Genomic DNA, 57506 nt, shown 5'->3' on the forward strand with positions numbered 1-57506 from the left:
GCATCCCCCACAGGCGGCCCCCCACGGCCGGGGGAATCCCCTCTGCACACAGGGGTATGCACAGGGGGCCGAAGCCGCGCTGCGCCGTCACATGGGCGGCGCCGCCGGCGCCGGCCCCAGCGTGGTCGTCCCCGGTGCGGCCCGGTGCCCGAGCCCCGTGCGGTACGCGTCCAGCGCCGCCTCGACCCGCCCCGTGCGCCGCAGCAGATCGCCCAGCAGCCGGCACAGATCCGCCAGGTCCCCTGCGGCCCCCGTGCGCTCCAGCAGCGACAGCGCCGCGCAGTAGTGCTCCTCCGCCGACTCCGTGAGCCCGCGCTCCTCCGCGATCAGCCCCAGCAGCCGGTGCGCCCCGCCCGCGTGCACCGCGCCGCGCTCGGCGCCCAGCGCCGACGGCGACAGCAGCGGGCTCAGCAGCCGCTCCGCCTCGCCCGCCTTGCCCCGCCGCCGCAGCACGTCGGCCAGCTCCACCTCCACCTGCACGGTGAACAGCGCGGCCCGCTTCGACGCCAGCATGTCGCGCGCCGTCCGCAGCTCGCTCTCGGCGCCCTCCAGGTCGCCGTCCTGCGCGCGGACGTAGCCGCGCATCCAGTGGCAGTGCGCGAGCTCGGTGCGGATGTGCAGCTGCTGGTAGAGCTCCTGGGCCTTCGCGAGCGAGGCGTCGGCCTCCTGGATGCGGCCCTCGGCGATCAGCGTGCGGGCCACGCCCCGGTGCATGCCGGCGACGAGGGCCGGATCGTCCACCTGGGGCGCCAGCGCGAGCGCCAGCTCTGCGGCGTGCGCGGCCCGGGCGTGCGCCCCCATGTCCATGTAGGGGGCGATGGAGGCCGTGTAGAGGAGCAGCAGGGCGTCGGGGTCGTGCAGCCCCGAGGCGTTCAGCTCGTCGAGCGCCGTCTCCAGCAGGTAGCAGGCGTAGCGCAGCTCCCCGGCCAGGAGGTGGGCGGTGGCGCGGCCGCGCAGCGCGGGGACGCGGCGCGGCAGCGGCTCGTCGGCCAGCAGCGCCTCGGCGGCGGCGTAGTGGTCGCGGGCGGGGGAGAGGTCGCCGGTCTCCAGGGCGCAGTCGCCCAGCCCGAGGAGCGCGGCGGCCTGCTCGGGCACGAGCCCCGCGCGCGCCGCCTCCTCGTGCAGCGCCCCGTAGAGCGCGGCGGCGTCCTCGGCGGCGCCGGTGGCCAGCGTGCGACGGGCGTCGGTGAGGCGCATCCGCAGCCCGGTGGCCAGGTGCGCGGGACGGCCGGTGGTGAGCTCGTCGACGGTGGTGCCGAGCCGGTCGGCGAGATGGCGCAGGGCGGTCTCGGAGGGGCGGACGCGGCCGGACTCCAGGGTGGAGATGTAGGCGGCGGTATAGGCGGGTTCGGCCAGCTGGCGCTGGGTGAGGCCCTTGGCCGTGCGCAGCCGCAGCACGCGTCGGCCGATCTCGGCGGGCCCGTCGGCCCGTATGCCGTGGGTGCTGTTCTCGGCCACTGCTGCCCCTCGGTAGGTTACGCCGTGCATTTCAGGTACGTCGTGCTTCGGGTACGTCGTGCTTCGGGTGCGCCGTGCATTTCAGGCCAGGGGTCCCATGCTGCGGCGTGAGGACGTGGATACGCGAGTACATGAGTACGCGAGTACGTGAGCTACGTGAGGATGGAACCATGCCGGACGGTCTCGACGGGCAGGATCTCGTGGGGGGCGCACAGAGGCTCGGAGGGGCGCTCGACGAGGCACCGGCAGGCGCGGCGGTGCCGTCGCTCGCCGGTGCGGCGGTGCCGTCGGTGACCGGCCGGCACCGTCAGCCCGGCCTCGTCCTCACCGACCACCACTTCGACGTGCCGCTCGACCACGACGCCCCCTCCGGCGAGCGGATACGCATCTACGCGCGCGAGGTCGTCGCCTCGGCCCGCGAGTACGACGAACTGCCCTGGCTCGTCTACCTCCAGGGCGGCCCCGGCTTCCCCGCCGGCCGCCCCGTGGGCCGCGAGAACTGGCTCGACCGCGCCCTGGAGGACTACCGCGTCCTCCTCCTCGACCAGCGCGGCACCGGCCGCTCCACCCCGGCCACCCGCCAGACGCTCCCGCTCCGCGGCACCCCCGCCCAGCAGGCCGACTACCTCGCGCACTTCCGTGCCGACTCCATCGTCCGCGACTGCGAGCACATCAGGCGGCAGCTGACCGGCGGCCGGCCCTGGACGGTGCTCGGGCAGAGCTTCGGCGGCTTCTGTGCCGTCACCTACCTGTCCTACGCGCCCGAGGGCCTCGCCGAGGTGCTGATCACAGGAGGGCTCCCCGGCCTCGACGCCGACGCGGACGCCGTCTACCGCGCCGCCTACCCGCGCATGGAGCGCAAGACTCTCGCCCACTACGACCGCTACCCCGGCGACGAGGCCGCCGCCCGCCGCATCGCCGCCTACCTCGCGCAGCACGAGGAAGTGCTCGCCGACGGCACCCTCCTGACCGTCGAGGCCTTCCAGCAGCTCGGCATCCTCCTCGGCACCGGCGACGGCTCGCACCGGCTGCACTACCTCCTGGAGGACGCCTTCGTCGACACCGCCGCCGGGCCGCGGCTCTCCGACGCGTTCGGCGAAGAGGTCGCGGCGATCCTCTCCCGCGCCCACTGCCCGCTCTACGCACTGCTCCACGAGGCCATTTATGCCCAGGACGGGCAGGCGACGCACTGGTCGGCCGAGCGCATCCGGGGGGAGTACCCGCAGTTCGACCGCCATGGTGATGGCGACGGTGCCACCGACGGCGGCCGCTTCCTGTTCACCGGCGAGACCGTCCACCCCTGGATGCTGCGCACCCACCCGGCCCTGCGCCCGCTGCGCCACACCGCCGAACTCCTCGCCGAGCGCAAGGGATGGACGCCGCTGTACGACCCCGAGCGCCTCGCCCGCAACACCGTGCCGGTCGCGGCGGCGGTCTACCACGACGACCTCTACGTCGACACCGAGCACTCGCTGCGCACCGCGCGCGCGATCCGGGGGCTGCGGACGTGGGTCACCGACGAGTTCGAGCACGACGGCGTACGGGCGGGCGGACGGGCCGTGCTGGACCGGCTGCTGAGGCTCGTACGGGACGAGGCGTGAAGTCACCTCGGTGACTTCTCGGTCGTTTCTTCGGCCGCATCCATTGCCGGGCGCCTTCCGGGCCCCTACGTTAAGCCGCGCGTTAAAGCGACTTGACCCGCCGCTTAACCGGCGGTGGAGCTCGGGAGGAACCCCCCATGAGAAGACGCATATCCCTCGCGGCCGGTGGTCTGGCCCTCGCGGCGGCCCTGGCCGCCACGGCCCCCGCGGCGGCGTCCGGACCGGACAGGCCGGTCACCCCTCAACGCACCCAGGAAGTCGAGTACTTCACCGGTCCCGACGGCCACCCCCGCCACACCACCGTTCCCGCGTCACCGGCCCTGCCGCGCCCGCTCGCCCCCGCCGCCAAGGGCGACGGGGACGTCACGTCCGTCGTCAGCAACGGCCCGGTCGGCTCCAAGCTCGACGTCGTCTTCATCGGCGACGGCTACACCGCCGACCAGCAGGACGCCTTCCACGCCGCCGTGCGCACCAAGTGGGCCAGGATGTCGGCCGTCGAGCCGTACGCCTCTTACGCGAGCCTCTTCAACGTGTGGAGCGTCGACACCGTCTCCCGCGAGTCCGGCGTCACCAACGACCCGGCCAAGGGCGTCACGAAGGACACCGCCCTGCGGTCGCACTTCTTCTGCGACGACGTGGAGCGGCTGCTGTGCGTCGACACCGCCCGCGTCGAGTCGTACGCGGCGAAGGCGCCGGCCGCCGACCTCGTCGTCGTCCTGTCCAACTCCGCCAAGTACGGCGGTGCGGGCTACAACGACGTCGTCTCCCAGGTCGGTTACGACGGCATCGCCACCGCGTCCTCCGACCACCCCAAGTCCGACCAGGTCGCCGTCCACGAGACCGGGCACTCGCTGGGCAAGCTCGCCGACGAGTACCAGTACGACGAGTACGGCACGTACACCGGCGCCGAGCCGGGCGACACCAACATCAGCACGCTGGATGCCGGGCAGCAGAGCGCGCAGCGCAAGAAGTGGTACCGCTGGATCGGGCAGACTTCGCCGGACGGCGGCACGGTCGGCTCGTACGAGGGCGGCGGCTACTACCCCAAGGGCCTCTACCGCCCCACCGAGAACTCGATCATGCGCACCCTGGGCCGTGAGTTCAACCTGCCGGGCCGCGAAGCCATGATCGCGGGCTTCTACCGCCACGCGAGCGTGCTGACCAGCGACAGCGGCCGGTACGGGGCGGTCTCGCGCCGCGAGCGGGTCGTGGTGCGGCCGGCCGTGCCCACGGCGACCGTGCGCTGGTACGTGGACGGGCTGGAGGCCGTGGCCGCCCGTGGCCGGACCGAGGTCGTGCCGCGGACGCTCGGCGTGCCCGGCGACGGCCGCCCGCACACGCTGACGGCGCGCGTCGTGGACCGCACGGACGCGGTCCTCGACCCGGAGCTGCGCAAGCGGCTGGCGGGGTCGCTGACGTGGAAGGTGACGCGCTGAAAGGTGACGCGTTGAAGTGGTGACGCGCTGAATCGATACGGCTAGGCGGACGCGGCGTTCAGGAACTCCGCGTCCGCGTAGGCGAGGGCGAGGCGGTCGCAGCCGTGGGTGAGGGCGGTGCGGGCCGCCTCGCGCACGCGCTCGGCCGGCTCGTCCGCCGCCAGCGCGGCGTGCAGCGCGTCGAAGGCCAGCTCGCGGACCGCGCCGGTCAGGGACGCGAAGACCTCCAGCTCGGCCCGTACCTCCGGGGCCGCGGCGCGCTCCCCGGCCCGCTCCAGCAGCAGCTCCAGCAGCTGCTCGCGGCGCGTCTGGCCGAGCGGGAGGTAACTGCGCCTCAGGGAGGCGCTGTTCAGCAGGATGCGGGAGAAGGTGCGGGCCTGGGGGAGGGAGTCCTCGTCCAGGACGGCGTCGAAGGCGTCGGCGCAGGCGCGGTGCACGCGGTCGATGACCTCGGCGGCGGTCGCCGCGCCCGCCACGGCCTCGGCGATGCCCGCCTCGAACTCGTCCCGGCGGCCGAAGAAGATGTCCTCCTTCGACGCGTAGTGCGTGAAGACGGTGGCCGGCGCCACGTCCGCCGCGGCCGCGATCCGGGTGAGCGTCACGGCGTCGAAGCCCTCCTCCGCGAAGAGGCGGAAGGCGGCTTCGGCGATGGCGCGGCGGGTGCGCTCGCGCTTGCGGCCGCGCATTCCGGTGGCGGCGCTGCCGCCCGCCGGGGCGCTGCCGGCGGCCTTGGTGTTGCTCCCGGCCGTGGTGCCGTTCCGGGCCGCGGTGCGGTTCCCGGCCGTGGTGCCGTTTCCGGCCGTGGTGCCGCTCCTGGTCGTGGTGCTGCTGGTCATGCCCCCAGGGTAGCCGTCCGGCAAGTAGAAATAGAGGTGCTACATTTTTGGAGCACCTCTATTTTCGGGTGTCCCGCTCCGCCATCCGCATGCGCACCTGCCGGAGGACGTGATTGCCATGCGCGCTGCCGACCCCTCGTCACCACGGCCCGCCATACGCGGGGCCGGCCGGGAACCAGCCGGCCGGCCCGTACGCGCCACCACCGCGATCCTCGTCATCGCCTGCACGGCCCAGTTCATGGTCATCCTCGACGTGTCGATCGTGAACGTGGCCATCCCGGCGATCCGCACCGAACTCCACCTGGGCACCGCCGGCCAGCAGTGGATCGTCAGCGCCTACACCCTCGGCTTCGCCGGGCTGCTGCTCTTGGGCGGTCGCGCGGCGGACCTCGTCGGCACCCGGCGCGCCTTCCTCGCCGGAGTCACCGCCTTCACCCTCGCCTCCCTGGTCGGCGGCCTCGCCTCCGGCGGCCCCCTGCTGATCGCCGCCCGCGCCGTCCAGGGCGTCGGCGGCGCCGTCCTCGCGCCCGCCACCCTCACCCTGATCATGCGGACGTTCACCGAACCGGCCGCCCGCACGCGCGCGATGGGCGCCTGGAGCGCGGTCATGGCGGCGGGCGGTGCGGTGGGCGGCGTCATCGGCGGTGTGCTCACCGAGTACGCCGGGTGGCGGTGGGTGCTGTTCGTCAACGTCCCCATCGGCGCGGGGCTGCTGGCGGCGGCCCTCGTCTACGTACCGGCCGCCGCCTCCGCGCCCGCCGGGCCGCGCCGCCTCGACCTGCCCGGCGCCGTGTCCGTCACCGCCGGGCTGACCGCCCTCGTCCACGGCACCATCGCGAGCGAGACGCACGGGTGGGGCGCGCCGGAGGTGTGGGGGTCGTTCGCCGCCGGGGTGCTGCTGCTCGCGGCCTTCGTGGCCGTCGAGACCCGCGTCGCCCACCCGCTCGTTCCGCTCGCGATCCTGCGCCGCCGGACGCTCGCCACCGCCAACCTCCTCGTCCTGGGCATGGGCGCGGCCGCATTCGCGATGTGGTTCCTGCTGTCGTTGTACTTCCAGCAGGTGCTCGGCCGGAGCGCCCTCGGCGCGGGCCTGTCCTTCCTGCCCGGATCGCTCGCGATCGTCGTGGGTGCCCAGGTCTCCACCCGCCTCATCGCGCGCACCGGCCCGCGCCCGCTGATCGTCACCGGTATGACGATCAGCACGGCGGGGTTCCTGTGGCTGTCGCGCATCGGTGACGGGGGTACGGGAGGCGGCGCAGGCGCGTACGCGACCGGCGTGCTCGTCCCCTTCGTCCTGGCCACCCTGGGCGCGGGCCTGTCCCTGATGCCCGTCACGGCCGCCGCGACCAGCGGCACGGCACCGGCCGAGGCGGGCCTGGCCTCCGGGCTCGTCAACTCCTCCCGCCAGATCGGCGGCGCGCTCGGCCTGGCCCTGCTCTCCACGATCGCCGCGCAGACGACGGCGGGACGCGCCTCCGGCGACGCGGCAGGCGACCTGGCCGCCGGTTACGGCAGGGCGCTGCTGATCGCCGCGGCGTTCACGGCGTGCGTGGCGCTGGGGGCGCTGGCACTGCCAGGACGGACCACCCGCAAGACCTCGTGAAATCTCCTCACTCCGCAGTCAATTCATCGGAAGGACCGTGACCGCCATGTCCAACGAACTGAACCACGTCATCGTGCACGTCAAGGACCGCCGGGAGACGGGTGCGTTCCTGTCCTGGCTGATGGACACCGCCGCCCCGCTCGAATGGGGCCGCTTCACCCAGATCACCAGCTCCAACGGAGTCGGCATCGACTTCGTCGACGACATGGTGGAGGCCGGCGACATCAACCGCAGCCACATCGCCTTCCTCGTCACGGACGAGGAGTTCGACGCGATACTCGGCCGCGTGGCGGAGCGCGAGGTGCCGTTCTGGGCCGACCCGATGCTGCGACAGCCGGGCGAGATCAACCACGAGTACGGCGGCCGCGGCGTCTACCTCCGGGACCCGGGCGGCACGTGCGCCGTCGAATTCATGACGACGCCGTACGGGGAAAAGCCGTCGGCCCGCTCGTCGGCGTAACCAGACCCGGTTACCGGCCTTGGCAACCGGCCCCGGTAACCGGCCCCCGGCTCCGCGCAGCCGCCGCGATCAGGGACGATTCCCCTGATCGCGGCAGCAGAAGCGGCCGCCCGGGAGAGGGAAGCACGTTCCATGAGTGGGCTCGGCATCGGCAGAAGACAGGCGAACGCGAATGCGAACGTGAACGCGGGACAGATCCTCGCGGAAGCACGCAAGGCCCTCTTCGTGATGGTCGGATTCGTGGCCCTCGTCTGGGCGGTGCAGCTCGCCAACTGGAGCGGCGACTACGCGCTCTCCCGCCACCACGGCATTCTCCCGGGCGACATCGGCACGCTCCCTGACGTCTTCGCCGCCTCGCTGCTCCACTGGAACTGGGCACACATCGAGTCCAACTCCGGCCCCCTCTTCGTCTTCGGCTTCCTCGCCGCCTACCGCGGCGTGGCCCGTTTCCTCGGGCTGAGCGTCCTGGTGATGGTGACCAGCGGGCTCGCGGAGTGGGTGTTCGGGGACGGGGGCACGCGGACGGTCGGCGCCAGCGGCCTGGTCTACGGCTTCTTCGCGTACGTGGTGGTCAGGGGCCTGTTCGACCGGCACCTGATCGACACCCTGATCGGCGTCGTCATGGCGGCGTCGTACGCGTACATCCTCACCACGGCCGTCCCCGGCACCCCCGGCATCAGCTGGCTGTGCCACTTGGGCGGACTGGTCGGCGGGGTGGCGGGCGCGTGGCTCTTCCGGGACCGGAACGGGGCCCGTGGCCGGGGCCGCGACGGGGACGGCGACCGGGACCGTGACGGCAACGGCAAGCCGGCCCCGAGGCCCGGCCTCCCGGCCCGCACCGCCGACCACCCGCGAGCCGCCCTGCACAAGGAGCTCGACGACCTGGGGCTCTTGTAACCGCCGCTGAAGCGCTGGGTCGCCGCAGCCGGTTCAGGCCGCGTACCTGGCTCGCGAGCCGGTACGGTGCAATCCGGAGCCTGCCGCGCCCTGGAGGACGATCATGGCTGAGCAGCCGAGCGGTCCCTACGGGCCGCTGATCCCGATGCCGGAGCTGACGCCTGACGCCCTGCGGGCTGCGGTCGCCAAGATCGCCCCCAGCCGTGTCCCTGCTCTGACGCGGCACCTGTTCGAGGCCACCACCAACGCTCAGAAGAGCAGCAGTCCGGCCCCATTGCGGGCCTTCGTCCACTCATGGGCCGTCTTCGTCGCGATCGAACGCCACCCCGAGCGTGCCGCCCGGCTCCATGAGCTGGAGCGGATCGTGGATGCGGGGGAAGCGGACCCCGCCGACGCGCTCGCCGAGATCCAGGCCATACGTGAGGCGGCCGAGACGGAAGCCGGGCTGTGAACGACTGGACCTGGGAGTGGAACCCCGGCCGGTCCCACGTGGCCGGCGGCCTGCCTCCCGGCGTGGTGGCGGAGGTGGAACGAACTGGCAGCCGAGCTGGCCGCGCTGGGGCGTGACGCGGTGAAGGTCGGACGCCCGGAGGACAAAGAGGGCGGACTGAGGGAATTCGACATCCTCAGCGGACGCGGATTCTTCTCTTTCCTTGCCGTCCCCCGCCAGCCAAGGCTTATGCGCAAGGTCTCCTTACGCGCCCGCATCTGTGACGGCAGGAGTACGGCGCCCGGCCTCCCACCGGCCGCACACCTCACCTGTCCCCCGCTGCCAGCTTGTTCTAAGCCGCACCCGAATCACGGAACTCAGCTCACCCCCGCCGCACCCCCTGCGGGGCAAGTTCGCATGCGGCGGTGCGGGGCGACGACCCGGGCCCGCTGCAGGCGTAGGCCCGGGTCGGCTGCGGTTACCGCTTCTTGGTGGAGGGCTTCTTCTGCTCGTCGAGCTTGCGGGCCTCGTACTGGCCGACCTCGATGAAGTGGCGGAGGTCGGCAGCCGTGCCGCGGAGGGCCTTGTCGCCCGCGCGCTTGACGGCCTCGCCCGTGCCGGGCTTGCCCATGATGGTGAGGACGGCGACGCGGTCGTCTTCCAGGCGGGCCTGGTACTGGCCGACTTCGAGGAAGTGGCGGAGGTCGTCGGCGGTGCCGCGGAGGGCCTTGTCGCCGGCGGTCTTGACGGCCCTGCCTGCGTCCGGCTTGCCCATGATGGTGAGGACGGCGACGCGGTCGTCTTCCAGGCGGGCCTGGTACTGGCCGACTTCGAGGAAGTGGCGGAGGTCGTCGGCGGTGCCGCGGAGGGCCTTGTCGCCCGCGGTCTTGACGGCCCTGCCCGCGTCCGGCTTGCCCATGATCGTCAGAACCGCGACCCGGAGGTCCTCCTCCGACATGTCGGCGGCCTTGGCGGTCTCGCCCGCCTTCGCGCCCGTCACCGCCGCGACGGGCGACTTGGCGGCAGCCCCGGTGCCACCGGCGGCGAAGGCCGGCGAGGACAGAAGGACGGCCGGTGCGATCGCGGCAGCCACGACAACGGCGGAAACACGAGCCAGTTTCATGTAGTACCCCCACTTTTCACGATCAAGATCGTTAATGCCGTCACAGGCTATGCCAGCCTCCGGGCCCCGGCGGCGTGGGGTCGGCGTCAGAGAAGCGTCAAGCTTTACGACGCCCGGTGGCCCCCACGCCCCCGGCCAGCTCGCGCTCCAGGGGTGTCCGGAAGCGCGGAGTGACCCGTACGGTGCCCAGCCACGCGGACAGGCGGGCGGCCTCCGCGGCGATCGCGGACTCCGCTTCCCGTCCGGTGTCCGCCAGCAGCCGCCAGACGATCTCGCCGTCCGCCCGCTGCGCCCAGCCGCCGACGATGCGGCCGTTCCACCACACCGTCGGCCCGACGTTCCCGGCCCGGTCGAAGAGAGCGGGCACGTGGTCGGGGGAGAGGTACCAGTCGCGGCCGCGCCAGCCCATGGCGGTCGGGTCGAGGCCGGGGAGGAGCGCGGCCCACGGCCCGGGGGCTTCGTCCGCGGCAGGGACGTCGCCGGGCAGGACGTGGCCCGTGGCGCCGTCCGCGAGCTCGACGTCCTCGACGCCCACGTCCGCCAGCGCCTTACGCGTGTCGCCGAGCGTCCAGCCCGTCCACCACTTCAGATCGGCCTCCGTGGCCGGCCCGTACGCGGCGAGCCAGCGCCGCGCGAGCTCGGCCTTCGCCTCCCGTACGTCGATGTCCGGGATCTGCGGGACGAGCGCCCACGGGTAGAGGCTGCTGGTCCACGAGCCGCGCGGCCGGGCGCGCCGCAGATGCCCGTCCGAGGCGAGCATCCGCAGCACCCGGCTGCCGATGCTCTGCCGGGACTCGTACGGCTTGCCCGGCGACATCAGCAGCGTCTCGCGCAGCGCGGGCACGTCCTTGCCGAGCTCGGCGGTCGTGGCCTCGCCGCGCGCCGCCAGCGCGTCCAGCACCTCCCGCTCGGTGCGGGCGAGCCGCTGCTCGTCCCAGGGGGCGTGGCCCTCGGAGTTCTCGCGCAGGTGCTTGAGCAGCGTCGCCCGCTCCCGGAGCGCGATCGCGCGGGTGGTGGAGGAACTCACGTACGGGGCGAGCTCCGTGGTGACGGCGAAGAGCGTGCGCCGCATGGACAGCAGCTTGACGAGCGTCACGTCCTCGTACAGCGCCCGCTCCACCTCGGCGGGGAAGGGCTCGGCCAGCCGCGCGCACGCCGACAGGTAGACGGTGGCGGCGTCGGTGGCGTGCAGCCCGACGAGGGCGTCCGCGACCTCTTCGGCGGAGCCGGCCCGGTGGGCGGGGTGGAGGAGGTGACGCCGGGCGAGGCGGGCACGGCGCTGGTCGTCGGAGAGTCGGGCGCGGGGGCTGCTGCTCATGGGGCGAGCGTAGGGGGGAACCAGGTCGGATCCTGTCCTCTAGGGGACGGGGCTCGGGGAGAACCCCGAGGCGGAGTACGGGCTGGTGAGGGCCGGGTCAGGGCGATGCCCGATGCCGCGATGATCTTGCTCCGGAAGACTCTCCGGCATGGAAACGCTGAAGAGGAAGTCCGTCGGCCGAGGCGCCCGGTCGGCCGTCGCCCTTGCCGTCGCACTCGCCGCCGCGCTCACCGCAGGGACCGCCGGCGTGGCCGGCGCCGCAACGCCGCGGCCGGACAAGAAGGCGCTGGAGGAGTCGATCGCGGGCTTCCCGAACGCGGATGTGAACGGCGCGCTGGTCCGCGTCGCCGGCCCCGGCGGCCACTGGTGGGGCACCTCCGGCGCGGCCGACAAGGCCACGGGCGCGTCCGTGCGCTCCGACTCCTCCTTCCGCATCGGCAGCATCACCAAGCTCTTCACCGGCACGGTGCTCCTGCAGCTCGCCGCCGAACGGCAGGTCGACCTGGACGCACCCGTCCGCCGCTACGCCCCCGGCCTCCTCCCCGACGCCTTCCGCGACGTGAAGGTCGCGCAGCTGCTCGACCACACGAGCGGGCTCCCGACCCCGTCGCCGCTGACCTACGGGGACGGCTCCAACAGGTGGTTCGTCGAGAACCGCTTCCGGTCGTGGACGCCCACCGAGATCGTCAAGGCGGCCGTGGACGGCAAAGAGCCTGCCTTCCCGCCCGGCAAGGCCCAGCAGTACAACGGCATCAACACGCACGTGGCCGGGCTGATCATCGAACGCGTCACCGGCCGCACGTACGCCGAGGAGGTGCGCGACCGCATCACCCGCCCCCTCGGGCTCCGCCACACCTACGTCCCCGCGGCCGACGACGTCACCCTGCCGCAGCCCCACGCCCACGGCTACCGCACGGTGGACGGCTCGCTCGTCGACGTCACCGAGCAGAGCCCGTCCTCCTGGGCGGAGGGCGGCATGATCTCCACCGCGGCGGATCTGGACCGCTTCATCACGGCGCTCCTCGGCGGGCGGCTCCTCCCGCCGTCGCAGCAGAGCCGGATCCTCGACCTCCCGGACGTTCCCAACGCCCCCGGCAACCACCACTGCGCGAGCCTGACCGATCCGGCCGACCGCGGAAAGGCGTGCTTCAGCCGCATCGGCCTCATGCGGACGACGCTCCCCGACGGCACGGTCGTCTGGGGCAAGACGGGCTCCGAGCCGGGGTACACCAACGGAGTGTTCGTGAAGAGCGACCTGTCGCGGCGGGTGGTGTATTCGCTCAATTACAACAACCCGCCGGGTTCGAGCGAGCTGAAGTACGTCCTGGGGATAGCGAAGGCGGCGTTCTCGAAGCCCCGGAAATAAACGAAGAGAGCCGGATGTGCATGACATCCGGCTCTCTTACTGCGATGTGCGCTCGGCAGGATTCGAACCTGCAACCTCTTGATCCGTAGTCAAGTGCTCTATCCGTTAAGCTACGAGCGCTCGGCGTCCGAGTGGAAATGGCACCCGTCGGCGTTGCGGGAACAATATTACCCGACGCGGAGGGGTGCTTTTTACCGCCGCGGTTCCCGCGGTTCCCGCCACGCTCGGTGATGATCTCGCTACGGCGTTCGCCGTAGCTCTCGTACGACAGATCATGATGTTGCGGCAGCGATGGTCTGAGCGGTGACGCAGATCGGCAACTCCACGCAGGAAACGGCGGGTTGGGCCCTTTGCCCGCCTGTAATGTCGTCGCCAGCGCTTCGAGCGCGCCCCCCTTCCAGAGGACCCTTTCGTCGGGGCACTCGCGGGGTGTCCCGATACGGGCTCCCTCCGGTGCGGTCGCCGGCTATCGGCTGCAGGGAAAGAAGGGGGGCGCCGATGGGGCGTCACCGCAGGAAGCCTCTGCACGAGCGGGTCGCAGCTGTGATCCGGGAGCTGTGGAGGTGGTGCACCGGACAATGACCGGTGGTAGCCGCTGGACGGTGGCCGCCAGTCCTCCGAACACCTGAGGACTGACGACCGGAAGCCGTCTACCTGCGGTTGGCCCTCGTTCACGGATAGCCGCCGTGGCGGGGGCCACTTGCTATGCCCGAAGAAGGGGGGCGCCCCCTTACGGTATCGGCCGAGCCCGCCGTGCGCGACCCTTTCAGTCATCGCCGTCCGGCGCGCCGAGGGTGCCGCGCCTCAGGGCGCGGGTGAAGGAACGATACGGCTCGGCGGCGACGCGCAGAGTCGGCCCGTCGGGCCGTTTGGAGTCGCGTATGAGTATGGGGCTGCGTAAGCGTGTGCGGGTGCCCTCCGGGAGGGCGATCTCCACGCAAGTCTCAGCAGAGCCGGAGCTGTAGCTGCTCTTCTTGAACCTCACTGCGTCTCCTTGGCGATCCGTGCGATGAAGTCGCGGGACGCCTCGGGATCCAGTGCTTGGGTGCGCAGGCGATCGAACGCGACGTCGTAGCGTGCGACCTGGCCGTCTTCCTCAAGGTAGTGGGACGTCGTGAGCGGCTCCACAGCTACGACAGGAGAGCCGACCTCGAAGTGGAAGACCGTGTAGGCGCCGTCCAGGCCCGTGTGCGTGCCCGCCTTGAACGGAATGACCTGCAGCTCGATATTTGGATTCCGGGAGATGGTGAGCAGCTGCTCAAGCTGCCCGCGAAGGACGGAAGGTCCGCCCAGCTCCCGCCTGAGGCATGCTTCGTCCAGTACGCACCGCAGTGCGAGTGACGACGAGGTCAAGATCTCCTGGCGCTTCAAGCGCAGCTCGGTGAAGGCTCTTACCTCACGGGCTGTCTTCCATACGCTGCCGCCATCGATGACCGCATAGGCGTAGTCGGCCGTTTGCAGCACCCCTGGCATGACAAGCGCCGCGTAGAGGTCAATGCGGGTGGCGATCTGCTCCATGTCCAAGAAGTCGGCCAAGCGCTCGGGGACGATGTCCTTGTACTGCGCGTAGATGTTCTTCCGGCGGCTGTCGTTGGCGAGCTTCGCGATTTCCCTGGTCTCTGCGATGCGTGCCGCTTCAGTGACCCGGTAGGCGGTGAAGAACTTCTCCGGATCGGTGTTCTGCCTGCCGTTCTCGACCTTGCTCAGGGTCGGGATGGACATGCCCAACAGCTTCGCGCCCTCGGCGAGGTTGAGACCGGCTCTCACCCTCAGCGTCTTCAGTGCTGCGCCGAGCCTCCGGCGCAGCAAGGTCGGCGTGATGTCGGCCAAGTGATCACCTCCTTGCGAGACGACTCTAGCGACAGCAACTTCCCTGGCTTGTGCGAGCGTTCACTCGATCGTGCCAACCAGCGGTGAAATTTTCACCGCGACTCGCGTCGAGCGACAAGATGTGGCTGCTACCAAGGGCACTCGGGGAGGCATGAGGCGATGACGTACAGGATCGGCGCGTTCGTGGTGGACACGCGAGAGGGACGGGTCGCGCAGGTGATCGGGGTGGCGGGGAGCCGCGTCACCCTGCGTCGTCCCGGCGGGGGCCTCGAATGGGAGGTGCCGTTCGCTTCCCTGCGGCTTGCGACGCGGGAGGACCGGGAGGCGGCCGGGTTGTGGCCGGCCGGGTCGCGGCCCATGTACGGGTGCGGGGACTGCGCGCAGCTGGCGGCTGCCTATAAGGAGGCCGCCGCCGGGGACGATCCGGTCACGACAGGGGACGCCCTGGTGCTCCAGCGCCGTCACTGGCGGACTGTGCATATGGGGGGTGCGTGACCGTGCGGAGAATCTGTACGCACCGCGGGGGCTGGTCGGCCCGCACTCGGGGCGAGGCCCGCTGCCGCGATTGCGGGACCGTCCGCTTCACCGAGTACGCGGCCCTGAGGCCGCCGGGCCTCCCACACGCCCAGACCCCGCCCCGCCGTACCGCCCTCGCCGCGGACCGCGCCGCCGCCCGGCGCGTGCCGCTTGTCGCCCGGCGCAGGACCTGGTGGGGGCTGTGACCGGCTCCCCGGGAACCCCTCCGCTGGCGTAGTGCAACGGGTGGTGTTTGCCTGAAAGAGGGGTCACTATTCCGCGGACGTAGGAGGCGAGGGCCATGGGCGACACCACAGCTACGGGCCCGGCGCTGAACCAGCTCAAGGAACATCTGGACCGGGCCTCGAACGCAGTGAACGACGTGCTGGGGCTGCAGAGGCTCACGCCCGGAGCAGCCGAGGATGTTGCTGCCGCTGGGCAAGGGAGCGGCATAAGCATCGGGTGCAGCAGCTACAGCGTGGGCTGCGGCGGCGGCGGTCGGACGCTCCAGTAATAGCAGCGGCCCGGTGAACGCGGTCAGTCGTCGGACGCGCCGAGGCCCTCGCCCGGCCTCGGCGTACCTAGGTCACCGGCAGGCGTCATGAACCGTTCTGCCGCCGCCGGGTACCTCTACTATTTCGCTCACCCGGAGTTCTATGAGGTCCCGGATCGCCACCCCTTGACGGACGAATACCGGTCCCTTCTGCGCGAACGCCTTCCGGACTCCTGGCGGCTGGAGCGCGGCGACGTATGGCTGCACGCCCTGCCGCCGGACGCGGACACCAACGCGGTCGCGGTGGCCCAGGGATTCAAGATTCACGTTTCCGCCACCACCGCCTGCGCACCGCAGCTGCTGGAGCTCGTCGTGCCCGTGTGCGTCCGGGAACGGGTCGCTTTCAAGGCCGCAGGGGATCCCGCCCTGCTGGATCTGCTCAATTCGAAGCTTCAAGCCCGCGGAAGCTCGGGCAAGTTCATGACGCTGTACCCGCCGGACGAGGAGACGTTCCGTCGACTGCTGGACGCGCTGTACCGCCGCACGAAGGGCCGGGCGGTGGCAGGGCCGTACATCCTCTCCGACCGCCGGTACCGGGACAGCCGGGTGCTCTTCTACCGCTACGGAGGCTTCCGCCCCCTGTACGGACTTCATGTCGACGGTACGCGGAGCACGTACGTGGTGTCGCCGAGCGGTGAATACGTGGCCGACGAGCGCATGCCGTACTACAAGTTGCCCCCGTGGGCCCATGATCCCTTCGACGGCAGTGGCGGCAGTGACAGTGAGGTGACCGCTGCGACAGCGGCGCCGTCGGAGGAATCCGACGGCGCCCTGCTCAACGACCGGTACCTGATCGACGGCGCCGTGATCTTCTCCAACGCCGGCGGGATCTACCACGGCCTGGACACCGGCACCGGGCAGGCCGTAGTCGTCAAGGAGGCCCGTCCCGGCACCAATTGCTGGGCGGTCGACGGGGAATGGTGGGACGCGCCTCGTCTGCTGCGCCACGAATACGAGATGTTGTGCAGGCTCGACGGGCTGCCCTTCGTCCCGCGGCCGGTCGAGCTGTTCCGGGAGTGGGAGCACACCTTCCTGGCCGAGGAATGGGTGGACGCCGCCGGGTTCCACGACTTCTGGGCGCGTGAGGAGATCATCCTCGCTCCGTACATCCGGCGGCCCGGTCGCCTGGAGCGGTTCCTGCCGGTGTTCCGGCACGTGGCGATGACGCTCATCGGCATGGTGACCGCAGTCCACGAAAGGGGAGTTCTGCTCGGGGACCTCTCGCCGCAGAACATTCTGATCGACCCCGACACGCAGCGGATGTGGTTCATCGACTTCGAGAGCGCGATCCGGGAGAGCGGCGAGAACGAGCCGGCCGCCTACGCGGCCCGCTGGGGCACGCCGGGCTTCATGCGCCCGGAACGGACGAACCCCGGCGGCCGCCTGGAGCGGCGGGACGACTGGTACGCCGCCGGAATGATCCTCTACGGCTGCATCGTGCCGGTCACCTCCCTCTTCACGCTGCACCCGGAGGCGGCCGAGCTGTTCCTGGACAGATTCATGGCGCTGGGCGTGCCGGCGGAGGTGAGATCCGTGATCGACTGTCTGTGCCGCGGCGCGGCGGCGGAAGCCATGGACATCCTGACCGGCTGGAGCCCCTGAGTGACCGCGGAGGTGCCCGGCGGCCGGCTGCGGGCGGATGTGGCGGACACCGTGGACGGCATGGCCCGGTACCTGCTCGGCACCGCCGACCGGGAGCGCTCCGACCGGCTCTGGCCCGCCCATTTCCTGGTCTTCGCCACCAACCCGCTGAACGTGGCCTACGGCGCGTGCGGCCCGGCGCTGTTCCTGCACACCGCGGAAAGCGCCGGGGAACAAGTGGGGCTGCCGGAGGACATCCGGGCCTGGATACGGAACCGGCCGCTGGACTTGGAGTCGTATCCGCCCGGGCTGTTCCTCGGGCTGGCCGGCATCGCGGAGACCTTCTGGCGGATCGACCTGCCCGATGAAGCCCTGGACGCCATGGCGCTGCTGTACCGCTCCCCCCTGCTCGAAGCGGAACCGAGCCTGTTCCTGGGGGTGGCCGGCTGGGGGACGGTGAGCCTGCGGTTCCACGCCCGGACCGGCGAACAGGTGCACCTGGATGCGGCGGTGCGTGCGGGCGAGCACCTGCTGGCGACGGCGGAGCGGCAGGACGACGACACCTGCTGCTGGCCGTACCGGGCCGAGGGGCGGGTGCACTACGGACTGGGCCACGGGGCGAGCGGCATTGCGCTGTTCCTGTTGCGACTTTCCCTGGTGACCGGCCGGGACGACTTCCGCTCCGCCGCGGTCCGGGGCCTGGAATTCGACTTGGCGAACGGGAGCGATACCGAGCTGGGCATGCAGTGGCGCCGTTTCGAGAACGACATGGTGCGATATCCGTACTTGATCCACGGAAGCGCAGGGATCGGCAGCGTGCTGCTCCGGTTCCACCGGATGCTCGGCGACGAGCGCTACCTGGTCCTGGCGCGCCGTATCGCAGAGGACGCATACCTCACGTACTCCTTGCTGCCGAGTCTCTTCGAGGGAATGGCCGGCCTCGGGGAGTTCCAGCTGGACATGTTCCGGTGCACTGCCGAACGGGACTATCTTCACCGGGCATTCGACATTGCCGAGACGATGCTGATGTTCCGCGTCGAACGTCCGGAGGGGATCGCGTACCCGGGGCGCGTACTCAACCGGCTTTCGGCGGACTACGCGACCGGTGCGGCCGGGGTGGGCCTGTACTTCACCCGTCTGCTGCGCCCGGGCGGGATGCCGTTCCTGGACGCCTGACCCTCACGAACCTGACCCTCACGAAAGTGAGCGCGGCGTACGCGATGAGGGCGACCGACACGGCCAGGACGACGCCCCACGGGAGCAGGCCGGCCGCCGCCAAGGCTGCGCACAGCGGCAGGGTGAGAAGCATCGGGAGGATCCGGATCAGGGCGGTACGCAGGGATGCCGCGAGGGGTGTCACGAGAGGTGTCACGAGGGGGCTCCTTGGCGGGCGAGGTCCAGGTAGCCGGCCAGATCGGCCCAGCTTTCGGTGGCGGCGGGCGGTTCGCCGGACATGGCCTGCGGGGCGTCGCGCCAAGCGCTCCGGACGGCCGTGGAGGTGGTGGTGTCACCGCCGGTGAAGAGGGCGCCCAGTTCGTCCATGCGGGCCACCAACCGCCGGACCCGGGGGTCCGTGGGAGGGACTCCGGCCGTACGGAGCCGGTCGGCCCGGCGGTACAGCTCGGGCCACTCGACCTCCAGGAGATAGTGCGCAGCGGGACCCACGGCGGCGGCCCGGTCCTCCAGGAGGCGGAGGCCGTCGGCGTCGAGACGGTCCCGGAGGGCGTGTGCGCGGTCCGGGGCAGTGGCGCCGGTGGTCCGCAGGGCGTCGAGGAGGGCGGTGGTCGTCGGGGCGCGGCCGGCCGCCAGTTCGGTGTCCAGGCGCCGGAGACGGTCCCGCAGGGAGGTGAGCGCGGCGAGGGCGGCCTCCACGCCGGACAAGTGGTCCCGTACGAGCCGGGCCGGGTCGACGCCGCTGTCCAGGCAGACGGCGATGGTCTCCAGACCCAGGCCGAGGCTGCGGAGGGCCAGCACCTGGTAGAGGCGGACGAGATCGTCCTCGGTGTATTCGCGGTGCCCGCCCGGCGTGCGCCGGGAGGGGCTGAGGAGGCCGATGGTGTCCCAGTGGTGCAGCGTGCGCACGGTGAGGCCGCAGGCCTCGGCGAGTGCGCCCACCTTCCAGGTGGAGGCGGCGGAAGCGGTCATGAGACCACGATGCATCCTGACGCGACGTGAGGTTCAAGCGCCGGCCTGATGTGGTTCAAGCGGCCGGCCTGGCATGAGGTTCGAGCGGCCGCCTACGGGCCTGTCCTCCCGCGCCGTCGCGCAGTAGGGTGCGGCCGCCGCCCTCTTGAGGGCGCCGCGCAGCCCCGTACCGCTCCGTACAGCTCTGCACAGCCCCGTACCGCCCGTACCGCCCCGCACGGACCGACACAACGTTCCCGCGCAGGAAAGGGCAGTCGCATGAGGAAGAGATACAAGAGACACAGACGCATCGGCCGGATGATCGCGTCCCTCGCCGTCGCCGCGCTGTTCGCCGCCGCTCCCGGGGTCGCCACCGCTACCGCCGCCCCCGCCCCCGCACCGACGGCAGCCGATAAGAACCTCAAGGTCACCGTCTTCGGATCGTCCATCGCCTCCGCCCGCAACGCCGACGGGCGGCTTGCGCTCTTCGGGACCAACAGCGGCGACGGCGTCTTCCACCGCGTCCAGAACTCCATCGGCGGCTCGTGGTCCTCCTGGTCCCAGTTCGACGGTGCGCTGCGGGCCGTCGCCGCCGAGACCAATGCCGACGGCCGGGTCGAGCTGTTCGGGGTGACCGGCGCCGGGACCATCTTCCACCGCTGGCAGACGTCCCCGGTCGGGGCCTGGTCGGGCTGGGAGCAGATCGGCGGGCTGCTCACCTCCATCGCCGCGGCCCGCAACGCCGACGGCCGCATCGAGCTCTTCGGCACCAACAGCAACGGCAACGTCTTCCACTGCCGGCAGACCTCCATCGGCGGCCCCTTGTCGGACTGGGCCCTGTTCGACGGCGGCCTGACCCAGGTCGCCGCGGAGACCAATGCCGACGGCCGTATCGAGCTCTTCGGCGTCAACAGCGGCGGAGCCATCTATCACCGCTGGCAGACGTCCCCGGGCGGCGCCTGGTCGAACTGGGAGCAGATCGAAGGCTCGCTGACCTCCATCGCAGCCGCGCGCAACGGCGACGGCCGGCTGGAGATCTTCGGTACCAACAGCGGTGACGCCATTTACCACCGTTCCCAGAACGCCGTCGGCAGCAGCTCGTGGTCGCCGTGGGTGCAGTTCGACGGCGGGCTCAGCCAGGTGGCCGCGGAGACCAATGCCGACGGCCGTATCCAGCTGTTCGGCGTCAACAGCATCGGATACGTGTACCAGCGCTCGCAGACCTCCATCGGCGGCCCCTGGTCGAACTGGGAGCAGATGGACGGGCTGTTGAGGCCCTGAACCGCCCCCCAGGCTGTTCGTGTCTCCGCCCCCTCCCCGGGCGGAGACGCGTCCGACAGCTGGCCGGAACCGGCCCGTTCCGGCAGCCGTGGCCCGGGGAGGTGTGGGGCAAGATGGGCTTATGGGGACCTTCGCTGCGCACGATGGTCTGATCGCCGGCCGGTACCGCCTGTCCGGGCGGATAGGGCGCGGCGGCATGGGCACCGTATGGCGTGCCACCGATGAGCTGCTGGCCCGCCAAGTGGCCGTCAAAGAGCTGCACATGGACGACTCCGGCCCCGGCACCTGCGCCGCCGGTCTCTCCGACTGCGACCGCACGCTGCGCGAGGCCCGCGCCGCCGCGCTCATCAGTCACCCGAACGTGGTCGCCCTGCACGACATCGTCGTCCAGGACGGCCGGCCGTGGATCGTGATGGAGCTCGTGGACGGGCGCGCGCTGTCCGAAGTGCTCGCGGCGGAGGGGCCGGTGGGCCCGCGGGAGACGGCGCGGATCGCGATCGCCCTGCTGTCCGCCCTGCGCGCGGCGCACGCCCGCGGCGTTCTGCACCGCGACATCAAGCCACCCAACGTCCTCCTGGAATCGGCCACCGGCCGCGTCGTGCTGACGGACTTCGGCATCGCCCAGGTGCGCGGCGCCACGACGATCACCGAGACGGGCGCATTCGTCGGATCGCCCGAGTACACCGCGCCGGAGCGCATGTCGGGCGGCCCTGCGGGCCCCGCGGCCGACCTGTGGTCCCTGGGGGTGCTGATGTGCGCGGCCCTCAGCGGAGTGACCCCCTTCCGGCGCGACTCGCTGGGCGGCATCCTGCACGCCGTCGTCCACGACGAGATACGCCCGCCCGCAGCCGCGGCCCCCCTGCTGCCCGTCGTCCAGGGACTGCTGGAGCGCGATCCGGTGCACCGCATGGGCGCCGACGAAGCGGAGCGGCTGCTGCACGCCTATCTGGCCTCCGGGTGGGTCGATGACGGCCTCGTCAGGCCCGCGTACATCCCGCGCGTGCGCACCGTCCTCATGGCCGCCGTCGCCGTCGTCACCCTGGCCGGCACGGGAGCCGGCCTCGCCGTCGTGCTGGCCGAGCGCGGTGCGGACGCCGACGGCGACCGGCCCGCGCAGGTCTCCAGCGGGACGCCGGCCCGCTCGCCCGGGCCGCCCGTCACGCGCGAACCCCCGGTGAGCGCGCCCGTACGGCCCCCGGAGGGGTACCACGCGGTGCAGGACCCCGCGGGCTTCGCGCTGGCCGTGCCCGACGGCTTCACCCGCTCCTTCGAACCGCCGCGGGTCTTCTACTACTCGCCCGACCGGCAGTTCCGCCTCGGCATCCTCATCCAGGACCCGCGCGCCGGCGGCCCCGCGGGCACCCTGCGCGCCGCGGCCGCCGCAGCCCCGGACCGCTACCCGGGCTACCGCTCCGCCACCGTCCGTGAGACCACACACAAGGGATATCCGGCAGCCGCCTGGGAGTTCACGTGGGACGGGCCCGAGGCGGAGTCGGGCGGGACGGTGCGCACGTACGACACCTGCTGGGAGGAGGGAGGGAAGATGTACGAGGTGTGGGTGGCGGGGCCCGCGGGGAAGGCGGCGCAGGCCCGGCGGCACGCCCAGGCCGTACTCGACTCGTTCATACGCATCCGGCCGGTATCCAGCCCCTAAGGACGCATGCGGCAGGGTTTGCGCCTTCGAAGGTGCGCCCGCCCGGCCCCCCTTGGTAATGATGGGGCCATGACGAACGACGGGGGACGGCCGACCAGGCCTGCCGGGGCGAACGAACCCACCAGCTACGACCTTCAGCCACCGAGCGCGCCGGTCGCGGCGAACGGCGGCGCACCTGCCGCCCCCGGGAGCGTCCACCCGCCCGCCACCGGGACCGTCTACACCCCCGGCGCGCCGAACCCGTACGCCGCTCCTGCCGCTGCCGCTGCCGCTGCCGCTGCCGTTGCTGACGGCTCCGACCACGGCGCAGGCCGCCGCATAGGCAACCGCTACCGGCTGATCTCGCGCCTCGGCCACGGCGGCATGGGCACCGTCTGGAAGGCGCACGACGAGGTCGTCGACCGCGAGGTCGCCGTGAAGGAGCCCCGCGTACCGGACCACCTGCCCGCGTCCCTGCGGGAGAACGTCCACCACCGCATGCAGCGCGAGGCCCGCGCCGCGGCCCGCGTCGCCCACCCCTCGGTCGTCGCCGTCCACGACGTCGTCGTCGAGGACGGCCGCCCCTGGATCGTCATGGAGCTCGTCCGCGGGAGTTCGCTCGGCGACCGGCTGGCGGAGGGCACCCTGGACCCGCGCGAGGCGGCCCGCATCGGCCTCGCCGTCCTGAACGCGCTCGGCGCCGCCCATGAGGCCGGCGTGCTGCACCGCGACGTCAAGCCGGACAACGTCCTGCTCGGCCGGGACGAGCGCGTCGTCCTCACCGACTTCGGCATCGCCCAGATCGAGGGCGAGCAAGGCCTTACGGAGACGGGCGCGTTCGTCGGCTCGCCCGAGTACGTGGCGCCCGAGCGCGTCCTGGGGCAGCGGCCGGGACCCGAGTCCGACCTGTGGTCGCTGGGCGTCGTGCTGTACAGGGCGGTGGAGGGCGTCTCCCCGTTCCGCCGCTCCAACGCGCAGGCCACCATGCAGGCCATCCTGTCCGCGGAACCGCAGATGCCGTCGCGCGGTGCGGGTGTGCTGGGCGCGCTCGTCATGGGGCTGCTCCACAAGAACCCTGCGGCCCGGCCCGGTACGGCCGAGATCAGACGGACGCTGGAGGCGCTCGCCCGCCCGGCGTCGTCCGAGGAGCCCGCCTTCGGCGCGACCCGCCCCCCGCAGGCCACCGGCAGCAAGTGGGTCCCGCCCGTCCTGCACGGCAACCGCAAGGCGCAGTGGGGGCTCGGCGCCGGCGTGGTGGCCGTGGCGACGGCCGCCACGCTGCTGATCGTCAACCCGTTCGCCGTAGGACCGGCCATCCCGCTGCACTGGAAGGTGCGCGACGAGCCGGAGATCGTACGGGCGTCGATGGCGGTCCCCGAGGAGTACGAGAAGTCCATCAACAGCGACATCAACTGGGTCTACTTCCAGGACCCCAGTGACGTGTTCGGCATCTCGCTGGACAAGGACACCGCGGAGCAGCGGTCCAAGAGCACGGGAAGCGACGAACCGAAGGACATCGGCACGCCGGAGGAAGAGGCCAAGAGGCTTATCAAGCGGTACACCACGGACTCCGGGACCAAGCTCACCGACGCCAAGGCCACGACCGTCGAGGCGTCCCCGCACGACGGCATGAAGGCGGCCGAGGTCGTCACCGTCTTCCGCAGGTCCGGAAGCAACGAGACCGACCCCAAGAGACGCCTGCGCACCGAGATCATCGTCAACGACGCCAAGACCGTGTCGTGGACCCTGGAGGTCCGGATGCCCGAGAAGGGCGAAGGGCGCAAGGCGGGCGACAAGCTCTTCGAGGACGTCCTCAAGTACCTGAAGATCCAGGACAAGTGAGAAATCCCTGATCAATGACGTGATCGGGCCGCGCGATGACGTGATCGGGTTACCGACGGGTATTCAAGCGGCCGTGGTCCGTCATACGCTCCCCGTATGACGGACTCGCGGCACAGCGCACCGGAAGTGGCGGCAGTGACGACGGCGGAGGCGGACCCCGTATCCGGGCCACCCGCCGAAGGGAACGCCGCCGAAGGGAACCCTGCCGAAGGGAACCCTGCCGGGGGGAACGCCTCCGGAGGCAACCCCGTCGCCCCGCCCGGCACCCGCACCGTCGAGGACGTCGTCACCCCCTCCACCGTCGCCCGTCTCACCCGCGGCGTCATCGGCTCCGGCAGCACCGTCAGCCACGCGCCCCTCACCGGGCGGAAGCTCGCCGACCTGCCCGAGTCCACCCCGGAGGACGTGGCCACCGCCTTCGCCCGCGCCCGTGAGGCGCAACTGCACTGGGCCGCGGTGCCCGTGGGCGAGCGCGCCGCCGTCCTGCTGCGCTTCCACGACCTCCTCCTCGACCGGCAGTCCGGGATCCTCGACCTCATCCAGGCCGAGACCGGCAAGGCCCGCCTCCACGCCCACGAGGAGGTGCAGGCCGTCGCCGTCGCCGCCCGCCACTACGGGCGCAAGGGGCCCGCCTACCTGCGGCCCAAGGGCCACACGGGCGTCGTGCCCGTCCTCACCAAGGTCACCGAGCTGCGCCACCCGCGCGGCGTCGTCGGCCAGATCGCCCCGTGGAACTACCCCTTCGAGCTGTCCGTGGGCGACGCGCTGCCCGCCTTCGCCGCCGGCAACGCCGTCGTGATGAAGCCCGACACCCAGACCGCGCTCACCGCCCTGTGGGCGCGCGAGCTGCTGATCGAGGCGGGGCTGCCGGAGGAGGTCTGGCAGGTCGTCCTCGGGGAGGGCCCGGTCGTCGGCCCGGCCGTCGTCGCCCACGCCGACTACGTCTCCTTCACCGGCTCCACCCGCACCGGCCGCGAGGTCGCCCAGGGCGCCGCGGCCCGTCTGATCGGCTCCTCGCTCGAACTCGGCGGCAAGAACGCCATGCTGGTCCTCCACGACGCCGACGTCGAGAAGGCCGCCGCCGGCGCCGTGCGCGGCTGCTTCTCCTCGGCCGGACAGCTGTGCATCTCCATCGAGCGGCTCTACGTGCACGCCTCCGTCGCCGACGCCTTCCTGGAGCGCTTCACCGCCCGCGCGAAGGCCCTGCGGCTCGGCACCGGCCTCGCCTACGGCGCCGACATGGGCTCCCTCGTCTCCCGGCGGCAGCTGGAGGCGGTGACCCGGCACGTCGAGGACGCCGTCGCCCGCGGCGCCACCGTCCTCGCGGGCGGGCGGCCCCGCCCCGACGTCGGCCCGCTCTTCTACGAGCCGACGATCCTCGAAGGCGTCGAGCCGTCCATGGCCGTGTGCGCCGAGGAGACGTTCGGGCCCGTGGTGTCCGTCTACCGCTTCCGGGACGAGGACGAAGCCGTCGCCCTGGCCAATGCCACGCCGTACGGTCTCAACGCCAGCGTCTGGACCGCGGACGGGCGGCGGGGCCGGGCCCTCGCGGCGCGGCTGCGCGCCGGCACCGTCAACGTCAACGAGGCCTACGCGGCCGCGTACGGCAGCGCACAGTCCCCCATGGGCGGCATGGGGGACTCGGGGCTGGGCCGCCGGCACGGCTCCGAGGGCATCCTCAAGTACACCGAGGCCCAGACCGTCGCCCACCAGCGCGTCATGCCGCTGGCTCCCGCCTTCGGGCTGGACGATGAGAAGTACGCGGAGTTCATGACGCGCAGCCTGCGGGTGCTGAAGGCGCTGCGCCTGCGCTGACGGGGGCGCATTGCCGTCGAGTCGCTGCCGCCGCGCGCGGCCGGTCAAGGCGAGTACACCGGGTTCGCCCAGTACGGACAGTACGGAGGTCATGGTGACAGCGTTCGACTACGACGTGATCGTCGTCGGCTCGGGCTTCGGCGGCGCGGTGTCCGCCCTGCGCCTGAGCGAGAAGGGCTATCGCGTGGGCGTGCTGGAGGCGGGCCGCCGCTTCACGCGCGAGACGCTGCCCAGGAACTCCTGGGACCTGCGCAACTACCTGTGGGCGCCCGCCCTCGGCCTCTACGGCATCCAGCGCATCCACCTGCTCGGCAACGTCATGGTCCTCGCGGGCGCCGGCGTCGGCGGCGGCTCGCTCAACTACGCCAACACCCTCTACGTACCGCCGAAGGCCTTCTTCCGGGACCGGCAGTGGGCCGGCATCACCGACTGGGAGGAGGAGCTGCGGCCGTACTACGACCAGGCGCGCCGCATGCTCGGCGTCCGCCTCAACCCGACGATGACGCCCTCCGACGTCCACCTGAAGGCGGCGGCGGAGCGCCTGGGCGTGGGGGAGACCTTCCGCATGGCCCCGGTCGGGGTGTTCTTCGGCGACGGCGAGGACGGCGACGGCACGCACCGCGCACAGCCCGGCGAGGAGACCGCCGACCCCTATTTCGGCGGCGCCGGGCCCGCCCGCCGTGCCTGCACCGAGTGCGGCGAGTGCATGACCGGCTGCCGGCACGGCGCGAAGAACACCCTCAACGAGAACTACCTCCACCTCGCCGAGCGCGCCGGCGCCGTCGTCCACCCCATGACCACGGTCGTCGCCGTGACCGAGCACCGGGAGGGGGGCCACCGCGTCGTGACCGTCCCGACCGACAAGCGCCGGGGGAGCGTCCGCCCGAAGGTCCTGCGCGCGGAGCGGGTGGTGATCGCCGCCGGCACGTACGGCACCCAGACGCTCCTGCACACCATGAAGGACAAGGGCCTGCTGCCCCGCATCCCCGACGGACTGGGCCGCCTGACCCGTACGAACTCCGAGGCCCTGGTCGGCGCGCAGACCGACGACCGCCGCTACGGGAAGGCGCACGGCGGGGCCCGGCCGGACTTCACCCGCGGCGTCGCCATCACCTCGTCCGCCCACCTCGACGAGCACACCCACATCGAGCCCGTCCGCTACGGCAAGGGCTCGAACGCGATGGGTGCGATGTCCGTCCTCCAGGTGCCGGTGGCCACGCGGGCGCCCCGGGCCGTCGCGTTCGCGGCGCGCTGCGTACGGCACCCGCTGCAGCTGCTGATGTCGCTCTCCAACCGGCGCTGGTCCGAGCGGACGATCATCGGGCTGGTCATGCAGTCGCTCGACAACTCCCTGACCACGCACCGCAGGAGCAGGGGCCCGGGCAAGGGTCTGCTGACCGCCAGGCAGGGGCACGGGGCCCCCAACCCCAAGCAGATCCCCGCCGCGACGATGGCCGCGAGCATCGTCGCCGAGGAGATCAACGGCTTCCCCGGCAGCAATGTCGGCGAGCTGATGGGCACCCCGCTGACCGCGCACTTCCTGGGCGGCTGCCCCATCGGCGCCGACGCCTCGCAGGGCGTCGTCGACCCGTACCACCGGCTGTACGGGCACCCCGGCATCACGGTCGTGGACGGCGCGGCCGTCTCCGCCAACCTCGGCGTCAACCCGGCGCTCACCATCACCGCCCAGGCGGAGCGGGCCATGTCCCTCTGGCCGAACAAGGGCGAGCCGGACCCGCGGCCGGAGCAGGGGCAGGCGTACGAGCGGATCGCGGCGGTCGCGCCGGTGAAGCCCGCCGTGCCGGAAGGGGCGTACGGGGAACTGAAGTTGGAACCGGGGCGGACGGCCGGGGCGGAGGACCCGCTTCAGCCGGGGCACCGCCCGGCGCTCCGGCTGCTGCCGCTGCTCCCGCCGGACGGGCAGGGGCAGGGGCAGGGGCAGGGACGAGGGCAGGGGCAGGGGCAGGGGCGGGGGTGCCGCCCGCCCGGGCGGTGACTCGCCCGGGCAGCCGCTTGAAGGGGGTCGCCGCTTGACGGGGGCCGCGCTCCTGCCGTCGCCTACCGGGAATCGCGCCCGCTACCGGGAGTCGCGCCCGCGCCCGCGCCGTGCGACGGCCACCGCTCCGGCTCCCGCCACGACCGCCGCACCGGCGACCCCCAGCAGCACGGGGGTCGAGGACGACGAGCCGGTCGTGGCCAGCTCGCCCGTCGCCGGCAGTTCCGACAGGCCGCCCTGCGGCGTCGGCTTGTCGGCGGCCGCCGTCACGGCCTTCCCGGGCCTGGTGGTCGTGCCCTCGGAGTCCTCGCCGGTGGTGGGCTTGCTGCCCGCGGCCAGGACGTCGAAGTAGTAGTACGCGCCGGCCGAGTAGCCGCACGTGTTGTTCCGGTCGGAGAAGAAGCCCGTCTGGAACGCCCCGCCGAAGCCGGCCGGCGCCTTGGCGTCGATCTTCAGGCGCAGGGACGCCTCCGCGAACGCGCGCGGCTTGAGGTTGCGCGTCTCGGCGAAGTAGCCGTAGTCGGCGGGCAGGGCCTCCCACCGGTGGGCGCCGGGGTTGTACCACTGCACGGTGACGTACTTCGTGGTCTCGTTCTCCAGGTTCTTGCGGTCCCAGGACCACAGCTCCATGGAGGCGGACAGGGAGGCGATGACCTTGCCGGACGTGTTGGTCGCCCGGTAGGTGAAGGCGTGCCAGCCGGAACCGGCGACGATCTCCCGCGGCAGGCCCCGGAGTTCGGTCGTCACCCACTTGTCCTGGGTGTGGTCGCGGCAGGTGTCCGTGCCGGGAGAGGCCGGGGCGGAGCTCTTCGACGCGCTCGGCGCGGGGGAGGAGGAGCCCGATGCCGACGGGGAGGCGGACCGGGACGAGGCACTGGCGGATGAGGACGCCGAGGCGGATGAGGACGCCGAAGCAGATGCCGACGCGGAAGAAGACGCGGAGGCCGATGCCGATGCCGACGCAGATGCGGACGCCGACGCAGATGCCGATGCGGAGACCGAGGAGGAGGCCGGGGAGGTGATGGTGGCCGGCCCGTCCCCCGTCGCGAAGGCGTGCGGAGCCACGAGGACCGTGGCCGGGCCGATGACGGCCGTGGCGGCGGCGGCCGCCAGCGCGCGGCGAAGCTTCATGGAATTACCCCATCCGGATCCGGAGTGAAAAAGGCCGTCGCGGTGGGGGGAAGTCGCGGTGTGGCCGTGCTGTGTGGCACGTACATGAGCATCGTAGGGGGCGCGGTCACGGCCGGGCCGCCGGGGGCGGGCGGGTGATGGATGTCACAGCGCGCGCCGGTGTCCCCGTATCCCCGGAGTATCCCCGGAAACGGCGAAGGGCCCCGGGCCGCCTCCGCGGGGGCGTGCGGGCGGCCTCGGGGCCCTTGACTGCCGGCACCGAGGTCAGGGCAAGGTCGGTGCCGCGGAGCGGCGCCGGGGGGAGCGCCGCGGGTCATGGGGTGGTGCGGGGCGTACGTCCTCACTGGTTCGACCAATGGCGGTTCGGGACCAGGAGGTTGGTGCTCTCTTGGCATCGTGCGGGATGGGCCGGACCCGGCGCAACCGTTTCGACCGGATACGGTCGGTTCCAGGCGTCCCCGGAACCGACCGTCCTTTCGTGGCAACCGGGCTGCTGTCCCCTGCTGACCGGTCGCCGTGCACCGGAGTGAGGTCCCACGACGCGCGCACTCGCACGTCTCACACTCCGGTGGATCCGCCCTGTCGGTGCCGGGCGCCCAGGTGAACAGGGGCGGAAGCCACGCGTGGATTTCAAGTGGGCCGCTCCTGGCTGGCGCGGGCATCCGGCTCAACGATGCGGGCCGCCGGGCGGTCACGCGCCGTCCGGGTGATGTGACGGCCCGGCGGTCCGAACCCGCATGCGGCACCTGTACAGATCCCCAGGCGTCAGATGCGGCCCCGGCACAGCTCCAGCAGCGTCATGGCGAGCGTGGTGCCCGGCTTGCCGAGCTGGCCGCTGTAGTGGCCGATGATCTCCATCTCGCGGGAGAGGTTCACCCGGCGCCCGCCGGAGGCGATGCGTTCGTGCTGGATCACGGCCGAGACGGCCATCCGTTCCTGGATGAGGCCGATGATCCTGCCGTCGAGATCGTCGATCCGCTGCCGGGCGCCGGTGATCACGCCGGCGGCCTCGTCGGTGCGGGCGCCGGTCTCGGCGGTGGGGGTACGGGTGCCGGTCATCATGCTCGTGGTCATGTCTGATCCTCCAAAAAGGGGCGGCGGCCCCCCGGAGCGACAGGACCCGGGAAAAACGACAGGCGCCCCGGGCCTTGTCGGCCCGGGGCGCCTGTCGAAGTCGCTTGTCAGTTGCTCAAGCAGCACGACCATGGCAGCCGGACGGGCCGGTTGCCATAGGTAAAGACGAAGGTCTGGTGCTTGCGCATGGGGGACAGTATGGCCCGCGGGTGCCGCCGGGGCCAGCCGCGGTCCGGTCCGGTTTCGGATGGTGAGACAAAAGCAAGCACCCGCGCCCCGGTAGAATCGACAAATACAGACCCCCTCCTCCACCGCCGGAAGGCCGCTCCCGTGTCAGCAGCACCCCCCGCCGCCCACGACAACACCGCGGAGCCGGTGCTCGTTGTCGACTTCGGCGCGCAGTACGCCCAGCTCATCGCCCGCCGAGTCCGCGAGGCGCGGGTCTACAGCGAGATCGTGCCCAGCACGATGCCCGTGGCCGAGATGCTCGCCAAGAACCCGAAGGCGGTCATCCTCTCCGGCGGCCCCTCGTCCGTGTACGAGGAAGGCGCCCCCCGTCTGGACGACGCCCTCGGCCTCTTCGAGTCCGGCGTCCCCGTCTTCGGCATGTGCTACGGCTTCCAGCTGATGGCCACCACGCTCGGCGGCACCGTCGACAACACCGGCGCGCGCGAGTACGGCCGCACCCCCCTGCACGTCTCCAAGACCGGCTCGACCCTCTTCGAGGGCACCCCGGCGGAGCAGTCGGTGTGGATGTCGCACGGCGACGCCTGCTCGGCCGCCCCCGAGGGCTTCACCGTCACCGCGTCCACGGACGTCGTGCCGGTCGCCGCCTTCGAGAACGACGAGAAGAAGCTCTACGGCGTCCAGTACCACCCCGAGGTCATGCACTCCACGCACGGCCAGCTGGTCCTGGAGCACTTCCTCTACCGCGGCGCGGGCATCGAGCCGACCTGGACCACGGGCAACGTGATCGAGGAGCAGGTCGCCGCCATCCGCGAGCAGGTCGGCACCAAGCGCGCCATCTGCGGCCTGTCCGGCGGCGTGGACTCCGCGGTCGCCGCGGCCCTCGTCCAGAAGGCCATCGGCTCCCAGCTGACCTGCGTGTACGTCGACCACGGCCTGATGCGCAAGGGCGAGACCGAGCAGGTCGAGAAGGACTTCGTCGCCGCGACGGGCGTCCAGCTCAAGGTCGTCGACGCGCAGGAGCGCTTCCTGAGCGCCCTCGCCGGCGTCTCCGAGCCGGAGGCCAAGCGCAAGATCATCGGCCGTGAGTTCATCCGCGTCTTCGAGCAGGCCCAGGCCGAGATCGTGGCCGAGGCCGGCGCCGGCGGCGAGGACGTCGCCTTCCTGGTCCAGGGCACGCTCTACCCGGACGTCGTCGAGTCCGGCGGCGGCACCGGCACCGCCAACATCAAGTCCCACCACAACGTGGGCGGCCTCCCCGAGGACCTGGAGTTCGAGCTCGTCGAGCCGCTCCGCCAGCTCTTCAAGGACGAGGTCCGCATGGTCGGCCAGGAGCTCGGCCTGCCGGACGAGATCGTCCAGCGCCAGCCCTTCCCGGGCCCGGGCCTCGGCATCCGCATCGTCGGCGAGGTGACGAAGGAGCGTCTCGACCTGCTGCGCGAGGCCGACGCCATCGCCCGCGAGGAGCTCACCGCCGCCGGTCTGGACCGCGAGATCTGGCAGTGCCCGGTCGTGCTCCTGGCCGATGTCCGCTCGGTCGGCGTCCAGGGCGACGGCCGCACGTACGGCCACCCGATCGTGCTGCGCCCCGTCTCGTCCGAGGACGCCATGACGGCCGACTGGACGCGCATGCCGTACGAGGTGCTGGCCCGCATCTCGACGCGCATCACGAACGAGGTCGCCGATGTGAACCGCGTGGTGCTGGACGTGACCAGCAAGCCGCCGGGCACCATCGAGTGGGAGTAGTCCTCCCGTAGACCCACACAGGTCGAACGCCGGTGCCGCCGCTCATTCGTTTGGGCGGCGGCACCGGCGTTTGTGGTGGGTACGCTGGCCGTACGGCCGAGAATCCCGTCTATGGGAGGAACCATGACCGCCGAACCGTTGCCCGAATCGCCGCTCCCCGAGCCCGAGCGACCGGCTGCACCGCGCTGGCCGGTTCCGCCGCCTGGCGGATTCACCGTGGATCATCTGTTCAGCTTGCCCGACCTCCCGCCGCACACCGAGTTGATCGACGGGAGTCTGGTCTTCGTGAGTCCTCAGCGGGATTTTCATGCGCTGACCGTCTACTTGCTGGAGAGCGGCCTGCGTCGCATGGTGCCCGAGGGCCTGAAGGTCAAGCGGGAGATGACGGTCGTGATCAATCCGAAGAACGGTCCGGAGCCTGATCTGTCTGTGGTGCGGTCGGAGGCGGTGACAAGCCGACGTCAGACTCGCTATGACGCGAAGGATGTCGTACTCGCCGTCGAGGTGGTCTCTCCCGACTCGGAGGCCCGCGACCGGGATGCCAAGCCTCGCAAGTACGCAACCGCCGGCATCCCGCACTTCTGGCGAGTTGAGATGGTGGGCGAGGAGGACCGGCCCGTGGTCTACGTATACGAGCTCGACCCGGCCACGAAGTGCTACGTCATCACGGGCGTTTACCACGACCGCCTCAAGGTCACCGTCCCCTTCGACATCGACATCGATCTCACCGAGATCGACCGGCTGTAGCCGACGGCGGAGCCCGGCGCGACCAGGCTCCGCCAAAATAGTGGCGCGATGGCGAGACGAGACGTATCGTTTCCATCCTGAGGTGCGCGCCCCGCGTACGAACCCCAGGAAGGAACCCGCCATGCCCCGGACCGAAACCCGTACCCGTACCGTCGAGGTCGCCCCCGGCGTCCACCTCTGGAGCGACGAGCGCGGCGCAGCCGACGACGCCACGCCCCTGCTGCTGATCATGGGCGCGCAGGCCTCCGGCCTCGGCTGGACCGAGGAGCTCACCGACGCCCTCGCCGCCCGCCACCGGGTCATCCGCTACGACCACCGCGACGCCGGCCGCTCCACCTGGTCCTTCGACCAGCAGCCGTACCGCATCACCGACCTCGCGGACGACGCCCTCGCCGTCCTGGACGCCCACGGCGTCGAGCGCGCCCACATCGTCGGCCTGTCGCTCGGCGGCATGCTGGCCCAACTGCTGCTCGCCGACCACCCGGACCGCATCCTCAGCGCCACCCTCATGGGCACCTGTGCGCTGAGCGAGAAGCCGCTGGTCGAGGCCGACGGCACGGAGACCGCCGTCGCCGACCTGCCCCCCATCGACCCGCGCGTCCTGGAGATGTGGGCCCGGCCCGTGGAGGACAACGGCCTGGAGGCCGAGCTGGACCGGCGGGTGGAGCACTGGCGGGTCCTCAGCGGCGAAGAACTGCCCTTCCACGCCGATGAGATGAGGGAGCGCGAGCGGCGAATCATCGAGCACTCGGGGCGTTACGACGTCTCCACCGCCCACGGCCGCGCCGATTACTCCGGCATGGACCGTACGGAGGAGCTGGCGCGCAACACCGTCCCCACGCTGGTGACCGACGCCTCCGCCGAGCCCGTCTTCCCGCCGCCCCACCCGCGCCACATCGCCCAGGTGATCGGCAACGCCCGGACGGTGGCGATGCCGGGCATGGGGCACGCGCTGCCGCGCGAGTGCCTGGGGCCGCTGGCCGAGGCGATCCTGGAGCACACGGAGGCCGCGGAGGCGGCGGAGGCCGCGTCGGCGGCGCCCGCTGCGTCGTAGCCCTGTTCCCGGCGGGTACCCGGCGGTAGCTTCCGTCTCGTACTCACGGAACGGAACGGAACGACCGGAGGGACGCCGTCATGTCGCAGACATCATCAGGACCGGCATCAGGACCAGCATCAGCACCGGCACCGGAACCGATCCCCACCGAACAGCTCCACTTCGCCATGCCCCCGAAGCACGAGTCCGTCGAGGACGAGCGGCGCCACCGCAAGGAGCGGCTGGCGGCGGCGCTCCGCCTCTTCGGGCGCCTCGGGTTCGAGGAGGGCGTCGCAGGGCACATCACCGCGCGCGACCCCGGGTTCACCGATCACTTCTGGGTCAATCCGTTCGGGATGTCGTTCAAACACATCACCGTGAGCGATCTGATCCTCGTGAACCACAAGGGGCAGGTCGTCGAGGGCCGCTACCACGTCAACCAGGCGGCGTTCGCGATCCATTCGCAGGTCCACAAGGCGCGGCCCGACGTCGTCGCCGCCGCGCACAGCCACTCCACGTACGGCCGGGCGCTGTCCGCGCTGGGGGAGCTGCTGGAGCCGATCACCCAGGACGCCTGCGCCTTCTACGAAGACGTCTCCCTCTTCGACGACTACACGGGCGTCGTGGTGGACGAGGAGGAGGGGCACCGGATCGCCACCGCGCTCGGGCCGCACAAGGCGGTCGTCCTGCGCAACCACGGGCTGCTGACCGTGGGGGACTCCGTGGACGCGGCCGCGTGGTGGTTCATCACGATGGAGCGTTCCTGCCAGGTGCAGCTCGCGGCGAAGGCGGCGGGGAAGCCCGTCCTCATCGACCAGGCGAGCGCCCGGCACACGCGCGACCAGCTCGGCAACGACCTGGCGGCGTGGATCAACTACCAGCCGCTGTACCAGCAGATCACGCGGAGCGAGCCGGAGCTGCTGGGCTGATCCGGGGGCCTGGCCGAGGAAGGCCCCGACCCCCTCCTGTCGGCGGGGGTCGCTCGTTCTTCCGGGCGCCGTTTCGGGGCATTCGCCCTGCTTACGATGGTCAGGAGCCGGGGCGTAGCCGCCTCGGCTCCGTCGTGTCGTCGTGTCGTGGTGCCGTCATGCCGGAGGGCCGTCGCGCCCGGAAGATCAGCACCTGAACCTGGTAGGAGAACCATGCGTCGCCTCTCCCGTTGCGTCGGGCTGCCCGCCGCCCTGGCCCTCGCCGGCATGGCCGTCACCGGATGCGGCGGCGGCGCCGAGGCGGAGGGGAAGCCGGGCCGGAAGGCGTCCTCCTCGTCCGCGCCCGCGGCGTCGCCGGCCTCGCCCTCCCCGGGCCCCGTGACCGAGAAGCCCGCCCCTCCGGCGAAGATGCTGCCCGGCGCCGCGCGGACCGTCCGGCCCGAGATGGCTCCCGCCAACGGCGAGAAGGTCGGCGTCGGCCAGCCCATCGCCCTCGTCTTCAAGCAGCAGAAGGTCTCCAAGGAGCTGCGCGCGGGCATCGAGGGCCGGCTGAAGGTCTCCACCTCGCCGAAGGTCGCGGGCGCCTGGCACTGGAATGAGACCAAGGGCGACACCCGCGTCCACTTCCGTCCCGAGAAGTACTGGCCCGCGGGGACCAAGGTCACCCTGGATGCCGGGCTCGCGGGCGTGCAGCTCGCCGAGGGTACGGCCGCCGCCGGCGACCGCACCGTCTCCTTCACCGTCGGCGACTCGATGGTCAGCACCGTCGACCTCAAGGCCCGCAAGCTGACCGTCGTCCGCAACGGCAAGACGCTGCGGACGATCCCGGTCAGCGGCGGCGACGAGAGCAAGGGCTTCGGGACGCGCGAGGGCATCAAGACGATCCTCGCCAAGGAGGGGCGGGTCGTCATGGACTCGCTCTCCATCGGCATCCCGCGCAACCACCCCGACGGCTTCTACGGGTCGTACGACTTCAGCATGCGCGAGACGGTCAGCGGCGAGTACGTGCACGCGGCTCCCGACAACGCCGAGTCCTTCGGCAAGGAGAACGTCAGCCACGGCTGCATCGGCATGTCGACGGAGGACGCCAAGTGGCTGTACGGGCTGAGCCTCAAGGGCGACGTCGTCCAGGTCACCGGCAGCACCAAGCCGAAGCCGATGGACCGCTTCGGCAACGGCTACGGCGACTGGAACATCGACTGGCAGGAATGGCTGGAGGGCAGTGCCCTGGGCATCCGCACCGGTGTCGGGGCAGGGGCAGGGGTCGGGGCCGGGGCCTGACGGCGGCACCGGCCCCCGGTTTCCGTCCCGCTAATCGCAGGCGCCGCGCACATAACTGATGTCATTGATGAGCAGGATTTCCCCGGTGGGGCCGGGACTCACCTGCCATGTCGAAACGACAGGGGCGGTCCGGCCCTGGAAAAGGACCTGCATGGTGTGCCCGCTGGTCGCGACGACACCGACGGCGACACCGATCTGCCGGTTCCGGGCCACGAATTTGCCGTCCCGGGAGAAGCTGTAGGTCCAGTGCCCCTCGGGGGCGCTGTCGAGCCCGCCGCACCAGTCCCCCACGAGGACCTCTGCGACCGCGGACTGCTCCGCGGAGCTCTGTGTTTCTTCCGGTACCGCGGTTGCCGCGGTGGCCGTGGCGGTCGTGGTGGCCGTGGCGGCTCCGGAAATCAGCAGAGCCGAAGCCAGTATCAAGACGGAACGACAGCGCCCTGGGCGGGCGGATATGTATGTCATTTGACACCCCCGATGGGTGGAAACCTTAACAATGAGCCGTCTTGATCGCATCGATTTCGCCCGCGGTGGATTTATTTCGTGCGCGTTCATGCGGTTTCATGCGGGAGATTTAATTCCGGTTTCAATTCCGGTGGACTTGTTTCACGGGAATTCGACCGGCCGACCGGCAGGGGTGGGGGCCGGGGCGGGGCCGGAAGGTTATCCACAGGGCTGAACGCCGGCCGCTGTTCGACCGTATGGTCGGATGACGACGTGGGCGGGAACGCCGGGGACGGACAGAGAGAGGCGGCGGGCGGCATGGCGACCAAGGGGCGCGGGGGACCGGAGGCGAGCATGCGGTATGCACTGCTGCCGCTGCGCATCTTCCTCGGCATCACCTTCATCTACGCGGGTCTCGACAAGCTGAGCGACTCCGGGTTCCTCGCGGACACCGGCCCCGGGTCCATCGGCGAGCTGATGCGGACGGTCCGCGGCTCCTCCGCCTTCCCGGGCCTGGTCGACCTCGCCCTGAAGGACCCCGAGGGCTTCGGCTATGCGATAGGCCTCGGCGAGTTCGTGGTGGGCGTAGGAACCCTCTTCGGCATATTCGCCCGCGTCGCCGCGGCCGGCGGCGCGCTCATATCGCTCAGCCTCTGGCTGACCGTCAGTTGGCAGACGACGCCCTACTACTACGGCAACGACCTGATCTACCTGATGGCGTGGCTGCCGCTGGTGGTGGCGGGAGCGCCGGTGTGGTCGGTGGACGCAGGGCCGCTCCGGGCCTCCCGCAACGGCCGGCGCGCGGGCCGCCGCGCGCCGCGGGCCAAGTCGTCCGCCAGGCCGGCCAGGTCTGCCAAGTCCGCCAAGCCGTCCCCCAAGCCGTCGGCGAAGCCGACCGCAAAGCCGTCCGGAGGTTCGCCGGGAAAGCCGTCCCCCAAGTCCACCGCCAAGTCCACCGCCAAGTCCACCGCCAAGCCGGCAGGCAAGGCGGCCCGGCAGGCACCCGTCAAGGCCCCACGCGGGTCCGGCGCCTCCGGCCGGCGGTAGGCGGAGGCGGTCGGTCGGGCCCGCGCCCGCCGAGGGCGGTCCGGTGCCGCGCCAGCGGCTACCGCTCCTGCCGCGTGCCCCTCCTCCGCCGGACGGCGAAGGCCACGGACGACACCAGGCCCGCCAGGCAGAAGCCCGCTCCCAGCACCGGCAGCAGCATGTACGAAGGGAAGTGCAGATCCCCGCGCGCCGCCCCCAGATACGCGGCGGCGCACACCAGCAGGACGAGCCCGACCACCAGCTTGCCCGGCTCGAAGTCATGACGACGCACGGTCCACCTCCACCTGACCGATACCGACCTTGAGCCCGATCTCCAGCGTTCCGCGGGACGGCTTCCCGGACGGGGGCTCCAGCGTCATCCGCTTCTTCTGCCCCGGCCGGACGTCGACGTCGTCGCGCGCCTCGCCGGGCAGGCGGATGTCGCCCACGCCCACGTCCAGGGTGATCCGTGCCGTGACGTCCTCCGGGAGGACCAGCTTGAGCTGGCCCGCGCCCACCTCCGCGCGGGTGGCGACCGTGCCGGCCCGCGGCCAGGACAGGCCGGTGAGGTCGAGCACGCCCACGCCGCTTCCCACGCGGTACTCCTCCCGCACCGCGGCGGCGGTGTCCGGGTGCCAGGTGGTGCGCGTCCAGTCGGTGGAGACCGACTTGGGCAGGGCGGCCGCGCCCGCCAGCAGGGCGCCGGTGAGGACGGCCGCGACGACCGTGCCGCCGCCGGTGCGCCCGTACCGGGAGCTGACGGCGATGCCGAGGCCGAAGACGGCCAGCGCGCAGGCCAGGCCGGCCTCCAGGCAGGTGCCTAGCGGGTGGTGGCGCCAGGTGAGGCCGGTGCCGAGCGCTCCGGCGACGACGGCCGCCAGGAACGTCCAGCCGCCGAGCGGCGTGTCGGCGCGGGCCGGGCGGAGCCGGGCCGGGGCTCGCTTCCGCTCGTCCTGCGGGCCGTCGTCCGGACCCCACAGATAGCCGGTCTCGGCGCCCATCGGGCCCGTCGTGCCGTCCTTGACGATGGGGTCGCGCCACCAGGAGGGGCCGCCCGGGGCGGGCGGGGCCTTCGTCTCGGGCGGGGGCGCGGCCGTCTTCTGCGCCTTCTGCGCCGCGGCGACGGCGGCCTCGCCCTCGGGCTCGTGCCGGTGGTACGACCAGTAGGCCGCCCCGGCTATCACCGTGGTCAGCAGCAGCGCGAACGACATCACCGCGCTGTTGTTGAGCATCGACAGGAACAGGCCGCAGCCCACCAGCGCGCACAGCACCGCCGTCAGCGCCGGGCCCTCCACACGGCCCGAGAGCATCCTCCGGGCCTCGTTCTCCTCCTCCCCCTCCAGGGGGATCAGCAGCCACGCGAAGCTGTAGAGGATCAGCCCCAGGCCGCCGCTCACCGACAGCACGCCGAGGACCACCCGGAAGATCACGGGGTCGACGTCGAAGAAGCGGCCGAGGCCGCCGCATACGCCGGACACCACCTTGTGCTCACGGCTGCGCCGCAGCGGCGGCCGGGCAACCTGGGGATCACCGTGAACCGGACCCGCCTGATGCGCGTCCTGGGTGTTGGGTGTGTCGGTCATATGGACATGGTGTCAACCGGAACGCGCTTGTGGCACACCCGGCAACCCTGGCCGTTCCCTGAGATCGCCCCTGAGAAGGTGCCGTATATCGTGTCGCGACACAGGACAGCGGGGGAACCGGAGGACTACAGGGTGGATGGGTCAGTGTCCGGGCAGGCGGTGTCCGGGCCGCGGCCGGACCACGGCCGGCTGGTCGCCGGGCGGTACCGCCTCCTCGACCGGATAGGCCGCGGCGGGATGGGCACGGTCTGGCGCGCCCAGGACGAGCTGCTGGACCGTCAGGTCGCGCTCAAGCAGCTCCACGTCTCGCCGTACCTGGACGACGACGAGCTCGCCACGCTCTACGAGCGCACCCGCCGCGAGGCGCGCAGCGCCGCCCGGATCACCCACCCCAACGTGGTCGTCGTCCACGACGTGGTCGACGACCACGGCCTGCCCTGCATCGTCATGGAGTACGTGCCCTCCCGGACGCTCGGTGACGTCCTCAAGCACGGGACCGTCACCCCCGAGGAGGCCGCCCGCATCGGCCGCGGCATGATCGCGGCCCTGCGCGCGGCCCACGCGGCCGGGGTGCTGCACCGCGACGTGAAGCCGGGCAACGTCCTGCTCGGCCACGACGGCCGCGTCGTCCTCACCGACTTCGGCATCGCCCAGTCCACCGGCACCTCCACCCTCACCAAGACCGGCGAGATGGTCGGCTCGATCGACTACATCGCACCCGAGCGCGTCAAGGGCGCCAAGCCGGGGCCCGCGTCCGACCTGTGGGCGCTCGGCGCGACGCTGTACCAGGCGCTGGAGGGCCGCCCGCCGTTCCGCAAGGACACGGCCGTCGAGACGGCCTACGCGATCGCCATGGACCCCCTGGAGCCGCCGCGCCACGCGGGCGAGCTCACCCGCCTCATCGAGACCCTGCTCGCGAAGGACCCCGCCGTACGGCCCCCGGCCGACCTGGCCGAGCAGATCCTGCGCGAGCCCGCCGCCGAGGCGGACACCGCCTACTTCTCCGCCGTGGAGCAGCACCGCGCCCCCGGGCCCGGCCCTGGCCCCGGCCCCTGGGACGACGCGGCCGACGGCGGCGCCACGGCGACGGGGCCGGTTGCGGCGTCGGCACCCTCCGCGCCTGCGGCGCCGCCCCCGCCGGCGGCATCCGCTGCTCCGGCGCAGTCCGCGGCCCCTGCGCCGCCCGCCGCCCCTGCCGCCGACGTCACGGCTACGGCCACAGCCCCGGCCCATGCTCCTGCTCCGGCGCGGGCTCGTGCCGGAGCACCCGCTCCTGCCGGCAGCTCGGACACGACCGTCGCGGGCACCGGCCGGACCGGTCGCAGTTACCGTCCCGTCCTGTGGAGCGCCCTGGCGCTCGTCACCGTCGCAGGCATCGCGGCCGGCGCGTACTTCCTGACCGGGGATCAGGAGAGCGACGACCCCGCCCCCCGTGCCGCAGCAGGCCAGGAAGCCTCCGCGAGCCCGGGCACGAAGGAGAGCCCGGCCCCGTCGCCGGTGCCGGACCCGCCGCGCGGCTACCACCTGGTGACGGAGAAGGCGGCCGGCGTCTCCTTCCCCGTCCCGGACGGCTGGAAGCGCGGGAAGCTCAAGGACAGCGACGAGATCCTCTACGTCGACCCGAGCGGGCTGGTCGGCCTGCGGGTCTCGGTCCTCGACCTCGCCAGCAGCAACCCCCTCCAGCGCTGGAAGGACGACGAGGCGAAGTCCGTCAAGGAGGGCAAGCTGCCCGGCTACCACCAGCTGCGCATGCAGAGCACGGAGTTCCGCGGGCTGCCCGCGGCCATCTGGGAGTTCACGTGGCAGGGCCGGGCGCGCGAGTACCAGGCCGCCGACCTCGGGTTCGGCCGGCCGGGCGAGAAGGAGTACGCGATCTACCTCTCGGCGCCCAAGGCCGACTGGCACAAGCACAGCCAGGTCTTCGACGTGGTGCGCGAAGGGTTCCGGCCCGACGCCCGGTAGGAATCCCGGGCTCATCCCGGTCCCGTCCCGGGCCCGTCACCAGTAGGGGTCCCGTCAGGGGCGAACCCTGATGCCGAGGCCCCCGCGGACATGTGACGATCAGTACATGACCGCCCCCGCCCGCCCGCAGCACCCCGACGGCCCGCCCCTGCGCAAGCTCTACCGCAGCGCCGAGGGCCGCATGCTCGGAGGTGTCGCGCGCGGGCTCGCCGGGCACCTGGGCCTGCCGGTCTCCTGGGTGCGCCTGGTCTTCGTCGCGCTGCTGCTGGCCCAGGGCATGGGCGCCGTGCTCTACGCGGTGTTCTGGTTCGTGGTGCCGCTCGGCGTGGGCGGCGTCGAGGCCCCGCGCCCGGTCCCCGCCGAGACGGGCGCCGACGGCCGCCGGCGTCTCTTCGCCCGCAAGCCCGACCGCGGGCAGGTCGTCGCGCTCGTCGCCCTGGTCATCGGCGCCGGGATCTTCGTGGACAACCTCCACCTCGGCCGCGCCGATGCCTATATCTGGCCGCTGCTGCTCGTCGGCGCCGGCGTCGCCCTCGTCTGGCGCCAGGCCGACAACGCCCGCCGGGCCCACTGGATGGAGGTCGGCCGCAGCAAGCGGGTCCTGCCGCTCGCGCGGGGCGCGGCCGGCGTGGCCCTCGCCGCCGCCGGCGTCACGGGCATCGTCGTCCTCCAGGGCTCCGCCGAGCACCTGGGCACCGTCCTGCAGGCGTCGCTGGCCGTCCTGGTCGGCATAGCGCTGCTGGCCGGTCCCTCCCTCGTCCGCATGACCCAGGACCTCTCCGCCGAGCGCACGATGCGCATCCGGGCCCAGGAGCGCGCCGAGGTCGCGGCCCACGTCCACGACTCCGTCCTGCACACCCTCACCCTGATCCAGCGCAACGCCGAGGACGCCCGCGAGGTCGCCCGCCTGGCCCGGGCCCAGGAGCGCGAGCTGCGCGCCTGGCTCTACCGGCCCGAGGGCCGCGGGAAGGACGAGGCCGAGCAGCCCGACACCCTCGCCGAGGCCGTCAAGGCCACCGCGGCCGAGGTCGAGGACCACCACGGCGTGCCCATCGAGGTGGTCGTCGTCGGCGACTGCCCGCTGGACGAGGGCCTGGCCGCCCAGATGCAAGCCGCCCGTGAGGCCATGGTCAACGCCGCCAAGTACGGTGGCGAAGGCGGCGCCGTCCAGGTGTACGCCGAGGTCGAGGGGCGTACGGTCTTCCTCTCCGTGCGCGACCGCGGCCCCGGCTTCGACCTGGACGCGGTGCCGGACGACCGCATGGGCGTCCGCGAATCCATCATCGGCCGGATGCAGCGCAACGGCGGCACGGCGAGACTGCGGTCCGTGCCCGGTGGGGGAACCGAAGTGGAGCTGGAAATGGAGAGGGCGGAGAACGCGTCATGACGACCGAAGAGACGGTGCAGCGCCACGCACGGGTCGTGCTGGTGGACGACCACCGGATGTTCCGTACGGGCGTGCAGGCCGAGATCGGGGCCACCGACCGGACGGGCGTCGAGGTCGTCGGCGAGGCCGCCGACGTCGACCAGGCGGTCACCGTCATCACCGCCACCCGCCCCGAGGTCGTCCTCCTCGACGTCCACCTGCCCGGCGGCGGCGGGGTCGAGGTGCTGCGCCGCTGCGCGCCCCTGATGGCCGACCCCGAGCGCCCGGTCCGCTTCCTGGCCCTGTCCGTCTCCGACGCCGCGGAGGACGTCATCGGCGTCATCCGCGGCGGCGCCCGCGGCTATGTCACCAAGACCATCACCGGCGCGGATCTGGTCGACGCCGTCTTCCGCGTCAAGGACGGCGACGCCGTCTTCTCCCCGCGGCTGGCCGGCTTCGTCCTCGACGCCTTCGCCTCCACCGACGCCCCGCCCGTCGACGAGGACCTCGACCGGCTCACCCAGCGCGAGCGCGAGGTGCTGCGCCTGATCGCCCGCGGCTACGCCTACAAGGAGATCGCCAAGCAGCTCTTCATCTCGGTGAAGACGGTCGAGTCGCACGTCTCGGCGGTGCTGCGCAAGCTCCAGCTCTCCAACCGCCACGAGCTGACCCGGTGGGCGACGGCCCGGCGCCTGGTCTGATCGCGGCGGTCTGATCCCGGCGGTCTCACCCCGGTCGGCTGATCCGGGCCGTCCGGTTCCGATTTCGGATAAGCCCGGGTCCCGCCGGGCGCGGGGCGGAACCCCGTCGGCCCACTCGCACTCTTGAACGGACGAGAGGCTCTCACTCACGCAGGGCCCCGGCCCCGCGCGGGGCCCGAGATCCGAAACGAGAGCCCGATGAGCCTGACGGGGACCCCCTTCCTCCTCACCACGGTCGCGCTGGTCGTGGTGGCGCTCGTGCTGCCCCTCGCGCTGTGGGGGAGGATCGGCGGCCCGAAGCTCGTACGGCAGGCGGCGCGGCTGCTGATGCTGCTGTTCGCCCAGGTCACCGCCATAGCCATGGTCTTCGTGATCGTCAACAACGCCAACGGCCTCTTCGACAACTGGGACGACCTCCTCGGCACCGGCGACCACGTGCGGGCCGCGGCCGACCTCGGCCCGGACGGCACCGGCGGCAAGAACCTCGACGCGGCTCCCAAGAACCCGCAGAAATTCAAGCCCGCGTCCGACAAGCGCATGGGCCCGGGGGTGCAGGAGACCCAGTTCAAGGGTCATATATCGGGCGTGGAGGGCGAGGTCTACGTCTGGCTGCCGCCGCAGTACGACGACCCCGCGTACAAGGACAAGAAGTTCCCCGTGGTCGAGGTCCTCCCGGGCTTCCCCGGCTCCGCGAAGGCCTGGTTCGGCACGCTGGAGGTGGGCAGCCAGCTCAAGCCGATGATGGAGAAGGGCGAGGTCGAGCCCTTCATCATCGTGGCCCCGCGCACCACGCTCCTCGGCGACGTGGACACCGGCTGCGCCAACATCCCCGGCAAGGTCAACGCCGACACCTGGCTCAGCGTCGACGTCCGCAAGATGGTCACGGACACCTTCCGTGCGCAGGAGAAGCCCGAGGGCTGGGCCGTCGCGGGCTACTCGGCGGGTGCGCACTGCGCCACCAGGCTGGCCGTCGCCCACCCCGACCGCTACCGCGCCGGCGTCAGCCTCTCCGGCTACAACGACCCCGCCGGCGAGCCCGCCTCGCTGACCGCGAAGACGCCCGAGCTGCGCGACGAGAACAACCCCCTGAAGATGCTCCAGCGGGCCAAGACCCCGCCGCACGTGGCACTGTTCGTCTCGGGCGCGGAGGGCGACGGCTACCAGGGCGGCATGGCGCTCAAGCAGGCGGCCAAGCCGCCGACGACCGTGTACGTGACGAAGGTCCCCGCGGGCGCGGGCGGCCACGGCACGGCCGTCTGGAAGCGGCAGGTCCCCGACGTCTTCCGGTGGCTCTCGCAGCAGATCAAGCCGTAGCCGCACGGCCCGCCGGGCGCGGAGGTCACACCGGCCGGGACGCCCCCGCGAAGGGCATCTCGTCGACCGGGGCGACCCGGACCGGAGCGCCCGGGTGCGGAGCGTGGATCATCTGCCCGCCGCCGACGTAGAGCCCGACGTGGCTGATGCCCGAGTAGAAGAACACCAGGTCACCCGGGGCGAGGGCGCTCCGGGAGATGCGCCGACCCGCGTTGATCTGTGTGTACGTGGTGCGCGGCAGCGAGACGCCCGCTGCCTGCCAGGCGGCCTGGGTGAGCCCCGAGCAGTCGAAGGCGGCGGGGCCGGTCGCCCCCCACACGTACGGCTTGCCGAGCGCCGAGTAGGCGAACGCGACGGCCCGCGCCGCCCGCTCCGTGGGGGCCTGCATGCTGCCGCGCGGGGCGGCCGAGCGGTCGGCCCGTACGGCCGTGACGGCTCCTGCCGCCCCGGAGACGTCCCCGCGCTCGACGGCGGCGCGCTCCTCGTCCGGCAGCTCGGCCAGCACCCTCCTGGCCTCCGCGAGCTTGCCCTCGACGGTGCGCTTGTGGCGGGCGAGGCCGGCCTGCTCGTGCTTGAGCTCCGCGAGGCGGGCGTCGGCGGCGGTGCGGACCTCCCGGATCTCCCGTACCTCGCGCTCGTACCGGCTGACGGCGACCGCCTGCCGGCTGCCCGCCTGGTGGGCCAGCGAGGCCCGCTCCAGGTACTGGCCGGGGGAGGAGGAGAGCATCAGCTGCACGCTCGGGGGCATCCCGCCCTCTCGGTACTGGGCGGTGGCGTAGGAGCCCAGGGCGTTGCGGGCGGCGTTGAGCCGCTCGGTCCTGCGGGCGGCCCGGTCCCGCAGCTCTTCGAGGGCGGCCTCCGCGCGGTCGGCCTTCTCCTTGGCGCCGTTGTACCGCTCGGTGGCCTCCTCGGCCTCCTGGTAGTACCGGTCGACCTGGGATCTGAGCTGGGCCGTGGAGGGCGGGGGAGCGGCCTGTGCGGTGCCGTCGAGGACCGTGGCGGTGGCGGCGCCCGCGAGGGCGAGGCCGGCCGCGGTCCGTACGGTGCTGCTGGTGAGCGGGTGCTGCCTGGGCTTGCGGTGCGCTGCTGCCACGCCGGCCGTCACTTCCTTCCAGACCTGCTGTTCCTGCCCGGCCCGCCGGGCTCTGTGACCGCGCCGGACGGTGCCCGGCGGCGGTCCGTCACGAGGGGGGAGAGCGAGGACCGCCGCCGTCTGCGCCAGGACGCTATTCCGCAAGGTCACGCTCCAGAACACAGATGACCGGTAGTGGATGAAATCGATCAGGGGGCGATGGCCGGTGATCATGTGGACCCTGCCCCCGCGGATGGATATATGCCGCCCCTGACCGAAGTGGCGATTGCGCCCCACCTGCCTGCCGGTGGGTGATATGGCCCCGGCTAGGGTCGGGCCTCATGGACGTACTCACTCACGCCGTCGTCGGCCTGCACATCGTCGGCATCGGCGCGCTGCTCGGCGGCTTTATGACCCAGATGAAGGCCATGGGCAGGGGCGAGGCGCGGATGGTGCCCGCCATGCTGCACGGCGCGCTGACCATGCTGGTCACGGGCGTGGCGCTGGTGGGCCTCAACCAGGCGCAGGACCACACCCTGAACACGGTCAAGATCGGCACGAAGCTGGCGCTGCTCGTCGTGATCCTCGGCCTGGTCTACGTCAAGCGCGACGACGAGAAGATCCCGGCCCCGGTGTTCGGCACGGTGGGCGCGCTGACGGTGGCGAACATCTTCATCGCCGTGATGTGGGTCTGACCGCACCGGTCGTGTGGGGGTGACCACTGTCGCCGGGAATCGGGGCCCGGCTGTCAGTGGGGCGGCCTAGACTCGGGAGGCGATGAGCAGCCTCTTTGACGACAGCTTCCTGGCGGACCTCGGCCCCGCGGACGAGGAGCACCCCCCTCCCCCGGAGGACGCGGCCCCGGAGCCGGTGCCGGACGATCTCTTCCAGGGCGCCTTCGACGTGCCCGTCCCCCGCGAGGCCTTCTACCGCGACGGCGCCCACCGCCCCGCCGTGGATCCCGCCGCCCTGCTCGACGGGATGAACGAGCAGCAGCGCGCCGCGGTGGTGCACACGGGCTCCCCCCTGCTCATCGTCGCCGGCGCCGGCTCGGGCAAGACGCGCGTGCTCACCCACCGCATCGCCCATCTGCTGGGCGCCCGGCATGTGCACCCCGGCCAGATCCTCGCGATCACCTTCACCAACAAGGCCGCGGGCGAGATGAAGGAGCGCGTCGAGCAGCTCGTCGGCCCCCGGGCCAACGCCATGTGGGTGATGACGTTCCACAGCGCGTGCGTGCGGATCCTGCGCCGCGAGAGCAAGAAGCTCGGCTTCACGTCCTCCTTCTCGATCTACGATGCGGCCGACTCCAAGCGCCTCATGGCGCTCGTCTGCCGCGACCTGGACCTGGACCCGAAGAAGTTCCCGCCGAAGTCCTTCAGCGCGAAGATCTCCAACCTCAAGAACGAGCTCATCGACGAGGAGGCCTTCGCGGCGCAGGCTGCTGGGGGCACCTCCCGGACGGAGTCTGGGGGAGGCTTCGAGAAGACGCTCGCCGAGGCGTACGCGATGTACCAGTCGCGGCTGCGCGAGGCCAACGCCCTCGACTTCGACGACATCATCATGACGACGGTGCACCTGCTCCAGGCCTTCCCCGATGTGGCCGAGCACTACCGCCGCCGCTTCCGGCACGTCCTGGTCGACGAGTACCAGGACACCAACCACGCGCAGTACACCCTCGTGCGCGAGCTCGTCGGCACTGCGGAGTCGGCTCCGGAGGAGGGCCCGGCCGAGCTGTGCGTCGTCGGTGACGCCGATCAGTCGATCTACGCCTTCCGCGGCGCCACGATCCGTAACATCCTCCAGTTCGAGGAGGACTACCCCGACGCCACGACGATCCTGCTGGAGCAGAACTACCGCTCCACGCAGACGATCCTCAACGCCGCCAACGCCGTCATCGAGCGCAACGAGAGCCGCCGCCCGAAGAACCTGTGGACCGAGGCCGGCGCCGGCCCGGCCATCACCGGCTACGTCGCCGACACCGAGCACGACGAGGCCCAGTTCGTCGCCGACGAGATCGACCGCCTCACGGACGCCGGCGACGCCAAGGCCGGGGACGTGGCCGTCTTCTACCGGACCAACGCCCAGTCCCGTGTCTTCGAAGAGATCTTCATCCGCGTGGGCCTGCCCTACAAGGTCGTCGGCGGCGTGCGCTTCTACGAGCGCAAGGAGGTCCGCGACGTCCTGGCCTACCTGCGCGTCCTCGCCAACCCCGAGGACACCGTCCCGCTGCGCCGCATCCTCAACGTGCCCAAGCGCGGCATCGGCGAGCGCGCCGAGGCCATGATCGACGCCCTGTCGCTGCGCGAGAAGATCAGCTTCTCGCAGGCGCTGCGCCGCGTCGACGAGGCCTACGGCATGGCCGCCCGCTCGACGAACGCGGTCAAGCGCTTCAACGTCCTCATGGAGGAGCTGCGCACGATCGCCGAGTCGGGCGCCGGCCCCGCCACCGTCCTGGAGGCGGTCCTGGAGCGCACGGGCTATCTCGCCGAGCTCCAGGCCTCCACCGACCCCCAGGACGAGACCCGCGTGGAGAACCTGCAGGAGCTCGCGGCCGTGGCCCTGGAGTTCGAGCAGGAGCGCGCTTCCGAGGAAGGGGAGAACCCCGGCACGCTGGCCGAGTTCCTGGAGAAGGTGGCCCTCGTCGCCGACTCCGACCAGATCCCCGACGAGGACGCGGAGGGCTCGGGCGTCATCACGCTGATGACCCTGCACACCGCGAAGGGCCTGGAGTTCCCCGTCGTCTTCCTCACCGGCATGGAGGACGGCGTCTTCCCGCACATGCGCGCCCTCGGCCAGACCAAGGAGCTGGAGGAGGAGCGCCGCCTCGCCTACGTGGGCATCACCCGCGCCCGCGAGCGGCTGTTCCTGACGCGCGCGAGCATGCGCAGCGCGTGGGGCCAGCCCTCGTACAACCCGCCGTCGCGGTTCCTGGAGGAGATCCCGGACCAGTACATGCAGTGGCGGCGCACCGGGCCCGCGAAGCCGTCGGCGTCGGTGAACGCCATCGGCTCGGGGAGCTCGGGCGGCGGTGGCCTGGGCTCCGGGATCACGTCGGGCTTCACGTCGCGCAAGGCCGGCCCGTCCGGCTTCGCCACGCGCCGCGCCAAGGACCGGCCGGTGGTGGCCCTGGCCATCGGCGACCGCGTCACGCACGACTCGTTCGGGCTCGGCACCGTCGTCGCGGTCAAGGGCAGCGGTGACAACGCCGAGGCCACGGTCGACTTCGGCGAGGAGAAGCCGAAGCGGCTGCTCCTGCGGTACGCCCCGGTCGAGAAGCTGTAGGCCCGGGACGGGGTCCGGGCTTGGGTCTGGGCCTGGGCCCCGGTCCTTCCGGGGCCGGGGCCGGTCGCCTTCGTCCTGTTCGTCCTACGTCGGGTCGTAGCCGTGTGCGCGCAGCCACGGCAGCGGGTCGACGGCGGAGCCGCCCGGCCGTACCTCGAAGTGCAGGTGCGGCCCGGTGGAGTTGCCGGAGTTGCCGGAGTAGGCGATGACGTCGCCGGCCTTGACCTGGCCGGAGCGGAGCTTGGTGCTGCTGAGGTGGCAGTACCAGGTCTCGACGCCGTCGGGCGACGTCACTATGGCCATGTTCCCGTAGGCCACGTTGTACTGCGTGCGGACCGTGCCGTCCGTGGCCGCCATGACCGGTGTGCCGTAGCTGACCGGGAAGTCGATGCCGGTGTGCACGGACATCCAGTTGACGCCGGCCTGGCCGTACATCGCGCTGAGGCCGTGCTGCGCGACGGGGAGGGAGTACTTCGGGCGCTCGGCCTCCTTGCGGGCCGCTTCATCCGCTTTACGCTTCTTCTCCGCTTCCTGGCGCGCCTTGAGGTCGATGCGCTCCTGGGTGCGGTTGGCGCGGGTCGCGAAGTCGTCGGCGCCGTGGCTGAGGCTCGCGAGCTGGGTGTCCAGCTTGCTGTTGGCGACGGAGGGCGCGGGCGCGCTGTCGGGGGCGGAGGCCGCCTGGGTCTGCTTGCCGTCGCTCTGCCCGCCGGAGACGGTCGCGGCGGCGATCCCGGCGACCCCTATGACGGCGACCGACGGCACGGCGACGGTCAGCAGGGCCTTGCGTCTCGGGCGGTAGCCGGTACGGGCGGGTGCGCTCCTGCGGCGGCTGCTGCGGGTGTGGGGGTCGCGGGGATCGCGGGGGGCGTCGTCCGGGGCGGCTTCGTCGCGGGCCGGGGGGACGAACAGCATGGCCTGCGTCTCGGCGTTCGCGACGGCGCCGGCGGGGGAGGCGTCGTCCTCGTCGGGCGCCTGCCGGTCCGCTTCGTCCGCCGAGGGCAGGGAGCTCATGGAGCCTGTGGAGTCCATGCCGGAGAGGTCCGTCATGAGGGTGGGAGCGTGCTGCGGCTCGCTCTGCGTGCCCTGTGTGCCCTGTGTGCCGTCCACGGCGGCGTAGGCGCCGGCGTCCCAGATCTGGGTCTGGCCTGCTCCTGCCTCCCACTGGCCGCCGGTCCCGGTCTCCCACTGGCCCGAGGTGTCCCACTGCCCGGAGGTGTTCGCGTTCCACTGACCCGAGGCGTCCGCCCCGCCGGAGTTGTCCCAGGAGGTGAACTGCCCGGTTCCGCTCGTGTCCCAGGCCTGCGCCGCCTGCTGGTCCGGGGCGGGGGCCTGCGCGGGGAACCCGGTCTGGCCGGTCAGCTCCCAGTGGCCGGAGCTGTCGTAGGCGCCGTTCGCGCCCCAGGCGCTCGGCGTCATGGCGCTCGTGTCCCACTGTCCCGTGGCGGGCGCGGTGATACCGGCGGAGGTGTCCCTCCCCCGAACTTCGTCCGGGAGGTGCCCCCAGCCCGTGGCGTCGGCCTGCCCGGTGCCGTAGGCGCTGAAGTCCCAGATCTGGGTCTGGCCGGTGACTCCGCCCCACTGACCGGTGGTGTCCCACTGGCCACTGGTCTCCCACTGACCGCTGCTGTAGCCGTCGTACCCGGTGTAGTTGTGCGGTGCGCTCTGCTGACCGTACGACGCGTACTGCCCGTAGGAGCCGTCCTGAGCGGGGTCGGACGGGCCGGGGCCCGCCGCCGGGTGACGGTCGTTCACCACCACTTCTCTTTCGCCGAGGGAGGAGAATTAGCGGCGACTGTACCCGGCGGTATGGGACGGCGACAATCTTCGTCTCGTTTCGGGCGGCCGGGGCCCGGGCATTTAGCCGCCTTTTGGCGGACTGAACCCCGGAAAACCGATTTGACGTTCGATCCGCGTTCGGTTTTCGGCCGTCCGGAAGGCCTGTGGGGCAAAGGTCCGCGGACCACCGGCGGATCAGGCGACGGACGCCGCCCCCGACGCATCGTCCTGCGCCTCTTCCGTGGTCAGGGCCTGTCGTATGCCGGCGGCCACCTCCCAGTGCACCGGCAGGGCGAGGTGCCCCACGCCCGTCACCCGGACATTGCGCGCGCTCAGATCCGGGTGGTCGATGCGGGCGCATTCCACGGGCACCATCAATTGGTCCAGGTCGCTCCAGAAACCGATGAATTGCGTTGCGCAATCCGGTGCGGGGCCCGCGAGTTCGGCGACGACGTCCGATCCCGGGCGCATCTGGCGCACCAGGGGATGTGCGGGCAGGAGCGAGGCCGCACGGGTGCCGGCGTGCGGCGTGCCGAGCGTGACCAGGGTCCTGATGCGGGCGTCGCCGCCCATCCGCTGGACGTAGTAGCGCGCGATCAGGCCGCCGAGGCTGTGCCCCACGACGTCGACCCGCTGGTGCCCCGTGCGGGCGCAGATGTCCTCGATGTGGCGGCCCAGCAGACGGGCCGCGGTGCGGATGTCGCAGGTCAGGGGCGAGTAGTTGAGCGATTCGACCTGCTGCCAGCCGTGCCGGCGCAAGGATCTGCGCAGCAGGACGAAAACCGAGCGGTTGTCGATGAAGCCGTGGAGGAGCAGAACAGGCAGATGACCTTCTTGTCCTGTTTCAGCTGATTCATGCAGTCCGGGTGTGTCGGGCGTGTCGCCGGCGGCCGGGAGCGCGGGCAGCGCCCGCCGCGGCGGCGGGCGCTCCTGCACGACACCGGTCGGGTACAGCAGCAGATGGCCGGTGAGAATCGCGAGCTCCAGCACCGTGGACCGGACGAGCGCGGTCGACGGGCGCAGCAAGGCGGCAAGGATGGTGATGAAGGGCAGGGTCCTCATGGCCGACCTCCCGAACGGCACCCGGGAAGCGCGGCTGTCGTCCCCCGTGTGCGCCCACGGGCAGCTGCGCGCGACCGGCCGCACCGCTGTGCCGTGCGGCTGTCGGCACAGTGGTGCGGCGGCCTCGCCGCGGCTCCCCTCGCGACCGCCCGAAGACTCGCCACCCCGGCGACGCGGGTGGCTGGGCGACCCGTAAGACGCGGAAGCGCGCGGACGGTGCGTAGCGACGTGTTGTCCCACGTGTGATTTCCCCCTCGCTCCGCACCGCGAAACGGCCGCGTGCGGGATGCTGGAGATAACGTTCGTTCACATCCCTGGGCGCCGGTTACCGGCAGTCGTACATGGAGGCAGTGATGGGAGTGACCGGTCCGATCCGCGTAGTGGTGGCCAAGCCCGGGCTCGACGGCCACGACCGCGGCGCGAAGGTCATCGCACGGGCGCTGCGCGACGCCGGCATGGAGGTCATCTACACCGGCCTCCACCAGACCCCCGAGCAGATCGTGGACACCGCCATCCAGGAGGACGCCGACGCGATCGGCCTGTCCATCCTCTCCGGCGCCCACAACACCCTGTTCGCCAAGGTCCTGGAGCTGCTGCGCGAGCGCGACGCGGAGGACATCAAGGTCTTCGGCGGAGGGATCATCCCCGAGGCGGACATCGCGCCGCTGAAGGAGCAGGGCGTCGCCGCGATCTTCACCCCGGGGGCCACGACGGCCTCCATCGTGGAGTGGGTCAACGCGAACGTCCGCCAGCCGACGGAGGCCTGACGGGGCCTGACGGGGCCTGGCGGAGGCCTCCTGGCGGAGCCGGTGGGTCACCCCGCCAGCTCCTCCCGCATCGTGGCCCGCAGCCGCAGCGTGCTCACGAGGCGCTGAAACGCCTCCGCCCAGTAGGCGGCCGCCCCGGCCGTGCCTGAGCCGGGTGTGCCTGAGCCCGGTGACTCCTTCGGGAGCACGGTCAGCGCCTCCAGGCGGTCGGCCTGCGCCGGGTCCAGACAGCGCTCGGCCAGGCCCATCACCCCGCTGAAGCTCCATGGGTAGCCGCCCGCGTCGCGGGCGGCGTCCAGGGCGTCCACGATCGCCCGGCCCAGCGGCTCCGCCCACGGCACCGCGCACACCCCGAGCAGCCGGAACGCGTCCGAAAGGCCGTGCGCCGAGACGAACTCCGCCACCCACGCCGCCCGCTCGTCCGGTGGCAGCGCCGACAGCAGCTTCGCCGGATCCCTCCACGAAGTGCCCTCGGCCGCGGGCGGCGACGATGCCGGGCCGAGCAGCGCCCGCGCCCACTCCGCATCCCGCTGCCGGACCGCGGCCCGGCACCAGGCGGCGTGCAGCTCGGGCTGCCAGTCGTCCGCTACCGGCAGCGCCACGACCTGCGCCGGGCTGCGGCCCCCGAACCGCTCGGGCCAGGCCGCCAGGGGAGTCGCCTCCACGATCTGGGCCAGCCACCACGAGCGCTCCCCGCGCCCGGACGGCGGCTTCACGACGACGCCGTCGCGCTGCATGTCCTTGTCGCACTCGTGCGGCGCCTCCACGGCGATGCGCGGGCCCTCGCCCTCGCCCGTGCGGTCCAGGGAGACGCAGCTGCGGGCCCGCTCCGCCATCCGGGCCGCGAGCGCCGAGCCGGGCAGCGCCGACAGCAGCTCCGCCGCGGTGGCCCGGACGTTGCGGCTCCGGTCGGACAGGGCCCGCTCCAGGAACGGCTCGTCCTGGGCGGACAGCCCCTCGCGCAGTGCGTCGAGGAACATCAGGCGGTCCTCGGCCCGCTCCGTCGCCCATGAGCCGGCGAGCAGCTCGCGGGCGGCCGCGGGGTCCCGCTGACGTACGGAGGCGAGGAGCGCGGCCCGCTCGGCGAACAGCCCCTCCTCCCAGACCCCGGTGTCCCCGGTGCCCGGTGTGCCCCCGGCGTGCCTGGTGTCCGCGGCGGGGCCGGTCCGCAGGGCGTACTTCCACTGCGGGTTGAGCGCTGCCAGCCACCGGGCCCGGGACCCTCCGAGCACGAGCGCCTCCGGCCGCAGATCGCTACGGGACCTGGCCGCCTCCAGGAGGGCGGGCAGCAGAGCGGGCGGCGCCTGATAGCCGTGCCCGTTGGCGGCGGCCAGCCACTGGGGCAGCAGCTCCGTCAGATCCGGGGCCGCGCCCCGGCGCCCGCCGCTGCCCCCGCCCCGGTCGGCGAGCAGCAGCGCGAGGCGCCGCCGGGCCGCCGGGGGCAGCGGCGGCCGGGCGTCCTGCGGCGCCGGAGCGGGCCGGGCCTGCGCTGCGGCCGGCACCGCACCGGCGCGCCGCTGCACGGTCTCCACCGCGGCGGCGTCCAGCAGCGCCGCGGCCGTGTCCTGCCCGGCGCGCGCCTGTACGGGCGGCACGCGGCGGCCGGCGCCGAGCAGAGCGGAGGTGACGAGCTCGTCCCAGGTGCGGTTCATGTGCTGCCTTTCGCCTTGTGCCGGTGGTCTTGTGTCGGTCGTCTCGTGCCGGGCCGCCCGGCACCGCCGGTGGGGTAGTGGGGTGGTTGCCCGCCGCTGCGGCGGGGACGGAATGCCGGGGCGAGGCTTGGCCGGGTGGCCGGGTGGCCGGGTGGCCGGGTGGCCGGGTGGCCGGTGGTCTCGGGCGGTGGAGGCCGGGTCTCTTGTTCCGCCGTGATGGTGATCAGCCCCCACGGCGGTGTCCGGCGGTGCCGGGCTGCCTGAGGCGGATTCGGCACCGCCGGTGCGGTTGTGAGTGGTTGTTCGCCGTTGCGGCGGGGTGTGATGCGGTGGCCGGGTGGCCAGGTGGCCGGTGGTGGTCTCGGGTTGTGGAGGTCGGGTCTCTTGTTCCGCCGTGATGGTGATCAGCCCCCACGGCGGTGTCCGGCGGTGCCGGGCTGCCTGGGGTGGGTTCGGCACCGCCGGTGGGGTTGTGGGTGGTTGCTCGCCGTTGCGGCGGGGGTTAGGTGCGGGGCGAGGCTTGGCCGGTGGCCGGTGGCCGGTGGCCGGTGGCTGGTGGCCGGTGGTGGTCGTTGCGGGTGGAGGGGCGGGCCCTTGTTTCCGGCTCGGCGGTGATCAGTCGTAGTGGCCCTGCCCCGGGAGTCGCTCCCGTCAGAGGGCTACCGGCTCCGGGGCCCACGTGGTCAGGGGGACGGCGCCCCTGTGGCCGTATTCGGCGAAGAGCGTGACCGGGGCGCCGCCCGATATCGATGCCAGCTGCCACAGGCCCGTACCGTCGCGGTGCCGGGGATCCACGGGCAGGGCCGCCCCGACTCCGCCCTCGCCCTCGCCGTCGGCCAGTTGCCAGTGGCCGTCCGGGCCTTGGAGCGGGACCACGCCGTCGAGGACGACCGGCCACGCCTCCAGCCAGGGGTCGTCGCGCAGGGCCTCCCCGTACGCGGAGAGGGCCGCTTCCACGCCGCCGCCCGGCGGCGGGCCGGCGCTCTCCACAGGCGGAGCGTGACGCGTGCCGAGCACGGCGCGGAGCGGGCGCGCCGCGGGGTAGTAGACGAGGTCCGCGTCCAGGGACAGGCCCACGGGCAGCGACAGTTCCGGCGCCCGCCCGGCCACCCCATAGGAGAGCAGCAGGGCCATCCGGCCCGAACTCCGGCCGTGGAGCCAGATCCGGCGGGTGACCAGCCGCCCGTCGTCGCCGTCCCGCTGCGCCAGGACCAGCCAGTGGTCGCGCACCGGCGGTCCGGATGCGAGCAGGGCCGCTGCATCCGTGGTCAGGCCGACCCGCGACCGGACCGTCGCGGCCAGGGGCTCCGGCAGCTCCTCCAGGCGCAGCCAGCCCTGGTTGAGGGTGTGCAGCAGGGCGCACTCCTCCAGCAGGCGGCCCGCCCAGTCGGCCCCCGAGCCCGGCAAGGACGCCAACTCCCGTACGCGCGAAGCCAGGCCGGGCGCCTGGGCGTCCACCATGCGGGCCGCCGTCTCGTCCCACTGCCCGTACCCCGCACCCTCCGCGGCCGCCAGCCCTCCGCGCAGCAGATCCGCGAGCCGCTGCTCCAACTCCGTGACGCCCGCGGTGATCCACTCCGCCCGGCGCTCCCCGCGACGCCGGGCGGCCTCCTCGTCCACCGGTGCGGATGCGGCCGCGGCCGGGCCCGCAGCGGCCTTTTCGGCCCGCTTCCGGCGCCGGTCCAGCCACTGCTCCGCCCAGCCGGGCGGAGGGTCCTGCGCGACCGGCACCGCGGCCTCGCCGGAAGCCCACAACAGCAGCAGTCCCAGCGCGTGCTTGCACGGGAACTTGCGGCTCGGACAAGAGCAGTTGAAGCCAGGCCCGCTCTTCTCCTCCCCCTTCCCCTCCCCGGACAGATCCACCACCGTGCGGTACGGCTTGCTGCCGCTGCCCGAGCACTCCCCCCAGACCGCGCCCCCGCCCTCCTCCGGGCGCGCCCCCGCGCCCGACCACGGACCGGGCGCCGCGAGCTTGCTTCCTGCTTTGCGTGATGCGGCGTCAGGCGCCAGCGCGAGCACCGATTCCGCCGTCCATCGATCCCCCTGCGGATTCATGCCCAAAACGCTAGGGCCACCCACTGACAATCGCCCTGACCTGCGGATTCGACACGTCCCGGTCCATTGTCAGTGGGGTGGTGCAGGGTGGTTCACGCATCCCGGAACCGCACACCGAGGGGGACTTGTCACCGTGCCCGGAACCGAAGCCCAAGCCCGATCCGAAGCCCGATCCGAAGCCCTGCGCCCGCATGCCGAGCACGCCTTCGCCGAGGAGCTCAAGGCCCTCGCCGCCGCCGACGACCGGCCCCGCCCCGAGCGCTGGCGCCTCTCGCCGTGGGCCGTCGCCACCTACCTGCTCGGCGGCACCCTGCCCGACGGCACCGTGATCACGCCCAAGTACGTGGGCCCGCGCCGCGTCGTCGAGGTGGCCGTCACCACGCTCGCCACCGACCGCGCCCTGCTCCTGCTCGGGGTGCCCGGCACGGCGAAGACCTGGGTCTCCGAGCACCTGGCCGCCGCTGTCAGCGGCGACTCCACGCTGCTCGTCCAGGGCACGGCGGGCACCCCGGAGGAGGCCATCCGCTACGGGTGGGACTACGCCCGGCTCCTCGCCCACGGCCCCAGCCGCGAAGCGCTCGTACCCGGCCCCGTCATGCGGGCCATGGCCCAGGGCATGACCGCCCGCGTCGAGGAGCTCACCCGCATCCCCGCCGACGTCCAGGACACCCTGATCACCATCCTCTCCGAAAAGACCCTGCCCATCCCCGAGTTGGGCGAGGAAGTGCAGGCCGTCCGCGGCTTCAACCTGATCGCCACCGCCAACGACCGCGACCGCGGCGTCAACGACCTCTCCAGCGCCCTGCGCCGCCGGTTCAACACCGTCGTGCTGCCCCTGCCCGCCACGCCCGAGGACGAGGTCGACATCGTCTCCCGGCGCGTCGACCAGATCGGCCGCTCCCTCGACCTGCCGTCCGTGCCCGACGGCACCGACGAGATCCGGCGCGTCGTCACGGTCTTCCGGGAGCTGCGCGACGGCGTCACCGCCGACGGCCGCACCAAGGTCAAGTCGCCCTCGGGCACGCTCTCCACGGCCGAGGCGATCTCCGTCGTCACCGGCGGCCTCGCCCTCGCCGCCCACTTCGGCGACGGCGTGCTGCGCGCGGGGGACGTGGCCGCCGGCATCCTCGGCGCGGTCGTCCGCGACCCGGCCGCCGACCGCCTCGTCTGGCAGGAGTACCTGGAGACCGTCGTCCGCGAGCGCGACGGCTGGAAGGACTTCTACCGCGCCTGCCGGGAGGTCTCCGCGTGACCGGCCCCGGCCCCGGCCCCTTCCTGCTGGGCATCCGCCACCACGGCCCCGGATCCGCACGGGCCGTGCGGGCGGCCCTGGAGCAGTGCCGGCCCGCGGCGGTCCTCGTCGAGGGCCCGCCCGAGGCCGACGCCGTCATCGGCCTCGCGGCCGACGAGGGCATGCGGCCGCCCGTCGCCCTGCTCGCCCACGCGGTGGACGACCCGGGCCGCGCCGCGTTCTGGCCGCTCGCCGAGTTCTCCCCGGAGTGGGTGGCGATCCGCTGGGCCCTGGAGCAAGGGGTGCCCGTACGGTTCATCGACCTGCCGGCGGCGCACACGCTCGCGCCGGGCGGGGACGACGGGGAACGCCTCGCTCCGGATC

At 72.3% G+C, this 57506-nt stretch carries 48 protein-coding genes, 1 tRNA gene and 1 pseudogene (1 of these 50 cut by a window edge); 32 read left to right on the forward strand and 18 right to left on the reverse strand.

What is annotated here, in order from left to right; genetic code table 11:
• Window positions 1-87 precede the first annotated feature (87 nt).
• A complete protein-coding gene (locus IE241_RS16200; protein WP_190022430.1) occupies window positions 88-1488 on the reverse strand; it encodes a helix-turn-helix domain-containing protein in 1401 nt (466 codons plus the stop codon).
• Between the two features lie 260 nt (window positions 1489-1748).
• Here IE241_RS16200 and IE241_RS16205 point away from each other — a divergent pair, with 260 nt between their 5' ends.
• On the forward strand, window positions 1749-3059 hold the full coding sequence (locus IE241_RS16205) for an alpha/beta fold hydrolase (protein ID WP_229899369.1): 1311 nt from the start codon (window positions 1749-1751) through the stop codon (window positions 3057-3059).
• Between the two features lie 137 nt (window positions 3060-3196).
• Window positions 3197-4495 carry a M64 family metallopeptidase gene (locus tag IE241_RS16210; protein ID WP_190022432.1) on the forward strand — a complete coding sequence of 433 codons (1299 nt, stop codon included), beginning with the start codon at window positions 3197-3199 and terminating at the stop codon, window positions 4493-4495.
• A 41-nt stretch (window positions 4496-4536) separates the two neighbouring features.
• Here IE241_RS16210 and IE241_RS16215 read toward each other — a convergent pair whose 3' ends face one another.
• On the reverse strand, window positions 4537-5331 hold the full coding sequence (locus IE241_RS16215; RefSeq protein ID WP_190022433.1) for a TetR/AcrR family transcriptional regulator: 795 nt from the start codon (window positions 5329-5331) through the stop codon (window positions 4537-4539).
• Between the two features lie 118 nt (window positions 5332-5449).
• Here IE241_RS16215 and IE241_RS16220 point away from each other — a divergent pair, with 118 nt between their 5' ends.
• From IE241_RS16220 to IE241_RS16235, 4 genes are all read left to right on the forward strand, one after another.
• A complete protein-coding gene (locus IE241_RS16220; RefSeq protein WP_190022434.1) occupies window positions 5450-6934 on the forward strand; it encodes an MFS transporter in 1485 nt (494 codons plus the stop codon).
• Between the two features lie 46 nt (window positions 6935-6980).
• Complete coding sequence (locus IE241_RS16225) at window positions 6981-7394, forward strand: VOC family protein (RefSeq protein ID WP_190022435.1); 414 nt, start codon at window positions 6981-6983, stop codon at window positions 7392-7394.
• A gap of 180 nt (window positions 7395-7574) precedes the next feature.
• Window positions 7575-8291 (forward strand): rhomboid family intramembrane serine protease, encoded by a 717-nt coding sequence (locus IE241_RS16230; RefSeq protein WP_229899324.1) that lies wholly within the window; start codon window positions 7575-7577, stop codon window positions 8289-8291.
• A 103-nt stretch (window positions 8292-8394) separates the two neighbouring features.
• Window positions 8395-8742 (forward strand): hypothetical protein, encoded by a 348-nt coding sequence (locus IE241_RS16235; protein ID WP_190022437.1) that lies wholly within the window; start codon window positions 8395-8397, stop codon window positions 8740-8742.
• A 457-nt stretch (window positions 8743-9199) separates the two neighbouring features.
• Here the strand turns inward: IE241_RS16235 and IE241_RS16240 are convergent, their stop codons facing one another.
• Window positions 9200-9814 (reverse strand): ALF repeat-containing protein, encoded by a 615-nt coding sequence (locus IE241_RS16240; RefSeq protein WP_229899326.1) that lies wholly within the window; start codon window positions 9812-9814, stop codon window positions 9200-9202.
• Window positions 9815-9941: 127 nt separating this feature from the next.
• Window positions 9942-11162 carry a winged helix DNA-binding domain-containing protein gene (locus IE241_RS16245; protein WP_190022439.1) on the reverse strand — a complete coding sequence of 407 codons (1221 nt, stop codon included), beginning with the start codon at window positions 11160-11162 and terminating at the stop codon, window positions 9942-9944.
• Window positions 11163-11310: 148 nt separating this feature from the next.
• Between IE241_RS16245 and IE241_RS16250 the strand changes: the two genes are divergently transcribed.
• The gene (locus IE241_RS16250) at window positions 11311-12528 is read left to right on the forward strand and encodes a serine hydrolase domain-containing protein (protein ID WP_190022440.1); all 1218 of its coding nucleotides are present in this window, start codon (window positions 11311-11313) and stop codon (window positions 12526-12528) included.
• Between the two features lie 47 nt (window positions 12529-12575).
• On the opposite strand, the gene IE241_RS16255 is transcribed toward IE241_RS16250, so the two are convergent.
• The 3 genes from IE241_RS16255 to IE241_RS16265 all read right to left on the reverse strand — a co-directional run bounded on the left by IE241_RS16255 (window position 12576) and on the right by IE241_RS16265 (window position 14358).
• A tRNA-Arg gene (locus IE241_RS16255) sits at window positions 12576-12648 on the reverse strand.
• Window positions 12649-13294: 646 nt separating this feature from the next.
• Window positions 13295-13513 carry a DUF397 domain-containing protein gene (locus IE241_RS16260; protein WP_190022441.1) on the reverse strand — a complete coding sequence of 73 codons (219 nt, stop codon included), beginning with the start codon at window positions 13511-13513 and terminating at the stop codon, window positions 13295-13297.
• A complete protein-coding gene (locus tag IE241_RS16265; protein WP_190022442.1) occupies window positions 13510-14358 on the reverse strand; it encodes a helix-turn-helix domain-containing protein in 849 nt (282 codons plus the stop codon). The genes IE241_RS16260 and IE241_RS16265 overlap by 4 nt, the downstream gene beginning before the upstream one ends.
• Window positions 14359-14517: 159 nt before the next feature.
• On the opposite strand from IE241_RS16265, the gene IE241_RS16270 reads away from it, so the two are divergent.
• The 4 genes from IE241_RS16270 to IE241_RS16280 all read left to right on the forward strand — a co-directional run bounded on the left by IE241_RS16270 (window position 14518) and on the right by IE241_RS16280 (window position 18184).
• On the forward strand, window positions 14518-14853 hold the full coding sequence (locus IE241_RS16270; RefSeq protein ID WP_190022443.1) for a hypothetical protein: 336 nt from the start codon (window positions 14518-14520) through the stop codon (window positions 14851-14853).
• 2 nt (window positions 14854-14855) lie between these two features.
• Complete coding sequence (locus tag IE241_RS34975) at window positions 14856-15080, forward strand: DUF6255 family natural product biosynthesis protein (RefSeq protein WP_373300696.1); 225 nt, start codon at window positions 14856-14858, stop codon at window positions 15078-15080.
• A 473-nt stretch (window positions 15081-15553) separates the two neighbouring features.
• A complete protein-coding gene (locus IE241_RS16275; protein WP_190022444.1) occupies window positions 15554-17029 on the forward strand; it encodes a class III lanthionine synthetase LanKC N-terminal domain-containing protein in 1476 nt (491 codons plus the stop codon).
• Window positions 17030-18184: a lanthionine synthetase C family protein gene (locus IE241_RS16280; RefSeq protein WP_190022445.1), complete on the forward strand. Its 1155-nt coding sequence runs from the start codon at window positions 17030-17032 to the stop codon at window positions 18182-18184. It begins immediately after the preceding gene.
• A gap of 192 nt (window positions 18185-18376) precedes the next feature.
• On the opposite strand, the gene IE241_RS16285 is transcribed toward IE241_RS16280, so the two are convergent.
• A complete protein-coding gene (locus IE241_RS16285) occupies window positions 18377-19153 on the reverse strand; it encodes a MerR family transcriptional regulator (RefSeq protein ID WP_229899328.1) in 777 nt (258 codons plus the stop codon).
• A 258-nt stretch (window positions 19154-19411) separates the two neighbouring features.
• On the opposite strand from IE241_RS16285, the gene IE241_RS16290 reads away from it, so the two are divergent.
• The 5 genes from IE241_RS16290 (at window position 19412) to IE241_RS16310 (ending at window position 27699) form a co-directional block, all read left to right on the forward strand.
• Window positions 19412-20413, forward strand: coding sequence for a PLL family lectin (locus IE241_RS16290; protein WP_229899330.1), 1002 nt, complete (start codon window positions 19412-19414; stop codon window positions 20411-20413).
• A gap of 121 nt (window positions 20414-20534) precedes the next feature.
• Entirely contained in the window at window positions 20535-22067 is a 1533-nt protein-coding gene (locus IE241_RS16295; protein ID WP_190022447.1) for a serine/threonine-protein kinase, read from the forward strand.
• A 69-nt stretch (window positions 22068-22136) separates the two neighbouring features.
• Window positions 22137-23888 carry a serine/threonine-protein kinase gene (locus IE241_RS16300; protein ID WP_190022448.1) on the forward strand — a complete coding sequence of 584 codons (1752 nt, stop codon included), beginning with the start codon at window positions 22137-22139 and terminating at the stop codon, window positions 23886-23888.
• A gap of 96 nt (window positions 23889-23984) precedes the next feature.
• Complete coding sequence (locus tag IE241_RS16305; RefSeq protein ID WP_190022449.1) at window positions 23985-25703, forward strand: succinic semialdehyde dehydrogenase; 1719 nt, start codon at window positions 23985-23987, stop codon at window positions 25701-25703.
• Window positions 25704-25794: 91 nt separating this feature from the next.
• A complete protein-coding gene (locus tag IE241_RS16310) occupies window positions 25795-27699 on the forward strand; it encodes a GMC family oxidoreductase N-terminal domain-containing protein (protein WP_190022450.1) in 1905 nt (634 codons plus the stop codon).
• Between the two features lie 81 nt (window positions 27700-27780).
• On the opposite strand, the gene IE241_RS16315 is transcribed toward IE241_RS16310, so the two are convergent.
• Entirely contained in the window at window positions 27781-28446 is a 666-nt protein-coding gene (locus IE241_RS16315) for an LAETG motif-containing sortase-dependent surface protein (protein WP_190022451.1), read from the reverse strand.
• Between the two features lie 34 nt (window positions 28447-28480).
• Here IE241_RS16315 and IE241_RS16320 point away from each other — a divergent pair, with 34 nt between their 5' ends.
• Complete coding sequence (locus IE241_RS16320) at window positions 28481-28858, forward strand: hypothetical protein (protein WP_190022452.1); 378 nt, start codon at window positions 28481-28483, stop codon at window positions 28856-28858.
• 737 nt (window positions 28859-29595) lie between these two features.
• Here IE241_RS16320 and IE241_RS16325 read toward each other — a convergent pair.
• The gene (locus IE241_RS16325) at window positions 29596-29904 is read right to left on the reverse strand and encodes a chorismate mutase (RefSeq protein ID WP_190022453.1); all 309 of its coding nucleotides are present in this window, start codon (window positions 29902-29904) and stop codon (window positions 29596-29598) included.
• A 330-nt stretch (window positions 29905-30234) separates the two neighbouring features.
• Here IE241_RS16325 and guaA point away from each other — a divergent pair, with 330 nt between their 5' ends.
• From guaA to IE241_RS16350, 5 genes are all read left to right on the forward strand, one after another.
• A complete protein-coding gene (gene guaA / locus IE241_RS16330; RefSeq protein WP_190022454.1) occupies window positions 30235-31836 on the forward strand; it encodes a glutamine-hydrolyzing GMP synthase in 1602 nt (533 codons plus the stop codon).
• Between the two features lie 123 nt (window positions 31837-31959).
• Window positions 31960-32583: a Uma2 family endonuclease gene (locus tag IE241_RS16335; protein ID WP_190022455.1), complete on the forward strand. Its 624-nt coding sequence runs from the start codon at window positions 31960-31962 to the stop codon at window positions 32581-32583.
• A 121-nt stretch (window positions 32584-32704) separates the two neighbouring features.
• Window positions 32705-33637 (forward strand): alpha/beta fold hydrolase, encoded by a 933-nt coding sequence (locus tag IE241_RS16340; protein ID WP_190022456.1) that lies wholly within the window; start codon window positions 32705-32707, stop codon window positions 33635-33637.
• An 80-nt stretch (window positions 33638-33717) separates the two neighbouring features.
• The gene (locus tag IE241_RS16345; RefSeq protein ID WP_190022457.1) at window positions 33718-34545 is read left to right on the forward strand and encodes a class II aldolase/adducin family protein; all 828 of its coding nucleotides are present in this window, start codon (window positions 33718-33720) and stop codon (window positions 34543-34545) included.
• Between the two features lie 213 nt (window positions 34546-34758).
• Window positions 34759-35826 carry a L,D-transpeptidase gene (locus IE241_RS16350; protein WP_190022458.1) on the forward strand — a complete coding sequence of 356 codons (1068 nt, stop codon included), beginning with the start codon at window positions 34759-34761 and terminating at the stop codon, window positions 35824-35826.
• 30 nt (window positions 35827-35856) lie between these two features.
• On the opposite strand, the gene IE241_RS16355 is transcribed toward IE241_RS16350, so the two are convergent.
• Entirely contained in the window at window positions 35857-36249 is a 393-nt protein-coding gene (locus IE241_RS16355) for a hypothetical protein (protein ID WP_190022459.1), read from the reverse strand.
• A gap of 339 nt (window positions 36250-36588) precedes the next feature.
• On the opposite strand from IE241_RS16355, the pseudogene IE241_RS34205 reads away from it, so the two are divergent.
• A pseudogene (locus IE241_RS34205) lies at window positions 36589-37068 on the forward strand (DoxX family protein); the annotation flags it as partial.
• Window positions 37069-37375: 307 nt separating this feature from the next.
• On the opposite strand, the gene IE241_RS16365 reads toward IE241_RS34205, so the two are convergent.
• Both IE241_RS16365 and IE241_RS16370 read right to left on the reverse strand, forming a co-directional pair.
• On the reverse strand, window positions 37376-37588 hold the full coding sequence (locus IE241_RS16365; RefSeq protein ID WP_190022461.1) for a hypothetical protein: 213 nt from the start codon (window positions 37586-37588) through the stop codon (window positions 37376-37378).
• Complete coding sequence (locus IE241_RS16370; RefSeq protein ID WP_190022462.1) at window positions 37575-38879, reverse strand: PspC domain-containing protein; 1305 nt, start codon at window positions 38877-38879, stop codon at window positions 37575-37577. Before IE241_RS16370 ends, IE241_RS16365 begins: the two co-directional genes overlap by 14 nt.
• A gap of 132 nt (window positions 38880-39011) precedes the next feature.
• Between IE241_RS16370 and IE241_RS16375 the strand changes: the two genes are divergently transcribed.
• The 4 genes from IE241_RS16375 (at window position 39012) to IE241_RS16390 (ending at window position 44222) form a co-directional block, all read left to right on the forward strand.
• Window positions 39012-40841: a serine/threonine-protein kinase gene (locus IE241_RS16375; protein WP_268254405.1), complete on the forward strand. Its 1830-nt coding sequence runs from the start codon at window positions 39012-39014 to the stop codon at window positions 40839-40841.
• 106 nt (window positions 40842-40947) lie between these two features.
• The gene (locus IE241_RS16380) at window positions 40948-42228 is read left to right on the forward strand and encodes an ATP-binding protein (protein WP_190022464.1); all 1281 of its coding nucleotides are present in this window, start codon (window positions 40948-40950) and stop codon (window positions 42226-42228) included.
• Entirely contained in the window at window positions 42225-42908 is a 684-nt protein-coding gene (locus tag IE241_RS16385; protein WP_190022465.1) for a LuxR C-terminal-related transcriptional regulator, read from the forward strand. The genes IE241_RS16380 and IE241_RS16385 overlap by 4 nt, the downstream gene beginning before the upstream one ends.
• A 198-nt stretch (window positions 42909-43106) precedes the next feature.
• Window positions 43107-44222: an alpha/beta hydrolase gene (locus IE241_RS16390; protein WP_190022466.1), complete on the forward strand. Its 1116-nt coding sequence runs from the start codon at window positions 43107-43109 to the stop codon at window positions 44220-44222.
• A gap of 25 nt (window positions 44223-44247) precedes the next feature.
• On the opposite strand, the gene IE241_RS16395 is transcribed toward IE241_RS16390, so the two are convergent.
• On the reverse strand, window positions 44248-45327 hold the full coding sequence (locus IE241_RS16395) for a C40 family peptidase (RefSeq protein WP_373300697.1): 1080 nt from the start codon (window positions 45325-45327) through the stop codon (window positions 44248-44250).
• A 308-nt stretch (window positions 45328-45635) separates the two neighbouring features.
• Here IE241_RS16395 and IE241_RS16400 point away from each other — a divergent pair, with 308 nt between their 5' ends.
• Together IE241_RS16400 and pcrA are read left to right on the forward strand one after the other, a co-directional pair.
• Window positions 45636-45989 (forward strand): hypothetical protein, encoded by a 354-nt coding sequence (locus IE241_RS16400; RefSeq protein ID WP_190022468.1) that lies wholly within the window; start codon window positions 45636-45638, stop codon window positions 45987-45989.
• A gap of 82 nt (window positions 45990-46071) precedes the next feature.
• Complete coding sequence (gene pcrA / locus IE241_RS16405) at window positions 46072-48579, forward strand: DNA helicase PcrA (protein ID WP_190022469.1); 2508 nt, start codon at window positions 46072-46074, stop codon at window positions 48577-48579.
• An 84-nt stretch (window positions 48580-48663) separates the two neighbouring features.
• Here pcrA and IE241_RS16410 read toward each other — a convergent pair whose 3' ends face one another.
• Both IE241_RS16410 and IE241_RS16415 read right to left on the reverse strand, forming a co-directional pair.
• Window positions 48664-50331 (reverse strand): peptidoglycan DD-metalloendopeptidase family protein, encoded by a 1668-nt coding sequence (locus IE241_RS16410; RefSeq protein ID WP_190022470.1) that lies wholly within the window; start codon window positions 50329-50331, stop codon window positions 48664-48666.
• Window positions 50332-50550: 219 nt separating this feature from the next.
• Window positions 50551-51417, reverse strand: coding sequence for an esterase/lipase family protein (locus tag IE241_RS16415; RefSeq protein WP_190022471.1), 867 nt, complete (start codon window positions 51415-51417; stop codon window positions 50551-50553).
• 353 nt (window positions 51418-51770) lie between these two features.
• Between IE241_RS16415 and icmB the strand changes: the two genes are divergently transcribed.
• Window positions 51771-52184 (forward strand): coenzyme B12-dependent isobutyryl CoA mutase small subunit, encoded by a 414-nt coding sequence (gene icmB, locus IE241_RS16420; protein ID WP_058045874.1) that lies wholly within the window; start codon window positions 51771-51773, stop codon window positions 52182-52184.
• Window positions 52185-52231: 47 nt separating this feature from the next.
• Here the strand turns inward: icmB and IE241_RS16425 are convergent, their stop codons facing one another.
• Both IE241_RS16425 and IE241_RS16430 read right to left on the reverse strand, forming a co-directional pair.
• On the reverse strand, window positions 52232-53836 hold the full coding sequence (locus tag IE241_RS16425) for a DUF5691 domain-containing protein (RefSeq protein WP_190022472.1): 1605 nt from the start codon (window positions 53834-53836) through the stop codon (window positions 52232-52234).
• Between the two features lie 651 nt (window positions 53837-54487).
• On the reverse strand, window positions 54488-55891 hold the full coding sequence (locus IE241_RS16430; protein WP_190022473.1) for an SWIM zinc finger family protein: 1404 nt from the start codon (window positions 55889-55891) through the stop codon (window positions 54488-54490).
• Between the two features lie 133 nt (window positions 55892-56024).
• Between IE241_RS16430 and IE241_RS16435 the strand changes: the two genes are divergently transcribed.
• Together IE241_RS16435 and IE241_RS16440 are read left to right on the forward strand one after the other, a co-directional pair.
• On the forward strand, window positions 56025-57143 hold the full coding sequence (locus tag IE241_RS16435) for an ATP-binding protein (protein WP_190022474.1): 1119 nt from the start codon (window positions 56025-56027) through the stop codon (window positions 57141-57143).
• On the forward strand, window positions 57140-57506 hold the 5' end (the start) of the coding sequence (locus tag IE241_RS16440) for a DUF5682 family protein (protein ID WP_229899336.1). 2087 nt of this gene lie beyond the right edge of the window; the window shows 367 of its 2454 coding nt (coding positions 1-367); it begins with the start codon at window positions 57140-57142; its stop codon lies beyond the right edge, outside the window. Before IE241_RS16435 ends, IE241_RS16440 begins: the two co-directional genes overlap by 4 nt.

The sequence above is a fragment of the Streptomyces hiroshimensis genome, from assembly GCF_014650335.1.
GTDB classification, from domain to species: Bacteria; Actinomycetota; Actinomycetes; order Streptomycetales; family Streptomycetaceae; genus Streptomyces; species Streptomyces hiroshimensis.

Excerpts from the sequence above, each read along its gene's own strand:
- IE241_RS16295 (WP_190022447.1), top strand. The coding sequence starts at position 20,535 with ATGGGGACCTTCGCTGCGCACGATGGTCTGATCGCCGGCCGGTACCGC.
- IE241_RS16245 (WP_190022439.1), bottom strand. The coding sequence starts at position 11,162 with ATGAGCAGCAGCCCCCGCGCCCGACTCTCCGACGACCAGCGCCGTGCC.
- IE241_RS16390 (WP_190022466.1), top strand. The coding sequence starts at position 43,107 with ATGAGCCTGACGGGGACCCCCTTCCTCCTCACCACGGTCGCGCTGGTC.
- IE241_RS16345 (WP_190022457.1), top strand. The coding sequence starts at position 33,718 with ATGTCGCAGACATCATCAGGACCGGCATCAGGACCAGCATCAGCACCG.
- IE241_RS16270 (WP_190022443.1), top strand. The coding sequence starts at position 14,518 with ATGACGTACAGGATCGGCGCGTTCGTGGTGGACACGCGAGAGGGACGG.
- IE241_RS16310 (WP_190022450.1), top strand. The coding sequence starts at position 25,795 with ATGGTGACAGCGTTCGACTACGACGTGATCGTCGTCGGCTCGGGCTTC.
- IE241_RS16400 (WP_190022468.1), top strand. The coding sequence starts at position 45,636 with ATGGACGTACTCACTCACGCCGTCGTCGGCCTGCACATCGTCGGCATC.
- IE241_RS16300 (WP_190022448.1), top strand. The coding sequence starts at position 22,137 with ATGACGAACGACGGGGGACGGCCGACCAGGCCTGCCGGGGCGAACGAA.
- IE241_RS16425 (WP_190022472.1), bottom strand. The coding sequence starts at position 53,836 with ATGAACCGCACCTGGGACGAGCTCGTCACCTCCGCTCTGCTCGGCGCC.
- IE241_RS16215 (WP_190022433.1), bottom strand. The coding sequence starts at position 5,331 with ATGACCAGCAGCACCACGACCAGGAGCGGCACCACGGCCGGAAACGGC.
- icmB (WP_058045874.1), top strand. The coding sequence starts at position 51,771 with ATGGGAGTGACCGGTCCGATCCGCGTAGTGGTGGCCAAGCCCGGGCTC.
- IE241_RS16325 (WP_190022453.1), bottom strand. The coding sequence starts at position 29,904 with ATGACCACGAGCATGATGACCGGCACCCGTACCCCCACCGCCGAGACC.
- IE241_RS16290 (WP_229899330.1), top strand. The coding sequence starts at position 19,412 with ATGAGGAAGAGATACAAGAGACACAGACGCATCGGCCGGATGATCGCG.
- IE241_RS16220 (WP_190022434.1), top strand. The coding sequence starts at position 5,450 with ATGCGCGCTGCCGACCCCTCGTCACCACGGCCCGCCATACGCGGGGCC.
- pcrA (WP_190022469.1), top strand. The coding sequence starts at position 46,072 with ATGAGCAGCCTCTTTGACGACAGCTTCCTGGCGGACCTCGGCCCCGCG.
- IE241_RS16200 (WP_190022430.1), bottom strand. The coding sequence starts at position 1,488 with ATGCACGGCGTAACCTACCGAGGGGCAGCAGTGGCCGAGAACAGCACC.
- IE241_RS16380 (WP_190022464.1), top strand. The coding sequence starts at position 40,948 with ATGACCGCCCCCGCCCGCCCGCAGCACCCCGACGGCCCGCCCCTGCGC.
- IE241_RS16415 (WP_190022471.1), bottom strand. The coding sequence starts at position 51,417 with ATGAGGACCCTGCCCTTCATCACCATCCTTGCCGCCTTGCTGCGCCCG.
- IE241_RS16285 (WP_229899328.1), bottom strand. The coding sequence starts at position 19,153 with ATGACCGCTTCCGCCGCCTCCACCTGGAAGGTGGGCGCACTCGCCGAG.
- IE241_RS16250 (WP_190022440.1), top strand. The coding sequence starts at position 11,311 with ATGGAAACGCTGAAGAGGAAGTCCGTCGGCCGAGGCGCCCGGTCGGCC.
- IE241_RS16430 (WP_190022473.1), bottom strand. The coding sequence starts at position 55,891 with ATGAATCCGCAGGGGGATCGATGGACGGCGGAATCGGTGCTCGCGCTG.
- IE241_RS16370 (WP_190022462.1), bottom strand. The coding sequence starts at position 38,879 with ATGACCGACACACCCAACACCCAGGACGCGCATCAGGCGGGTCCGGTT.
- IE241_RS16235 (WP_190022437.1), top strand. The coding sequence starts at position 8,395 with ATGGCTGAGCAGCCGAGCGGTCCCTACGGGCCGCTGATCCCGATGCCG.
- IE241_RS16225 (WP_190022435.1), top strand. The coding sequence starts at position 6,981 with ATGTCCAACGAACTGAACCACGTCATCGTGCACGTCAAGGACCGCCGG.
- IE241_RS16335 (WP_190022455.1), top strand. The coding sequence starts at position 31,960 with ATGACCGCCGAACCGTTGCCCGAATCGCCGCTCCCCGAGCCCGAGCGA.
- IE241_RS16210 (WP_190022432.1), top strand. The coding sequence starts at position 3,197 with ATGAGAAGACGCATATCCCTCGCGGCCGGTGGTCTGGCCCTCGCGGCG.
- IE241_RS16305 (WP_190022449.1), top strand. The coding sequence starts at position 23,985 with ATGACGGACTCGCGGCACAGCGCACCGGAAGTGGCGGCAGTGACGACG.
- IE241_RS16340 (WP_190022456.1), top strand. The coding sequence starts at position 32,705 with ATGCCCCGGACCGAAACCCGTACCCGTACCGTCGAGGTCGCCCCCGGC.
- IE241_RS16385 (WP_190022465.1), top strand. The coding sequence starts at position 42,225 with ATGACGACCGAAGAGACGGTGCAGCGCCACGCACGGGTCGTGCTGGTG.
- IE241_RS16350 (WP_190022458.1), top strand. The coding sequence starts at position 34,759 with ATGCGTCGCCTCTCCCGTTGCGTCGGGCTGCCCGCCGCCCTGGCCCTC.